Origin of the sequence: Planktothrix mougeotii LEGE 06226 (assembly GCF_015207485.1) — a bacterium.
Lineage (GTDB): Bacteria > Cyanobacteriota > Cyanobacteriia > Cyanobacteriales > Microcoleaceae > Planktothrix.
Genome location: NZ_JADEWU010000003.1, coordinates 115343 through 173013, shown reverse-complemented (window position 1 = coordinate 173013; position 57671 = coordinate 115343). Strand labels below are relative to the sequence as shown.

Sequence of the window (57671 nt, the reverse complement as noted above, 5' to 3'; positions counted from 1 at the left end):
ATAGAGATTTGTAACACAAACGGAATAACAAGCAATTGACGGAGTGGCAACTTCACAAGTGCTGATCTCCTTAAAAAGTAAAGCCTAATCAACGGATGACTCAATTCAAATCGCTGACATTGCATCAGTCATCATTTCTCAACAATGAATCTTTTTGTAGAGCGCTTTGTGCCTGAATTTCAGCGCTTCTACAAACTGCAATTAAAATTTTGTCCACTCAAATCCAACACGGGGACGATTAATCTCTAATTCCCAAGCCTCAACCAGTCCGGCTTCAACGCTTGAAAAGGCAACCGCCCGTTTAAAGGGAATCGGATCATAATCCGGGTTTTCCGGTTCGCTAGGGGGAGTGACTCGACTTGGGGTAGGATTAGCCGGGGGGCGACGGGATTCTAGGGAATCTTCAGAAACAGAAGCTGGAGTGCTGGCGCGACGAGATCCTAAAGGAACCACTTTATTAGGGTTAGTGGCGGTGGGATCAGAATGTTGGGAGTGAGTTTTGAAGGGCATTTGCACCGGATAAATCCGTTGGGCCGTTAATTCTGCCCGTTTTTCTTTAAACCCTTCTTTTCGCTCAATCAGATTCATTCCTAAACGACCTTCAATAATGATTTGATCGCCTTGATGATATTTTTCATGAACTTCTTGGGCAAAATTTCCCCAAGCAATCACTTTTAAGGTGGCGGGTGGATCAACGTCTCGCAGTGCTGGAAACTGAACTAACATTTCTGTTAGGGCGATTTGACTATCGGAGGTATAACGCAGTTGCGGATCTTCAACAATCTCCGCCATCAAAATAATACTGTTCATGGTTAAGCAACAAATTCTAGTACAAGGTTAAACACTCCCAGGGAGTTGAGTTTTTTTTCATCATGACATTTTTTGTCTGATCTTTAAACTCTTTTTTTGTTAATTTTGAATATCAAACATCATCTGGGTGTTCCATCCCTTGGGATTGATTCACAAACTCATGGACTAAATTGCGATATTCTCGCAAGGTTGTATCAACCCAATCGCGATCAACACTATTGGCAAAAATGTGAACGAGAGGTTCTCCAGCATCAGGTAAAATCAACACCCAGTTATCATCTTGGTAATTAATTAATTTGACTCCATCAATTAATTCTAGGTTTTCTGGGGAATGAGTTTCAACTAAATGTCGCATCAATCCGCCTTTAATTGTCCAGGGACAACGCACGGTAAACCGACGATGGACAACATGGGGTAAATCTGCCCGCACTTGGGTGAGCGATCGCTCTTGGGTGGTTAACATTTCTATAATTTTAGCAATAGAAAACATGGCATCAAACCCCGGATGCAGTTGGGGGAAAATAAACCCCATATCTCCACTTCCCCCTAAAACCACATTCGGGTTACGGTGACAGGCTTCCATTAAAGCCGTCGGGTTGGCTTTGGTGCGAATGACTTTGGCATCATAACGGCGGGCTATTTGTTCAATGGCGGCGGAAGTATGAACTGGAACGACAACGGTACTACGGGGATGGGAAGTTAAAACCATATTCACCATCAACGAGGTTAAGATTTCTCCCCGAATTGGACTTCCGGTTTCATCGACTAACATAAATTGTTCGCCATTGGCATAGACTTGCGCCCCGAAATTAGCGCGTAAGGCTTCAACGACTCGCCCTAATTGATCGAGTAAATTTTCTCGTTCAGGAACGGATAAAGCGGTATGATTTAAGCTGGCATTTAAGACCACCGCATCACAGCCAAATTTGGCTAAAAGTTGCGGTAGAATTGCCCCAGAAACGGCATAAACATAATCTATAACAACTTTAGCATTACTGTAGCGTAACACTTCGGGATTGATATGTTTTCCAAAGCTGATACTATAAATATCGAGTAAATCAATGGTATAACTGACGTTACCAATTTCAGGAATTTGCGCCCGTCGTAAATCTTCTTTAAAATAAGCTCCTTCAATTTTCTTTTCTTTGGCTTTGGTAATATTAATCCCTTTATGATCTAAAAATTCAATTAATAGATAATCTGCCCGTTCGGGAGAAAGTCGGACGTGAATTCCCCCGGCAACTTTTAACGACGGAATGGCCGTGCGGGTAATCGGAATCGCAGTCGCATCTAAGTTAATAATATCGATGCCAACGGACATTAAACCTGCCACTAAGGAACGAGTCACCATGCGAGAAATCGGTCGTTGATCTCGCGAAACCGCTACGGTTGAACCCGGTTTTAAAGTTGATCCAAAAGCCGCCCCTAATTTAACAGCAAATTCCGGCGTAATATCAATATTGGCTAATCCTTGTACCCCCCGTTGACCAAATAAATTGCGTTGGGCGGTATTACCCCAAATTAAATTAATATTTAGGGTCGCGCCGGATTCAATTTTTTTACTGGGCCAGACTCGCACCCCTGGACTAATTTGGGCTTCTTCTCCCACACTGGATAACGAACCCACCACCGCCCCTTCGAGAACGTGGGCACGACGGTCTACACGGGCACCTCTGGCGATCACACAAGCTCGTAAATGGGCATCATCTCCAATAATGGCACCATTCCAAATAATCGGCCGTTTAATATTAGCATCGGCGCCGATGGTAACATTATCCCCAATGACGGTTCCGGCTTCAATTTGTGCTCTAGCACCAATTCGACAATTGCGACCAATCAAAACGGGGGTTTCAATTTGGGCTGTTTCATCAATATAAGTATTTTCTCCCACCCACAACCCCGGAGAGCTTTCTGGGTAGGGAATTTTAAGTTTTACTTTCCCCATTAAGACATCATAATGGGCTTCTCGATAGATATCTAAATGACCAATATCACACCAATAGTTATTGGCAATAAACCCATACATGGGTTCATCTTTTTCTAAGAGTAAGGGAAATAAATCTTGAGAAAAATCACATTCTTGATCAAAGGGAAGATAGTCTAAAACTTCCGGTTCTAAGATATAGGTTCCTGTATTCACCGTATCGGAAAAAACTTCACTGGTGGCGGGTTTTTCTAAAAAGCGACGAATGCGTTGATTTTCATCAGTAATCACCACCCCAAATTCCATAGGATTCGGCATTCGTGTTAAAATCAAGGTGGCTTTTGATTGTTTGCGACGATGAAATTCAATGGCGGCAGTTAAATCAAAATCGGTGACACTATCTCCACTAATGACTAAAAAAGTTTGATCTAAAAGTTCAGCAATATTTTTAACACAGCCTGCGGTTCCCAAGGGTTGATCTTCTTCCACGGCATAGGTGATTTGGACACCTAAATCACTGCCATCATGAAAATATTCTCGCATCACATCAGGAAGATAATGCAATGTGGCAACTATTTCTATAATATTGTGTTGTTTGAGTAAATTAATAATATGTTCAGCAATGGGACGATTGAGTATCGGTACCATCGGCTTAGGCAGATCGCAGGTTAAGGGTCGCAGTCGTGTTCCTGATCCACCTGCCATTAGCACTGCTCGCATATATCCTCCTGACTGATTTAGGCTGATTGATGTTGACTGAAAATAAATTGAAATCGTTGAGATTTCATGGACTCAAATTTCTAATCAAAAATACTGCGTCATTCTTGAGATCCTTTCAACGAAATTGATTCTACAGCTTACCGATTTAAGTTTTTAATCGAAAGGCATTAAAACTATTAGAATTAACAACCCACTTCTCCTAGGATAGCAAATTTCTTATTTCCTGGACAAAAATATTAATAGGATTCTCTATTTTAATCGTTAATTTTTATTAAACTCTGGGGTTTCTCCCGGTTTGAAGTCTCCTGCTTAAAGGTTAATCACCAGATGGGGCAAGCTTTTGATCAAATTGGAAAGGGAGGAAACTGATGCCAGAGGGTTGAGGAGATCAGTTACTCATCGGTGATAAACTACACTTGTCTCGAATCAACTGCTACAATAGATCACCATTAACTTCTGTTTAATCCTTCACAGCAAAATTTTTTGGGTATGAGTTCGATCATTAGCCTATTGCTACTTGTCATTTATGGAGGCGGAATCTGGAAGTTTTGGAGTGGGTTTGAAAAGACCAACTTCAACCGCAGTTTCCAGAATCGTCTGATCCTTTCATTATTCTGGCCTGTGTTAGTGTTCAATTCCTCCTATCGGAAAAACTTTACCAAAGCATTAAAAGGCTCAAAATAGAGATCAATCTATAATGAATGACTAAATCTTCTAATCCATCCAATTTTTTTAATTTATCCGTAGGGTCTGACCCCTTGGAAACAGCGATCGCAACCGTTGCCCATCGTTTTAACCGAGAATATCAAGGGGGTGCATTTGACCTCCCCCCAGAAGTGGAAACCCTGGAAATTTTTCGCGATCGCATGGCGGGAACTTTAGCAGAAAAAATCACTTCCCCCTTTTGGGAAATTGCCAAACCTCACAAAAATCAACGCTGTTTAGATATTGGTTGTGGGGTAAGTTTTCTCATCTATCCTTGGCGAGATTGGGAAGCATTATTTTATGGTCAAGAAATTAGTACCGTTGCTAAAGATGCTTTAAATGTTCGGGGGCCGCAGTTAAATTCTAAACTGTTTAAAGGGGTAACATTAGCACCGGGTCATCAATTGCAATATGAAGCTCATCAGTTTGATTTAGCGATCGCAACGGGGTGGAGTTGTTACTATCCTCTGAGTTATTGGGAATTGGTTTTAAAAGAAGTTAAACGAGTGGTTAAACCTGGTGGAGATTTTGTGTTTGATGTGTTAATTCCCGACGCTGAATTATCAGAAGATTGGGCAATTTTAGAAACTTATTTAGGGACAGAAGTGTTTTTAGAACCCTTAGACAATTGGGAAACCCTTATTAAATCAACAGGGGCTAAACTTTTAAAACGGAAGCCTGGAACGTTATTTCAACTTTATAAAATCCGCTTTTAAACGGAATCATGATCATTGACCTGTTGTTAATTGGTGCATTAGGATTTCTAGGAAGTTTTGGTCACTGTTTGGGAATGTGCGGCCCCTTAACCGTTGCCTTTTCCTTTTCCGATGAATCGTTACCGACTCGCAAAATTCCCTTTCAATTTTATCTGTTATTAAATTTAGGTCGAATTCTCAGTTATGCCTTTGTTGGGGCACTGATCGGGGGAGTGGGTTCGGTCTTAATTGCCAGTGGACAAATGGCAGGAATAGGCAGTTTTTTTCGCCAAGGAATTGCCATTTTAACCGGAATATTATTAATTATTTTAGGATTAGCTCAAATTAACCCCACCATCTTTCATCGCTTCCCCATTATTCATCCTTTATCTCCCCAAAATTTGCATCATCACCTGAGTAAACTCATGGTGAATGTTTCCTTACAACAGCATTTTTTTACTCCCCTATTATTAGGATTAATTTGGGGCTTTATTCCCTGCGGCTTTCTCTATACCGCCCAAATTAAAGCCGCAGAAACAGGCAATATTGGCTGGGGAATATTAACGATGTTAGCCTTTGGAATAGGAACCTTCCCAACGATGTTAGGGGTCGGAATATTAACCGAAAAATTCACCGCCGACCGTCGCAGTCAACTGTTTAGACTAGGGGGATGCATTACTTTATTAATTGGAATTTTAACCTTATTAAGAACCGGAAATCATGTTGATTATTCCGGTTATGGTTCCTTAATTTGTTTAATAATCGCCTTAATTGCTCGTCCTATTAGTCGGTTATGGTCACAACCTTTAAAATATAGACGAGTGTTTGGAGTCGGTGCTTTTGTATTAGCCGTTGTTCATACGGTACAAATGTTAGATCATACCTTTCAATGGAATTTAACCGGGTTTGACTTTATGATCCCTCAACATCAAGGCGGAATTATAGCCGGAGGGTTGGCATTTTTATTGATGCTTCCTCCCGCTATTACCAGTTTTGATAAAATTCAAACTCAATTAGGCATTGTTTGGCGTAGAATTCATTTATTAGCAGTTCCAGCTTTCATTTTAGTGGTCATTCATACCTTATTAATAGGATCTAACTATTTGGGAGGGTTTGAACTCACCTTGATGATTAAAATTAGAGTAGCACTGTTTTTATTGTTAAGTTTAGTGGTATTATTAATTCGCTATCAAACCGTTTGGTCATTCTTTGGGTTAAAAAAGTTATATGTTGCACCCCTTAAACAAAAATAAGTTCTTAAAATTATTATTAATTTTGGGAACATTCCTCTCAATTCACCCCCTAGAAACAGTTTTGTTTTTTAACCGAGCGATCGCTCATGAAGTAGAAGTTTCTGGAGATGTAGCCGTTACCTTTCATCTTGAACCCAATCATAATCCCCGTGTCGGACAAAAAGCAACGATATGGTTTGTTTTAACTCGTCGCGGGGGACAAATGATTCCTTTCTCCCAATGTAATTGTCAATTGTCAATTTATCGAGAACCTCGAAAAGCCAATGATCAACCGTTAATTCAACCTCAACTTAAAGCAATTTCCGCCGAAAAATATCAAGGTATCCCCGGAACAGATGTGATCTTTCCCAGCGTAGGAATTTATCAATTAGAATTAAAAGGAACTGCTAAAAATAATAGTTTTAAACCATTTAAAGCTAATTATTCGGTAACGGTTCGATAAACAAGTATCGTATAGAATTGCTATAGAGATTAATAGGATAACAATGTCTCAAAAAACTCATCCGTTACAACGTCTTCTACAGTATGCTCGACCCTATCAAAAAACTATTGGGTTAGCAACGCTTTATTCTATTTTAAATAAAGTGTTTGATTTAGCTCCTCCAGTGTTAATTGGATGGGCCGTTGATGTAGTGATTAACCCGAATACGTCTTTTTTGGTAAACTGGGGAATTCAAGGAGCATTTAATCAACTGTTAGTTTTATCAATATTAAGTTTCATTATTTGGACTTTAGAATCTTTATTTGAATATGCGTATAAAATCCTCTGGCGCAATTTAGCCCAAACCTTACAACATGATTTAAGATTAGAAGCTTACGGACATTTACAAGAATTAGAATTAGCCTATTTTGAAGAACGCAGTAGTGGCAGTTTAATGGCTATTTTAAATGATGATATTAATCAGTTAGAACGATTTTTAGATATTGGGGCGAATGAAATTATCCAAGTGATTACAACGGTAATTGTAATTGGGGCAGCCTTTTTTATTTTAGCCCCAGGTGTGGCTTGGTGGGCAATGTTACCGATGCCATTTATTGTTTGGGGTTCGGTTTGGTTTCAAAAATTACTCGCCCCTCGTTATGCCGATGTTCGGGAAAAAGTGAGCTTACTGAATGGACAATTAGCCAATAATTTAGGCGGTATTACAACGATTAAAAGTTTCACGGCTGAAAACTATGAAAGTCAACGGATAAATTATCATAGTGAAGCCTATCGTCAAAGTAATAAACGGGCAATTACCTTATCTTCGGCTTATGTTCCCGTGATTAGAAGTTTAATTTTATTTGGATTTATTGCAACTTTACTCTTAGGCGGATTACAAGTTACTTCAGGACAATTAGCCGTTGGAACCTATAGCGTTTTAGTGTTTATTACCCAACGGTTATTATGGCCGTTAACCCGGTTAGGAGATACCTTTGATCAATATCAACGGGCGATGGCTTCTGTTAACCGGGTAATGAATTTATTAGATACACCGATTGAAATTCATCCGGGTGATATTCCTCTTCCAATTAATTCTGTGCAGGGAGAAATTGAATTTAAAAACATCTATTTTTCTTATAAAAATCGCTATCCCGTGATTCAAGATTTATCCCTCAAAATTCCGGCGGGTAGAACCATTGCCATTGTCGGTTCTACGGGATCGGGAAAAAGTACCTTAGTTAAATTATTATTACGATTGTATGAAATTAATGCGGGTGTTATTACCTTAGATGGCATTGAATTAGATCGGTTAAGGTTAGAAGATTTACGGCAAGCTATCGGCTTAGTGAGTCAGGATGTTTTCTTATTTCATGGAACCGTAGCCGAAAATATTGCCTATGGAACCTTTGATGCGTCGTTAACGGATATTATAGAAGCGGCAAAAGTGGCAGAAGCCGATGAATTTATTAACGATTTACCATCAGGATATGATACAATAGTCGGAGAACGGGGTCAGAAATTATCCGGCGGACAACGACAACGAATTGCGATCGCCAGAGCCGTATTAAAAAATCCACCGATTTTAATCTTAGATGAAGCCACATCGGCCGTCGATAATGAAACCGAAGCCGCCATTCAACGTTCCTTAGAAAAAATTACCAAAAATCGCACCACAATTGCCATCGCCCATCGCCTTTCAACGGTTAGAAATGCCGATTGTATTTATGTGATGGAACAAGGTAAATTAGTGGAATCAGGAACCCATGAAAACCTTTTAGAAGCACCGGGTATTTATGCGGGGTTATGGCGGGTGCAGTCCGGTTTAAATTAACCCGTGGAACAGGCATCTTGCCTGTCAACTTAACAACAAGCAACCAGGAAATGCTAGAATAATCAGTGATTTATTCAAACCCTATAAATTTTCGTAACCATATCCTGTTCTTGCCATGTTAAAAGCTCTGTTGGGTGATCCGAATGCGCGTAAACTTAAAAAATATCAGCCTCTTGTCACAGATATCAACATTTTAGAGGAAGAAATTCAAAGCCTCTCGGATGATCAGTTGCGGGCGAAGACAGGAGAATTTAAAGAAAAATTAGCCAAAGCTCGAAACCGAGAGGACGAAAACCAAATCCTCGATGAAATTCTACCCGACGCCTTTGCTGTAGTTCGAGAAGCCGGAAAGCGGGTTTTGGGGATGCGACACTTTGACGTCCAACTGTTAGGCGGTATTATCTTACACACCGGGCAAATTGCTGAGATGAAAACCGGGGAAGGTAAAACCCTGGTTTCCACCCTTCCCGCCTATCTCAACGCCTTAACGGGAAAAGGAGTCCACGTCATCACCGTTAACGATTATCTGGCCCGTCGGGATGCGGAATGGATGGGACAAATTCATCGTTTCCTGGGCTTGAGTGTGGGACTCATCCAGCAAGAGATGAGCCCCGATGCCCGTAAGAAAAACTACAACTGTGATGTTACCTACGGGACAAACAGTGAAATGGGGTTTGATTACCTGCGGGACAACATGGCAACTTCAATGGATGAAGTCGTGCAGCGCCCCTTTAACTATTGCATTATTGATGAAGTAGACTCAGTTTTAGTCGATGAAGCTCGGACACCGTTAATTATTTCCGGTCAAGTGGAACGTCCGAGTCAAAAATATATGCGGGCGGCAGAAGTTGCCCAGATGATGCTAAAAGAAGAACATTATGAAGTGGATGAAAAAGGCCGTAATGTTCTGATGACCGATGAAGGGTTTGCCAAAGCAGAAGAACTATTTGGCGTTCAAGATTTATATGATCCTAATGATCCTTGGGCACACTTTGTTTTTAATGCCTTAAAAGCCAAAGAATTATTTATTAAAGACGTTAACTATATTGTTGGCAATGGGGAAGTGATCATTGTTGATGAATTTACTGGGCGGGTAATGCCCGGTCGTCGTTGGAGTGATGGCTTACACCAAGCGATTGAAGCGAAAGAACGGGTGGATATTCAACCGGAAACTCAAACTTTAGCCACGATTACTTATCAAAATTTCTTCCTATTATATCCCAAATTATCGGGGATGACGGGAACGGCAAAAACTGAAGAAGCGGAATTTGAACGCATCTATAATTTGCAAGTTACTATTATTCCCACTAACCGCATTACTGGACGGCAAGATTTACCCGATGTGGTGTATAAAACCGAAGAAGGAAAATGGACTTCTATTGCGGAAGAATGCGCCGATTTGCATAAAGAAGGTCGCCCAGTTTTAGTCGGAACTACTAGCGTTGAAAAATCAGAAATTCTCTCTAATTTATTACAACAACGCAAAATTCCCCATAATTTATTAAACGCTAAACCGGAAAACGTAGAACGGGAATCAGAAATTATTGCCCAAGCTGGACGTAAAGGCGCTGTAACTATTTCAACTAACATGGCGGGACGGGGAACGGATATTATTTTAGGAGGAAATGCGGAATTTATGGGACGGCTAAAAATGCGCGAGTATTTGATGCCAAAAATTGTTAAACCCGATGATGAACGGGAATTAGCAGTAGTCGGTGTACCTGGTAGTCGGCGTCCGGCGGCTCAAGGGTTTGATCTGAATAAAAAACCCAAAACCTGGAAAATAGCCACCCAATTATTCCCCACAGAATTATCGAAATCTACTGAACAAAAGCTAAAAGAAGCCGTTGATTTTGCCGTTTCTGTACATGGAGAACGCAGTTTACCAGAGTTACAAGCCGAGGATTTATTAGCGGTGGCGTCGGAAAAAGCACCCACTTCTGATCCGGTAATTCAAAAACTCCGTGAGGTGTATAATTTGATTGTTAAAGAGTACGAAAACTTCACCAAACGGGAACATGAAGAAGTGGTGGAATTGGGCGGACTTCATGTCATTGGTACAGAACGCCACGAGTCTCGACGCATTGACAACCAACTCCGGGGACGGGCAGGACGTCAAGGCGACCCCGGTTCAACACGGTTTTTCCTGAGTTTACAGGATAATTTATTACGGATTTTTGGGGGCGACCGAGTGGCGGGATTAATGGATGCGTTTCATGTGGATGAAGATATGCCCATTGAGTCTCGATTATTAACGCGATCGCTCGAAAATGCCCAACGAAAAGTTGAAACTTACTATTACGATATTCGTAAACAGGTGTTTGAATATGACGAGGTGATGAACAACCAACGACGGGCAATTTATGCCGAACGTCGCCGGGTTTTAGAAGGGCAAGATTTGAAAGAACAAGTGATTAAATATGGCGAACAAACGATGGATGACATCGTAGAAGCTTATATTAATCCTGATTTACCTTCCGAAGAATGGGATTTAGAAAATCTAGTCAGTAAATCAAAGGAATTTGTTTATCTTTTAGCAGATTTAACTGCCGATCAATTAGTGGATTTATCAGTGGATGAAATTAAAACTTTCCTCCATGAACAATTACGCAATGCCTATGATATTAAGGAAGCGCAAGTCAATCAAATTCGCGCCGGGTTAATGCGGGAAGCAGAGCGCTTTTTTATTCTGCAACAAATTGATACGTTGTGGCGGGAACATTTACAACAAATGGATGCGCTGCGTGAGTCTGTTGGTTTAAGAAGTTATGGACAAAAAGACCCCTTAATCGAATACAAGAGCGAGGGCTATGAATTATTCTTGGATATGATGACGGATATTCGCCGAAATGTCATCTATTCCATGTTCCAATTCCAGCCTCAACCGATGACCGTTTAGGGGTTTAGGTCGGTTTTAAAATTTCTTAACATGGAGATTCCTGACTTTTTTCTTGACATCCCAAAATTATCGTGTATATTTGAGGAGTGTGAGGAGTGAGGTCTGAAAAGAAAAAGCACTTGGGGTCGAAACTCGGCCAGACTCCCAGGTGCTTTTTCTATTAATAATTTTACCCAAAAACCACCCGCAATCTAATCAAGTTAACGACTAACTTGCGGGTCAGCAATATATTGAAAATCAGGTTCCGCATTCCAAGGGCCACGACTATCTACGCCATTGCTAGACAGGTTATAGTAAATATTAACCGTTTCATCCGGTTGAATATTTCCAAATAACGGATCAGTTAATTTCCCTAACGAATCTAAGGCTTTCATAAACATTTTGGTATGGGAAATTTCACGGGTCAATAAATACACTAAGGTGTCTTTTGTGCCGGGGTCAGGTGCTAATTTAATTAACTCTTCATAGGTTTGTCGTGCCCCAGCTTCCGCCCCAATATTCGCCCGTAAATCTCGCACTACATCGCCTCCTTCATTGACGTAGGCGGCTGTCCAGGCTTGACCTTGAGAATCTAATAAATGGGGGCCCATTCCTCGAACGGTAAATAAGGTACTTTTAAATGCTTCCGTTTGATCAACATTTTTTGTATGGGCTTCTATCAGTTTCCCTACCATTTCTAAATGCCCAAATTCTTCAAGGGCGATATCTTGAAGCATATCTCGAATACCGGGATTTTCCACATGAAACGATTGTACCCAATATTGCAAAGCTGCTGTTAACTCCCCCGTTGCTCCCCCAAATTGTTCGAGAAGTAATTGGGCAAAACGAGGATTTGGTTCATCAATATTGATTCCTTTTTCAATCGGTTCTTTCTTATGAAAAAACATGAAGTTCTCCTAATTGAATCAGCCAATAAAATTCAGAAATCACATTAAAAATTGCTAAAATGTGTTCTATCTATGAAGTAGTGTATCAACTTCCTCTTGACCTAACCTCTGTCTCAATACCGAGTTAAATTTTTTTTTATTTATACCCAATGAAAGAGGGTATTTTAATCCACTATCCCTCGGTAATACGGTCTTGAGAGGGGTAATTTCTAAGGTAGATCTCCGGGTTCAGAATTAGGTTTTCCTTCCTTTAGGGCTAAAAACATTGAACCCCAAACATAAAAAATTCCCGTGACTAATAACAGCAACATTAATGGGGTTAAGCCTGCAAAGGGAGTGATCACTAGCATTAATAACAAACTGAACATTAATAGAGTAAATGCTTGATTTTTCATTGATATTTCTCCTAAATTTCCTATTAGTGTGTCTGACCTTAATCGAATTTTCCTCTATCCGAGTGTTGAATTTTGTATTTGGGATCTATCTTTAAAGTAACTTTTGTAGAGCTTGAAGCAACCCGAAACAAGTTGCACAACACCATTATTTTGTCAATGTTTAAGTCCTAGAATTCTAAAATTAAGAGAGTTTGTTATAAATCTTAAATTTAATTAATTATTCTTTTTTGTTCTCCCTAGGGTATAAATTTGTTCCTGTCCTCAAATCACGCTAGAATAGAACTACTCCGCTATAATTCTACTGCTCCCAAAGATCCCCCGTGAAACTATCAGGTCGATATAAGTTCTGTCCCTCAAATAACTCACAGAACGTAGTCCTTTAAGATGTAGCAACTCTCATCTCTAGGTTATATTGATCTTTTTATGAATTACTAAAGCTTAACGGACTCATCCTAAAATCAGTGCATAAGGAAACTAATATGATTGCTTTGCCGGGATATCAAATTTTAGCACAAATCTATGAAAGTATTAACTCCATTGTTTATCGAGCCATTCGAGAAAAAGATAATTTACCTGTTATTTTGAAAGTGCTGCAAGGGGAATTTCCCTCCCAGTCCGATCTGCAAAAATATGAACGAGAATATAAAATCCTGCGCTGTTTTAATTTAGAAAGCGTTATTAAAGTTTATGAACTTCAAACCTATCAAAATACTGTCGTCATGGCTTTAGAAGATTTTGGCGGAGAATCGTTAAAAATCTTATTAGCAACCCAAAAATTTACCTTATTAGGGTTTCTAAATATCGCCATAAAAATTGCCCAAGGATTGCGAGAAATTCATGCAGCTAACTTAATTCATAAAGATATTAATCCCTCTAATATTGTTTTTAATCCTGCCACAGGACAAGTTAAATTAATTGATTTTAGTATTTCTAGTGGATTAACTCAGGACTCTTTACGTCTGCATCCCCCCCAAAATTTAGAAGGAACCCTCGCCTATATTTCACCCGAACAAACCGGCCGGATGAATCGTTCTGTTGATTATCGCACGGATTTTTATTCTTTGGGGGCAACCTTCTATGAACTATTAACTCAACAGGTTCCCTTTCCTACGGGTGATGCCATGGAAGTTGTTCATGCTCACCTAGCTAAACAACCTGTTCCACCCCATGAAATTAACCCCGAAATTCCCCCGATTATTTCTAAAATTGTCTTAAAATTATTATCCAAAACTGCCGAAGAACGTTATCAAAGTGCTTGGGGATTAATTGCTGATTTAGAAAAGAGTTTAAAACAAGTTCAAGCCACAGGAACCGTCAATCAATTTCCCTTGGGAATGCACGATATTTCCGATCAATTTAAAATTCCTAAAAAACTCTATGGCCGAGAAATCGAGATTGACACTTTAATGCAAGCCTTCGACCGGGTAAGTCAAGGAAAAACTGAAATGATGTTAATCGCGGGATATTCCGGTATTGGAAAATCGGTTTTAGTTCAAGAAATTTCTAAATCAATTATTGACCAACACGGCTATTTTATTAGTGGTAAATTTGACCAATTTCAACGCAGTATTCCCTATTCGGCTTTGGTCAGTGCCTTTTCAGAATTAGCAAGATTGCTCTTAAGTGAAACTCAACAGCGTTTAGATCAATGGCGAGAAAAACTGTTAGAAATTTTAGGGCCAAATGGACAAATTATTATTGATGTGATTCCCGAAATTGAACTGATTATCGGAACCCAACCCCCAGTCTTAGAATTAGGCCCTGCGGAATCTCAAAATCGGTTTAATTTAGTCTTTCAAAACTTTATTCGTCTGTTTTGCCAACCCGAACATCCCTTAGTCATTTTTCTCGATGATTTACAGTGGGCTGACTCCGCTACCCTGAAATTAATTAAATTAATGTTAACGGATGATTCAACTCCGTATTTATTTTTAATTGGCGCTTATCGAGATAATGAGGTTAATCCAACCCATCCGTTAATGATGATGTTAGAAGCGTTAAAATCTGAGTCTTTTACCTTAGAAAATCAACAGCATTCTCATCACTTGATTCATGAAATTCATTTAACCACTTTAAATTTAGAACAAGTCACTGAACTCCTAGCTGATACCTTACATAGTGATCGTACCACTGTTCAACCCTTGGCAGAATTAGTGTTAGGAAAGACCGCCGGAAATCCCTTTTTTGTAAATGAATTTTTCAAGACCCTCTATCAAGAAAAACTCCTCACTTTTAACTCAGAACGAATTGCTTGGCAGTGGGATTTAGATGAAATAAAAGCTCTTGATATTACCGATAATGTCGTTGAATTAATGATTGGGAAACTGCAAAAACTGCCCCTAGCAAGTCAACAAGTTCTGCAATTAGTCGCCTGTGTCGGGAATCAATTTGATTTGAATACCCTATCGTTAATTTATGGGAAAGAATCCTTGGGAACCTTTCAAGATTTATTACCTGCTTTAAAAGAAGGACTGATTAAACCCTTATCCGATGCTGATAATTTGGAACCCGAACAAATTAATCCTTATTTAGTCTTAAATTATAAATTTCTCCATGACCGAGTACAACAGGCTGCTTATTCCTTAATTGACAACTCTCAAAAACAATCCGTTCATCTTACTATTGGTCGGTTACTACTGGCAAATACTCCCCCTCAATATTGGTTAGAACGGGTCTTTGATTTAGTTGATCATCTGAATGTCGGTCGATCTTTAATTACCGATGAACAAGAAAAATTACAACTGGCAAGTTTAAATTTAGAAGCGGGAAAAAAAGCTAAGGATGCCACGGCTTATAGTGCTGCACGGGAATATTTAATAGCAGGAATTGAAACTTTGCCCGGTGAAATTTGGGTAGAACATTATCCTTTAGCCTTTGTTCTTTATCGAGAACAGGCAGAAGTTGAATACTTAAATGGAAATTTTGCAGACAGTGAAACGTTGATTGAATTAATTTTAGAAAAATCCCAATCTATTTTAGAAAAAGCCGAAGTTTATAATCTGCTTTTAATTCAATATACCTTACAATTAAAATACGAATCCGCCCTCAATACTGGGATTAAAGCCTTAGCATTATTAGGGTTAGATATTCCCACAGACAACCTACAAACGGTCATTTCCCAGGAATTAGAGTCCCTCCAAAATCAACTTAATATTAATAGTTTATCAAGTTTAGTTCATCAAAGCCCCATTGTTGAATCAGAGCCCAAAATTATTTTAAAATTACTCAATAATTTAGCACCATCTGCCTATGTCAGTAATCCCAGTTTATGGACAGTTATCATTCTCAACGGTGTAAAAGTGGCTTTGAAATCTGGTTATAGTCCAGAAGCTGGATTTTTCTATGCGACCTATGGAATTTTACTGGCTACCCTGTTTAATCAATATCAAACCGCCTATGAGTTAGGTCAATTAGCATTAAAATTGAATAAAAAATGGAATTATCCTATTTATAAAGTGGCTGCGGCCTTAATTAGTTGTCTCAATTATTGGTTAGAACCGCTTAAAAATTCAAATGCTTTGGGTCATGAAGGATATCAATCGGCTTTAGAATCAGGAGATTTACAATATGCAAGTTATTTGTTAAATAATCAATCTTTGAATTTAATGGTACAAGGCGTAAATCTTCCCAAATTTTTAGTTGAAGTTAAAAATTTCTTAAAATTTAGTAAAAAAGCCGAAAATCAGTTAGTGATTGATAGTTTAACTGGACTGGGAGGCATTCTCCTAAATTTAATTGGTGAAACCCCCAATTTATTATCCTTTGATAGTTTAGAAATGACCGAAGTTGATTATTTGAAGAGTAGCCAAGATCATCAAAAATTTTACTCTCTCTGTCTTTATCAAATTTTTAAAATACAAGTGTTATATTTATATGGGGAAGTAGAACAGGCTTTACAATTAGTCAAAGAGACTGAACCGTTACTGCAATTTATTGTCGGCTTAATTTCGGTGACAGAATATTATTTTTATTCATCTTTAACCTTTATTGCAAATTTAGACCGGGTTTCAGCATCAGAACAGGAAGAATTGTTAGATAAAATTAAGAGTAACCAAGAAAAATTTAAACAATGGTCAGAAAATTGTCCTGCTAATTTCTGGGCTAAATATCTGTTAATAGAAGCAGAACTCGCCCGATTTTCTCAACGTTCTTTTGAAGCCATTGATTTATATGAACAAGCCATTTCTACCGCCCAAGAAGCCGGATTAATTCAAAATGTAGCCTTAAGTCATGAACTGACAGCTAAATTTTGGATGACTCACGGAAAAGTTAAGTATGCCAATCTTCACCTCAGAGAAGCGTATTATAGTTATCAACGTTGGGGTGCAATTCGGAAAGTAGAACAGTTAGAAACCCAATATCCTCAACTCAAACAGTTAGGGTCGCTTAAAAGCTCTTTATTTGAAGCCCAATCTATTACCTTAAATACCTCTCACGGGAGCCGTTTAGCATTGTTGGATTTAAGCACAGTGATTAAAGCTTCCCAAGCCATCTCCCGTGAAATTGTGTTAGAACGATTGTTAGGAAATTTAATGAAGATTGTGATTGAAAATGCTGGAGCTCAAAAAGGCTTTTTAATCTTATATCAGGGAGAAAAATTAGTCATTGAAGCCGAAGCTTCAACGGATATTGAAGATGTGATTGTGCATCCCAAAACTCCTGTTGAAACCTGCAACTATTTACCCTTAACGGTGATTTATTATGTTGAACGCACGAGTCAAGATGTGGTGTTAATGAATGCTACCCTGGAAGGACAATTTACCCATGATTCTTATATTAATGCCCACCACGTTAAATCAATTTTATGTACCCCGATTATTAGTCAGGGGAAACTTTTAGGAATTTTATATTTAGAAAATAATTTAACGGCGGGAGCTTTTACCTCGGAACGAATTGAAGTTTTAAACTTACTGTCTTCTCAAGCTGCTGTTTCTTTAGAAAATGCTTTGTTATATGCCTCCGTTGAAAATAAAGTTCAAGAACGTACCCAAGAAATCAATGAGAAAAATTTACGGTTAGAACAAGCGTTGACTCAATTGCAACGCACCCAAGCTCAATTGATTCAAAGTGAAAAAATGTCTTCTTTAGGACAAATGGTAGCCGGGGTAGCCCATGAAATTAATAACCCGGTCAGCTTTATTTATGGGAATCTTACCCCCGCCAGTGAATATGTGAAAGATTTATTGCGATTAATTCAAGTTTATCAACAGGAATATCCTCAACCTAAACCCTTAGTCGAAGAAACAATTTTAGATATTGATTTAGAGTTTCTCGTGGAAGATTTACAAAAACTTTTAGTATCTATGAAAGTGGGTGCTGAACGTATTCGCAATATTGTTTTAAGTCTGCGAAACTTCTCTCGTTTGGATGAAGCTGAGATGAAACCCGTAGATATTCATGAAGGCATTGATAGCACCTTAATGATTTTACAACCTCGACTGCGAGCTTCTACCCATAGCGGAGAAATTGAGATTATTAAACAGTATGGTCAACTTCCCAAAGTTAACTGTTATGTCTCCCAATTAAATCAAGTGTTTATGAATATTATTAGTAATGGTATTGATGCTTTAGAACATCGTCGTAACTTGATGAATCCAGGGGATACACGACCAACAATTACGATTTCTACCTGTTTAATTGATAATAATAAAGCCAAAATTTGTATTTTAGATAATGGTTCAGGGATGAGTCCAGATATTCTGCAACGAATCTTTGATCCCTTTTTTACCACAAAACCCGTCGGTAGTGGGACGGGCTTGGGTCTATCGATTAGCTACTCAATTATTGTTGATCGTCATCAAGGGGAGATGAGTTGTACTTCTACCCTTGGGGAAGGCGCACAATTTACGATTTTAATTCCCATCCATTGAAAATTTTGGGGACTGAACGCTCTTACTCTATGACGGGGGGGTCATCGATTAATAACAAAAGTTATGGGAAAAAAGTGATGAAATTTATTAACCGGATCAAGTTGAAAAAGGAGACGTGATTGTTGATGAAAAATCCCCAGCTTTTGGTTGACTGGGGAAAGCGCGAATTGAGAACGTGCGATAGTGTTTTTAATATAAGCGGACAAGATATGCTGACACATCTACCTTTAGATAGATATGCCAACTGAATTGATTTTCCAGTCCATTTATAGGGAACGTTCAATCGCCCGTCCAGCATCTTCTACGGTGTCCTGAGCTTGATCTACACCTTGTTTGGCGTTATTTTTGAGGTTCCGAAGTCCCCGTTGGGTTCCCCCTCTCCAATCATCCGCTACTTCACTAGCAGAGTCACCAATACTTTCTGATAAATCTTTCACCCGTTCAGGAAAAGGCTTGCCATTTTTGTAATTTTCAACGAATTCTTGAGGATTGTTGACTTTACTAATATTGGATTTAGCATGATCAACTAACGCTTTTCCTTTTAATTCAGCTTTGCGGTTAGGGCTGTCCGTGTCGCTGTAAGGGTACATTCCCCCTTTCTGTTCCGATTGAACGGGTTTATAAAGTTCGTTTTTGTATCCTTTTGTTTCATTAATACTTCCTTCTCCTGATAACCGAGCCGTTGGAGGATTACTACTACAAGCGGTACTGATAAACAGTAATGATCCTGCTAAAAAAACACCGACAATACTTTTTAAGGAGATAGAGCGCAGGGCTTGAATTAATTTTTTCATGTTGATAACTCCTAAAGGGGCATTCAAATCATTGAATTTACTTTTATTACTCTCTTAGCTTAAGAAAAATCAATGTTTTGAACCTCTAACTCAGGGATGAAATTTGATGAGTTCCTAAAATCTGATTCTACTCATTTCGGTCAAAAGTAGGTCAAAACTTCAGGAAATCCATTGTATTCTTAACACTCCCTTGAATTCATCAGAATAGGTAGAGTGTGCTGTATTTTATTTTTTCTAAAAAACATCTATCTTCAGCAATAAGCTGTGCTTCTTTGTCGCTATCTTTTAACATCGGGTCTGGGATGTAAGATTTTTAGAGAAAACTTTAGCCGTTTTTCTGTCTCTTCCTGTACCTTTCCCATTCAACTCCCCTGGGAGAAAATGCAGGGGGGCGTAGCATTCCTGACAACTCTAAGCTAAACCTATACGCGAATTCAGCAGACCCGGAAACAGTTTCTCGGCAACTGAGCCACTATTTTTGTCTCCCTACGCTAATTTATAATGAAGGGAGCAGATTAACGATGCTCTACCCCCTGATAGGAACCAAAAACAAAATATTCTGATAGCATCAGAACTAATGGATCATCGGTGGACTATCCACCTTGTAGAGAAAACCTGAAAAACTAATGGCATGGATACGCATCTACGCCATTAGAATTTGTAGAGTAATCTGTATCTTTAACAGTTAAAACTGAAATTCTGCCTAGCATGACATCTGAACATATCCGCCAACGCTCCGAAATTCTCGGCACTCAAGTTATCACCCGTGACAGAGGTAAACGACTTGGGATCGTGAGCCAATTATGGGTAGACGTAGATCAGCGTGAAATTGTAGCGATCGGAATCCGCGATAATATTCTGGCGATCGCTGGAATGCCAAAATTTATGTACCTGAGTAGTGTCCGCGAAATCGGTGACGTAATTTTGGTGGATGATGATACCGTCCTCGAAGAAGACGTGGATGTAGAAGGCTACAGTACCCTGATCAATAGTGAAGTGATCACCGAAACGGGAGAACCGTTAGGACGAGTCCGAGGATTCAGATTCGATACCCAAGATGGCAAATTAGAATCCTTAATTATCGCCTCCATTGGTCTACCTCAAATTCCCGACCAAGTGATCAGCACCTACGAATTGTCCATTGAGGAAATTGTCAGTAGTGGCCCCAATCGATTAATTGTGTTTGAAGGATCAGAAGATCGCTTACAACAGTTGTCTGTGGGTTTGTTAGAACGCTTAGGCTTGGGAGAAGCCCCTTGGGAAAAAGAAGAAGAGGGAATGTATTATCCGCCAACGGTTAAACCCGCCAACCAATTAGGAACCGGACTTCCCCAAACCCCTCCCCAACGGGCCAGTCGCGCCCCTGCTGTGGCTCAGGAAGAAGCCTGGGACGAAAACGATGCTTGGGAAGAACATCCCGCCCCCGTTCAACCCTTGCGTCAACCCCAACCGATTTATGATGAGTATGAAGAAGAAGATAACTGGGGCGATGTGGAACGGGATGAAGATGATCGCTATCGAGAACGGGAATTAGTTCCCATTGAACCTCCCCGTCAGGAACAAAAACTCTACGCCAGAGAGTTAAATTATGAATACGAAAATGACGTAGATTCCGATGCTTGGAATGATGACGAAACGCCTAAACCCTATCAGCCTCCCCGAATTAATATTCCAGAGAAGAAGAAAATGCCGGAATATGAGGAGTAGTTAGGGGGAGCCACGGGAGCCGGGGAAGAATTGATGAATTCCTGGCTCCTAACTATTTCTATGCCAAACGTTAACAGATTGTGATCCCTAGTATTTTGTATTTTAGGATACAGAATGATTGCTGGAACCAATGGGCAAAATACAGATTCACTCTCTGGATAATTTTTGGTTATAGGAAAGAATAGTAACGTGCTCAAAAAATTAGGAATTATTGGATTAGTTGCATTCGCTCTGCTGGTCGGCCCTCTGACGGGAACCGCTTGGGCACAAGAAGCCACAGAAAACCCGATTAATTCTGGGGATACAGCTTTTATGTTGGTTTCTGCCGCCTTAGTGCTGTTTATGACACCGGGGTTAGCATTTTTTTATGGGGGATTAGTCCGATCTCGTAACGTTCTCAACACAATGATGATGAGTTTCATCTTGATGGGAATCGTTGGTGTTACCTGGGTATTCTGGGGATATAGCCTTGCCTTTGATGTCTCGACTCCCGTTTCAGAAGGCTTTGGTCAAGGCATTGAACGCTTCATTGGTGGATTAGATTGGGCTTTTTTACATAACGTCGCAGTTGATGCTCCTGACCCCATTGGCTATGCGGGAACCATCCCCCACCAGTTGTTTATGGTGTATCAGATGATGTTCGCCATCATCACCCCCGCGTTAATTTCTGGGGCCATTGTCGAGCGGATGACCTTTAAAGCTTATTTTTGGTTTGTCTTGCTGTGGTCTACATTTATTTATTCTCCCTTGGCCCATTGGGTTTGGGGTCGGGGTTGGTTACAAGCCATTGGTGCGTTAGATTTTGCAGGCGGAACCGTTGTTCACATCAGTTCCGGGGTTTCGGCGGTGATTCTCGCCTATATGATTGGCTCCCGTAAGCATTTTATGGTGATTCCCCATGTCCCCCATAATGTTCCTTTTGTCCTGTTAGGGATTGGGATGTTGTGGTTTGGTTGGTTTGGCTTTAATGCGGGTAGTGCTTTGGGTGCTGGTTCTTTAGCGACTGTTGCTTTTGTCGCCACCATGGTCTCAACATCAGCCGGAGGGTTAACTTGGGCTCTGGTGGAATGGTATTTACGCGGTAAACCCACGGCTGTTGGTACTGCTAGTGGTTTCTTAGCAGGATTAGTGGGTATTACTCCCGCCGCCGGATTTGTTACCCCCGTTGGTGCAATTTTAATTGGTTCCATCACAGCCGTTTGCTGTTTCTATGCGGTGAGTTGGCGGGTGAAATTGGAATTTGATGATTCTTTAGATACCTATTCGGTTCATGGTGTCGGTGGAACCATTGGTGCTATTTTAACCGGAGTTTTTGCCACAAAAAGTGTGAATGCAGCCGGGTTTGATGGACTGCTATATGGAAATCCAGGACAATTAATCCCTCAAATTGTTGGGGTACTGGCGACTTACATTTTTGCTGCTGTTGGAACTTTTGTAATTGTCAAGATTCTTGGTTCTCTGATGGAATTGCGTGTTAAATCGATGGTCGAAGAACAAAGTCTGGATGTTGATCAACACGGTGAAGAAGGTTATGGTGAAGACTTTGCTTCTGGATTGAGTTTTGCTACCGAAACCTTTTCGAGAAAAGAAGGTTAGAACAATTTACAATTCAAAACCATTAATTGATAAATCAGGTTTTTGACCCATCAGAAGGGAATAAAAACCTGTTTTTTTGTATTATAATAGGAATCAAAGAGGAAAAGATTTCATGTTATTTTTGATTCCAATCCTCACCCCCAGGTAATTTACAAAACTCATCATCAATCACATCTCGCAAACCTTCAGTGGAATAATTATAGGTCAAAGAAATTAATCTTTTCGCTGTATTGATCACCTCAACTCTATCGACCATTTGACGTAATTGATTCGGCTTATAAATCCCTGCTTGTACTTCCACACTAGCTTCAAAAATAGCATCTTTAAAGGCATTTTCTAAATCATTATCCCACTCATTAATTTTAATATAATAAGATGTTTTATTAGCCTTAAGATTCAATCGTTGGATTTTTAAGATAGAATCTCTAATAGAAGCCGCCCAAGAATTGGTTAGACGTTGTTCGACTTGGTTTTTAATTAAATGCACTAATAACCGGACTAAAAAACTTTCAATTTTTTGTAAAATTTGTTCTTTACTCATCCATTCCCATTCATCTATAATCGCTAAAGCATCGTCATATCGACCCTCTATAATACTTTGTTTTAAATCTATTAATTCTTGATTCATAACTTAATCTCTTAATATTAGGAAATTTTGGAATTTAAACACTCACTTCAGCAATGAAAGCGTCTAGGATAGCTGATTGTTCTTCTAAAACCTCCTCGCCAAACATTTTAATATGACAACGAATTGCAGAATTAACATCGACTAAAGCATCTTGATAGGTCTCTCCTTCCCCAACAACAACACCTTTAATTCCTAAAGGATAAGCAATATAACCATCAGAATGTTTTTCAACAATAATTTTAATAGATTTCATAATCTTAAAGGTTTAAATCAATTAATTTTTATTTATTAGAAACCAGGTTTCTTTGAGAAACCTGGATTTCTAGTTTGGCTTTCACAACACCAATTTTACTCCCTAGTGAATAAATTCTTTTTTAATGTCTTCAAGTGATAGGGTTTTTTTCGATTTAAACTCATTTCTGGAATTTTGAATAATTTCTAAAAATTCTTGATTCGTACTTAATACTAAAGATTCAGGATCAACTCCTTCTAAAGAAACAACGGCTGCAACGGCTTTTCCATTAACTGTTAAAACAATGGTTTCCTGACTAAATTCTTCAGCATAAGCTGATAAAGATTGGGATGCTGTTGAAAGTTCAATCGTTTTCATTTAAGTTTTACCTCTTGACCACCAATAAATAGTCGATTTCCTTGCTTTTTACCGACTGCTAAAATTCGCACAACATTGAATTCATCAACAATAACATCATAAAAAACCCGTAAAGAACCTATACGGAGTTCCCAAGGTGCTATAGGATTAGGGCGTAACGGTTTGCGGTTGCGAGTTTGAGTTAAAGGATCATAGACAAGTTGCTCCTCAATGGCATCTATTATGATAGCAATTTCTCTGGGTGAGAGGCTCATCAGGTGTTGTCGAACAGATTCAGCAAATTCGATATCATACATACAACCATACCTGTATAAAAAAATACAAATAAATTGGTCTAAAAATCCGTAATATTAGCGAAGCTTTATTGTAGATGTAGCTTGTATAATTTTACTCAACCTCAACTTTTAAAGGATTGTCATGGCCGCTAACAATAATTCTGGAATTGAAGCAGTGGTAACTGAGTTCGGATTCTTAGGTACTATTGCTACAGGAGCAACTCTCGCATCTCAGGCTGGAATAGGTACAGTAGTTGTAGCAACAATTGGAGGAGCAGCAGGTGCTACTGCTATTGCTGTGTCATTACCTGCGATCGCAGGAGTTTGCGCTGCTATTCCATTAGGTCTTTCAATAGGTAACCGAGCAGTTGAAGGTGTCCGATACTTAACCAACCGAGGAGGTACAACCTCAACGAGACTGTCTAACATTCATTAATTGCAGACTGAATTACTCAGAAGTTTTATTCAAAATAGCTAGGGATAAGGAGATCCGATTTCACCTTATCCCTATCTTCTTGATTATAACTTAAAACGTTCCTGCTAACGCCTGAACACACCGTTCACAAATGGTAGGATCATCTTTTGATTCCCCAACATGAACCGAATAATTCCAACAGCGATCGCATTTTTCCCCATCCGCTTTCACAACACCAATTCCCAAACCTTCTAACTGTTGACAATACTGTAACCCGTTTAAAGCTTCAGCACTTTCTAACAGTTCTACTTGGGAACAAATCAACAGATAACGCAACTCATCAACCCCATTATTTTCTTTTAATTGTATTGTTTTGGGGTTCATTTGTTGCAGGCGTTGACGCAAATTATCATCGGCTACAAATAACAACACTTTTGCTTCTAAAGACGCGCCAATCATTTTGTCTTGCCGTGCCTTTTCTAAGACAACATTAACCTCACTACGGATTTGTCGTAACTGTTGCCATAACGCCCCTAATTCTGGCTTCTCCCAGTGTTTTTCTAACGTGACCCAACCCGCTTCAAATACCGATTTATGGGGCGTAGAATAGGGAACATTTTGCCAAATATCTTCCGCCATGTGACATAATACAGGTGCGATCGCCTTCGCTAAATTTTCTAACGCCACGGCTAACACCGTTTGACAACTGCGGCGACGGGAGCCATCAACCCCACTAATATATAAGCGATCTTTGGCAATATCTAAATAGAAATTCGACAAATCTACGACACAGAAATTCTGAATCACCTGGAAAAATCGGAAAAATTGATAACTTTCAAACGCTTCTGTTACCTCCTTAAATACCTCCGTGATCCGGTGCAGCATATATTGATCTAAATCCGGTAATTCTTCGTATTTAACGGTATCTTTACTCGGATCAAAATCATGCAAATTCCCTAATAAAAATCGAGCCGTATTTCTGATTTTGCGATAAACATCCCCCATCTGTTTGAGGATATTTTTACCCAGAGGAACATCCGAAGAATAATCCACCGATGACACCCACAACCGCAGAATATCAGCCCCATAGGGAGGTTCCTGTTGTTGATTTTTACCCCCTTCAATTACAATCGCCGGATCAACCACATTCCCCAAGGATTTACTCATTTTCATCCCCTTTTCATCGAGAACAAATCCATGAGTTAATACCGTTTTATAAGGCGCATGACCATAATTAGCCACACTCGTTAATAAACTCGATTGAAACCAGCCCCGATGTTGATCAGACCCTTCTAAATACATATCCGCCGGATAACGTAATTCTGGGCGTTGATTTGCAACAGCAGCCCAAGAAGAACCGGAATCAAACCACACATCCATCGTGTCAGTTCCCTTGCGGTAAGTCTTGCCATTATTACGGTATTCTTCGGGTAATAATTCCGCAACGGATAACTCCCACCACGCATCCGAACCTTTTTCCGCAATAATAGTTTGAACGTGATTAATCGTGCTTTCATTTAATAGCGGTTCGTTGGTTTCTTCCTCATAGAAAACCGGAATCGGAACCCCCCAACTGCGTTGTCGAGAGATACACCAATCACTGCGATCTGCCACCATAGAAGTAATCCGATTTTCCCCTTGGGCGGGAATCCATTTAACCTCAGAAATCGCTTTTAAAGCTGCATCTCGGAACCCTTCAACGGAAGCAAACCATTGTTCTGTAGCTCTAAAAATTGTGGGTTTTTTCGTGCGCCAATCGTAGGGATATTTATGTTGATAAGGCTCTTCTTTTAACAATGAATTAACTTCTATTAAAGCCTCAACAATCTCTCCATTTCCCTCTCCTAAAACATTCAATCCTTCAAATTTTCCAGCTTCAGAAGTAAAATTTCCATGATCATCAACGGGGGATAAAATGGGTAAACCATATTTTTGACCCACAATATAGTCTTCTTGACCATGACCAGGGGCGGTATGAACTAATCCCGTACCCGATTCTGTGGTAATATAATCCCCACCCAAAACAATCGGACTTTCCCGTTCAAATAACGGATGTTTGTAGGTACAATGTTCTAAATCCTTGCCTTTAAACGTGGCTTTAATCGTTAACGGATAACCCAACGTTGTTGATAATTGTTCCGCTAAATCTTCCGCCACAATTAAATATTTAAACTGAACAGGTTTTTCAGTTTCCCCCACTTCCACAACGGCATAATTTAACGCGGGGTTAACGGCAACCGCTAAATTACCCGGAATTGTCCAGGGAGTTGTTGTCCAAATCGCTACCCCTAATTCTGATAGAAATGGCGTTAATAACTCGCGCAAAGGTTCAGCCACTGTTAACAGTTTAAAGGCAGCAAATAAACTGCGAGAAACGTGACCTTCAGGATATTCTAATTCGGCTTCTGCTAAGGCGGTTTTAGAACTGGGACTCCAGTGAACAGGTTTGCGTCCTCGGTAAATATATCCCTCTAAAACCATCTTTCCAAATACACCAATTTGGGCGGCTTCATATTCCGGTTTTAAAGTTAAATAGGGATGTTCCCAGTCGCCCCAAACCCCATACCGTTTGAAACCCGCTTTCTGTTGTTCAACGGTTTGTAAGGCAAAATCTCTCGCTTTATGACGCAACGTTAACGGGGTTAATTGTTCACGTTCCCCCGCTTTCATGTTTTGTAATACTTTCAATTCAATGGGTAAACCATGACAGTCCCACCCCGGAACATAACGAACTTTACGACCTTGTAAAATTTGATAGCGATTAATAATATCTTTAAGAATTTTATTGAGAGCATGACCAATATGCAGCGCCCCATTCGCATAAGGGGGGCCATCATGTAAAATAAACAATTCACCCGGATTATTTTCTGACAGGCGTTGATAAATTTCCTGTTCAGCCCAAAATTCTTGGATTTCCGGTTCCCGTTTCACAGCATTTGCCCGCATATCAAATTTTGTTTGGGGCAAATTGACGGTATCTTTATAAGACTTGGCTTCTGTCACAGCAGTATCCTGAGCGATTCTCAATAATTTATTCGTATTTTATCTTAACGTTAATTCGCACAAATTGTAGTGAGTCCTTCAGGACTCAACTCTTTCGCGTTCCTAATCTTAAGGGAGAGAAGACCCATCCGTGTAAACTTAACCCTCGTTAGCCCTGAACTCAAGTTCGGGCTAAGAGCTAAAGTCATCTAAAGATGACTAAATACCTATCTTTCTTAACCCGTTTTAACGGGTTTGAGCTTTTAGCCCGAAATTTATTTCAGGGCTTTTTGTCGTTAAGTTTACACGGATGGAGAAGACCTCACCCCTACGGTTTAATTATGTTTATTGAATTTGTTCTTGAGATAATCCTGTTATTTGCACAACTTGATCAATACTCATTCCATTTTGTAATAAATTCAAGGCAACTTGACGCAGTTGAGATTCCGCTTGTTCAGCGCGTTGACGTTCCTGTTCAGCCCGAATCCGTTCTTGTTCAGCGCGTTGACGTTCCTGTTTAGCATTTTGACGTTCTTGTTCAGCGATTTCTTCCCCTAACGGTAATAATTCCCCGTCTAAAGTCGCCCAACGTAACCAAACCCCTTCAGTCCCTTGATAAATTCCTGACCAACGCACTAATGATAATCCTAAAGATTGACTAATAAATTGCTGATTTTCGTTCAGAATTAGCGGTTGATAAATTCCTTGTTGCAGAAAGAAACCCGCCCAATCATCAGGATTAAAGGGATCATACCAAAAATATTCAGAAACTCGTAATTGATTTTGATAGATTAATTTTTTATCGGTTTTATCGGTATTAGCGGTACTTTCTGATAACAATTCTATGACCACATCCGGTGCTTTTCCTTCCTCCCAAACCACCCAACTTTTGCGTTCTCCTTTAGGAACACCCACCACCGCAAAAAAATCTGGCCCGCGAAAATCCCGGTTTTTCAGTTGTTCTAAACTAAAATAGACAAACATATTTCCCCCAGCATAGCCATCTGTTCGGGCGTTTAACCAAGGTTGCAGGGTCAGAATTAACAGGGTCATCTGCTGGACGTGACGTTGGCTTTCCATCGGAACTCCATCGGAGTAGGGTAGTTCATCCTGAGTCGGAGGAGAAGAAAGATTTGCCGTTGTAACCATAGCAAACACAGGGGGGTTGAGTTCTGTTCCCCTATGGTAGCTTGTGATTCGGCTTGACTGGGTTGAGTTGTATTGCGTTTTATTAAAATTATTAAAATGATGGTGCGATCGCCTGGTAAGATCAACTGTTGATTTTTATAAACACTCAATATTGACGCTCGTTAAGTTTGGAGGAATAATGGACGCGATTACAAGTTTCTTGGGCAATATCAACTTTGAGCTTATTGCACAGCTTACAATGTTGGGTTTGATTGTGGTTGCTGGCCCCGTAGTCATCGTGTTACTGGCTTTTCGCGGCGGCGATCTGTAAAGACATCAGGACTTACCAGAAACCGGGTTTCTCAGCAAAAATCTGGATTTCATCAGCAAAATCTGGGTCAGAAACCCGGTTTCTCAGTAAAGACATCAGGACTTACTAGAAACCGGGTTTCTCAGCAAAAATCTGGATTTCATCAGCAAAATCTGGGTCAGAAACCCGGTTTCTAACTCTAGTCTTGAATATAGGGTTGTCCTGTGGTTAAAGCAATTTCCGCCCGCACAAATTCCCGTCCTAAATACAACGCATGATCTAAACAACTGATCGGACAGGGTTGAGTTTCTTCAGTAATTTTAATTCCTAATTCTTTAGCTGTTCTTCCTTTAAAAATAGCAGTGGGTGTTCGCTTCAAACTCCCTGTACAGGGAAAAGGTTCTCCCGTTTCAGGATCAACGGCTAATCCTTTTTCATTAATAGCATTGGTATAATGTTCGGCACAGATTAACCTTGTTTCTTTATCAATATAAATAATAAAATATCCCGACGGATCAAGATGAATAAAACGATTAGAAAGCTGATCGTCTAAAGCAGCGAGTTCTTGAGCGTTGAACGTTGTTGATTGAGCAGACACAATATTAATAAGGAATTGATAAAGTATACCTGTTTACAGTTTATCTGATTTCAACCCTACATTTCCATTAACTTTGCAGTGGGGAGTTCAAGTTAACCGACCACACCTACCCCAAAACTTACTAAACCTGACCTAATTAGATTTAATTTCAACTAGAAACCGTCTTTTCAACCACCTCTACCTATAAATTTTGGTGTTGTTTTTTTTGGCAACTTAATAATGCTAATAAGCCTAATTTTAAGTACAGTTATCAAATATTACGCTAAATATAGTGTAAAATAAGATTTTTGTCAATGGGTATCACTAAATATGGAATTAGAGTACAGTGGTAAGGCATGAAATTATTATAGAAGTGGGTAAAAAGATTGACTATGCAATCAACATCACTATCCATAGCGACAACCCCCAGCAAAGATATTAAAGTCATCAAACGGGATGGAAGTTTTGCTCCGTTAGATGTTTCTAAAATTCGAGAAGTTGTCAACTGGGCTTGTGAGGGGATGGAGGCGAACCCCATTACCTTAGAAGCGGGACTCACCACCCGTCTCCGCAATGGTGTGACCACCAGAGAAATTCAGGATAATTTAATTAATTGCGCCCTAGAATTATGCAGTCCCTCAGACCCCGACTGGCGTTATGTGGCTGGAAGACTGCATATTTGGAGTTTATGGAAAGATGCCTTAGTTCGTCGAGGTTATGAATACGGCGACTATTGTAGAACGGTTCACAACAAAGTTGAACAGGGGCAATATGATGTTAGGATTTTAACCTATACCGTAGAAGAACTTCAAGAAGCTGGGAGTTGGATTAATCCAGAATGGGATAAAGATTATGATTATGCTGGGGCGGTTTTGTTAAGTAAACGCTATTTATTGCCCGATGAATTACCCCAAGAAGCTTTATTAACCTGTGCCTTACTATTAGCAATTGTTGAAACATCCGAAAATCGGTTATTTTGGGCAAGAAAGTTTTATCAAGCGATCGCTCAACGAAAAATTTCCTTAGCGACACCGATTTTAGCTAATTTAAGGATTCCTCATGGTTCATTAAGTAGCTGTTTTATTACAGCAATGGATGATAACTTAGAAAGTATTTTTGACACTATTAAAGATGCCGCTAGGATTTCTAAAAATGGCGGCGGTGTCGGAACAAATGTTAGTCGAGTTCGGGCGACCGGAAGTTGGGTTATGGGGAAACAAAACACCTCTGGGGGTGTTATTCCCTGGATTAAATTATTAAATGATACGGCGATCGCGGTGAACCAAGGCGGTCGTCGGGCGGGGGCAATTACAGTTAGTTTAGATATCTGGCATTTAGACGTTCCTGAATTTTTGGAAATGCAGACCGAAAATGGAGATCAACGTCGCAAAGCTTATGATATTTTTCCACAATTAGTCATCCCAGATGAATTTATGCGTCGGGTGATTAATCGAGAAGATTGGACACTGATTGATCCCTATGAAATTAGGGAAAAATTAGGCATTGAATTAGCAGAAACTTGGGGTGAATCCTTTGAAAAAGCCTATCAAAAAATAGAAGAAAATTTAGATACAGAAATTACCCTTTATAAAAAGGTAAATGCTAGAGAACTGTTCAAGTTAATGATGCGTTCTCAAGTGGAAACGGGAATGCCTTATTTATGGTTTAAAGATACCTCAAATCGAGCTAATCCGAATCAACATGAAGGGTATATTCCGGGGGGAAATTTATGTCAAGAATCGTGGAGTAATGTTAAACCCGGAGAGGAAGCACACACTTGCAACTTAGATTCCTTGAATTTGGCTAATATTGAACCCGAAGAACTCCCAGAAATCTGTGAAATTGCGGTGCGAATGTTAGACAATACCATTGAAATTACCAATGCACCCTTTGAAGCCAGTAAACACCATAATCAAAAATATCGTACCATTGGGGTTGGGGCGATGGGGTTAGCAGATTGGTTAGCCAAAAATCGCTTAACCTATAATCATTTAACCGAAATTAGTCATCTATTTGAAGATATCGGTTTTTATTGTACTCAAACCTCAATGGAATTGGCAAAAGAACGAGGTGCTTATCCAGCCTTTAAAGGCAGCACTTGGAGTCAAGGAAAATTAATTGGAGCAAAACCCGTAGAGTGGTTTTTACAACACGCAGGAAATAAAGAACGCTGGCAAAAATTGAGTTTGGAAATTCAACAATATGGGATTCGCAATTCTCATATTACCGCGATCGCTCCTAACACATCTTCTTCCTTAGTGCAAGGATGTACCGCTAGTATTTTACCTTGTTATAGTCGTTTTTTCTATGACAAATGGGCAAAAGGAACCGTACCCATTGCCCCACCTTTTCTGCGGGATCATTTCTGGTTTTACCCGGAAAATAAAAGCCTAAATCAACAAATTGTTGTGAAAGCAGTTGCTACTGTTCAACAATGGATTGATACCGGAATTTCAATGGAATTAATGTTTAATCTCAACGAAGGAATTTATTTCCCCGATGAGCCTGATCGGACTCTTAAAGCTAAAGATATTTTTGATACTTTAATCTTGGCTTGGCAACAAGGGTGTAAAGCCGTTTATTATGTCAGGACTGTACAGCGTGACAGCTTCAAAGAAACTGATGATAGCTGTGCCTCTTGTGCAAACTAAAAGTTAAAGATACAGTAGAGACGTTGTATACAACGTCTCTACTGTATTTTACAAGTATGACCCTAGACTTCTTTTCATCATCAGCAATGGATAAAAATGGGCATCAAAAACCCTTAAAAATGCCCATAAATCCCATTTTTAACCCCAATGGAAACGATGATATTGCCCATCGTTCAATTTGGTTTGGGGAAACCACCAATTTAATGCAGGTGCGACCTGAACTGGTCGTTTGAACTGGGACGGCGAAGTCCTCTAGGGATTTCCACCCCTAGCCCTCGTAGAAAAGACTCGCAAGAGTCCGACGACTACCAAAGTAAGTAATGAAATGGTAGGAATGCACGTCCTAAATGTAGCCTGAAGCTGCTAGGGTTAAGCGGTCAAGGAGCTAGAGGGAAAAGATGGGAAGGACGAACATGGTCTAAGTTGTTGATTATGCTGCGTGATAGTTTGAAGAGCCAAACTACCCTGATAGGCTCTAACCAAAATGGTAAGGAGGTGGTCTAAATATATTGCATTTATTTAGACGTGGAAACAAAACCCCTCCCGCAGTAGAGACAGCCGCCCTAACCCATCCAGAAACTTCAAACGATACAACAGGATAAGCCCTACAAAGTCTTAGTCGAGGTCGAAAAACTAAGTAGGCCAATCGTAAGAAAGGCGGAATCCTTTGGAGGGTAAAGGATGAGAGAAAAAGCGAAAGCCCTTTGGTAATAAGAGGGATAGGGGTTCTAAATTTGCCCCTGACCGAAAGGAATAGCAGACTTCTCTTGGGTCTTATACGGAAAAGACAATGACAAAGAAACCAAACGGAGATAAAAGTTAGATGTCAGCAAAACTGATAAATGGAGTCAACGGACAACTAGAGGACTGGAGCCAAGTAAATTGGAAGAAAGCCCACAAGATTGTTAGGAATTTACGTCAAAGAATTTTCCGTGCCCGAAAACTTGGTCAGTGGAAGCAGCTACGACGGCTGCAAAAACTGTTAATCAGAAACTACGCCAACCTATTGCTAAGTGTCAGACAAATTACTCAGGTTAACACCGGAAAGCAAACGGCGGGAATAGACAAGGAGGTTGTAAATACACCCGCACAGCGAGTAAAACTTGTCCAAGAATGGAAGATGCCAAAAGCAAAAGCCACAAGACGGGTGTATATACCCAAAGCAAATGGCAAGAAACGTCCTCTCGGAATTCCTACCGTAAAGGATAGAGTCGCACAGGCAATAGTCAAAAACTCACTAGAACCCGAATGGGAAGCAGTGTTTGAGCCTAATTCATACGGATTCAGACCCGGAAGAAGCTGTCAGGATGCTATCGCTCAATGTTTCCAAAGATTAAGCGTGAAGAATGGCAGAGAGACAGACTCTTATATTCTCGATGCAGATATTGAAGGATTTTTCGATAACATTGCCCATGAATCCATTCTGAATATGATTAATTCATTTCCCAAAAAGGAACTAATCAAAGAATGGTTAAAAGCAGGATTCGTCTATGATTGTGTCCACAATCCCACCAATACAGGTACTCCGCAAGGAGGTGTTATAAGTCCACTACTGGCTAACATTGGATTACACGGACTCTTAGAAGTAGTTGAAAGCCTACCAGTCTATCAATACCATGACAATGTAAACAAGAAAACTGGTAAGGTCTATCAACATAAAACTAGGACTACTCTAGGTGTCATTCGATATGCAGATGACTTTGTAATAACATCAAGGGATAAAGAGACACTAGAAAAAGCGCTAATCCTGATTAAGCAATGGTTAGCAGAAAGAGGACTTAATATTAGCGAGGAGAAAACAAGGATAGTACACATAGAGGACGGATTCAATTTCTTGGGGTTTAACGTGCGTCGCTATCAAGGCAAACTATTAATCAAACCTCAGAAAGAAAAGGTCTTAGCTTTTTGTCAGAAAATAGGGGAAACCATATCAATGATGAAAGCTTCGACTCAAGAAGAAGTCATCAAGAAGTTAAATCCAATTCTCCGGGGCTTTGCTAACTACTATAGAGGTGTAGTTAGTAAGGAAGTCTTTGAATATATCTCACATAGAGTATGGCAATACCTTTGGACATGGGCGCGGCGTAGGCATCATGCCAAATCAACAGAATGGGTTAAAAAGAAATACTTCACCCGGTTAAAAGGGAAAGATTGGACATTTATGTGTCAAGGGACTGGTAGGAAAGGAAAGGAAAAAACTTACATCCTATACGACATCAGTAGTACACCCATAGAGAGACACATAAAAGTCAAAAGTAATAGCAGTCCAGATGACCCTAACCTTAAAGAATACTGGGAGAACCGCAACACAAACAACGGTAAGAAATACTGGGCAAAAGGTTCTAAATATGAACAAATAGCCAAAGAACAAGGATGGAAATGTGCCGTCTGCGGAGAACACCTATTCAACGGTGAAAATATCGAAACCCATCATATAGTACCTGTTGCAGAAGGTGGAACGGACGACACCGAAAACCTGATGCACCTGCACAGTGCGTGCCATAAGCAGGTACACAGTAAAACCAAGTTTGAAGGCTTGAAGTAAGGCTTGAGCCGTGTGATTAGTAATAGTCACGCACGGTTCTTAGGGGAGGGGGGAGCGGTGACGCTCGAACCTTACCCGACTTAAACGACGTGCGTTATTCCTGGGCTGTCGGTTTGTACAAGCAAATGCGCGAGAATTTTTGGGTTAATTAGGTAGCTCAGATTAAATCCCTTGAAAACGGTGGAACTCTGTATAATTTATTGGCGTAAGGTATTCCAAAAATTAGATAAATGTATTCTCTTGTGTTCTAACTGTCACAGGATTTTACATTACAGACAATACCGTGCCAAGCTTGCTAAAAAGCAAGAAGGTGTAGAGACTAACCCTATACGGGAGTAGGCAGTAAGCGATTGACTGTCGAAGCAGGGGACTCCTTTTTAGATTAAAAGGATGATGAGATAGTCCGATCCATAAGGTGACTTATGGCAGCTTGAATCAAGCGGGTTAGACTTAGCGAATCTAACTGAACACAAATGACCTGAAAAATTAGATATTACTCAGGATGTCGTGGATTATGTTAATTTAACTCCCGATGAACGCTGGGCATTTGATGGAATTTTATCCTATTTAACGTTCTTAGATTCCATTCAAACCTGCAATATTCCTCATCTCAAAAGTTGTGTAACTGCCCCAGAAATTAGTCTGTGTATGGCAGAACAAACCTCTCAGGAGGCAATGCACAATCAGAGTTATCAATACATGATTGAAACGATTATTCCATCGGATCGGAGAAATTTTGTCTATGATTTTTGGAGAACAGATGAAGTTTTACGCGATCGCTGTGAATTTATTGCCGGAATTTATCAAAAATATATGGATAATCCCACCCTTGAAAACTACTTTATTTCCCTGTTAGCCGACTATATGTTAGAAGGACTTTACTTCTACAATGGGTGTGCGGCTCGTTCTGTTGAAATGATTTAGGTTTTTCTGAACTTAATCTGGGAAACAGGCGAGGTTCTTTACAAGCTTCATAAATCTACGGCAGGAATGACTGAACCTAGAATGGAGTAATTTACGAACCTTGACAACTCAATTAGCTTGATGGTGAAATTCCATCCCATTCAGATACCGAATGTGACTCCACTTCCACAGGTTTGAGACTGACCATCAACGCCTGAAGCTGGAAGGAAATGCGATAAAACCTTGCTGCTAAGGCATACCATCGCTAGGGAAGTAACTCATGGTTAACTAACAGTGAACTGTCAACAAGCCTCGTGATAGAAAATGGCGAAAAAGTAGATGACACGCCAAGCCAAAGGCAAGCTCCTTGGATTAAGTAATAGCCGTTGCTTAATCAAACTAAAGTAACTATCCGTTTGCTTTAGGAGGTATCCATTACAGGAGTCGGGGTAAAGACAGAACCTAAAAGTTACATAAGAAGCTAATTGGGAACGAGAAAAACCTTAAAGTCTCTTGGATAGGTCGATATTCAAGTAGGTGTCAACCGTATGGCTATAAGGGGAAGGATGTTCTAAGAAGCAAACGCTTTTCTGTAATGGAAAAGATACGCTGACGTAGGACGGCTTACAGAAATTATTGATGGAGTATGTAATTTTATGTCCAATGCCATTAACGAATCAGTTAAGAGGAAGGAATACGAAACTGACCAAACTGAAGCTTGGTTCAATATTAATTGGAAACAAGTTTCACGGAAAGTTTATAAGTTACAGAAACGGATTTATGAAGCTACCCAACGTGGCGACATAGGGGCGCAACGCTCTTTACAGAAAACGCTTGTTAATTCTTGGTCTGCAAAGGTTCTGGCGGTTAGAAAAGTCACTCAAGACAATCGTGGCAAAAACACGGCAGGAATTGATGGAGTTAAAACTCTAAAGCCCAACCAAAGACTACAATTGGCGGAAAGGCTCAAAGTAAGCTCCAAATCCAAACCCGTCAAGCGAGTATGGATTCCCAAGCCGAACAAGGATGAGAAACGACCACTAGGCATACCCACTATAGAGGAACGAGCAAAACAAGCTCTCCTAAAAATGGCTCTTGAGCCTGAATGGGAAGCCAAGTTTGAACCTCATTCATACGGTTTCAGACCTGCCCGAAGCACCCGTGATGCCATCACTTACATCCACACAGTGCTGTCAACAACAGACGGGAAATGGGTATATGATGCCGACATTTCAGGGTGTTTCGACAACATTGACCACACAGCCCTATTGGATAAAATCAATACTTGTCCAACTTTCAGACGGCAAATTAAAGCATGGCTGAAAAGCGGGGTTATTGACTTTAATAACAAAGGTGAAAAAAATGGATTTACTCCCTCAACCTCTGGCACTCCCCAAGGTGGTGTTATCTCTCCACTCCTAGCTAACATCGCCCTTCACGGGTTAGAAGAACGGCTGAAGGATTGGTTATGGAATGAGAAGAAATATCGAATTCCAGAATGGAACGCCACTGACCAAAGATGGGGAACAGTAGGTAAAGTGAGAACTCAAAAATCCTTGTCCGTTGTTCGTTACGCTGATGACTTTTTAGTTATTCATCCTGACAAGAAAATCATCGAAGAAGTCCAACAGGTTGTAAAGGACTTCCTAACCCAGATAGGGCTAGAAATCAAACCTGAAAAAACCCAAATGGTACACTCTACCGAGGGCCTCGACTTTCTCGGTGTCAACATCAAACACCATAAAACAGGGGAATACAGAAGTGCAAAACGAACCAACGGAAAAACCACTGGATATGTGATGTTAATCACTCCCAGCAAAGAGGCTGTCCAGAACCACTATCAACGCCTAGCCCAAATCGTTGACTTACACAGGGCATCGTCACAGGAAATACTAATCAAACATCTGAATCCGATAATCCAAGGGTGGTGTAACTATTACCAACCCTATGTTTCTAAGGAAGTCTTTGTCAAAATTGACCATCTTTTAACACATAAGTTAATCCGATGGGCAAAAAGAAGACATCCTAATAAACAGAGGAAATGGGCGTATCGTAAATACTTTACCCTCCAAAAAGGAAACAGATGGACATTCCGAGGCAAAACAAATACCCTGATCAAACACTCTGACATTCCAATTGTCAGACATATAACGGTTAAAGGCGAAGCGAGTATTTATGATGGCAATTTGGCTTATTGGGCAAAACGGGTTAAATCTCACCCCATGCTGAATAGCACAGAATTAAAACTGATGCAAAAGCAAAAAGGAATTTGCCCTATTTGTAAAGGTAAATTCAATGACGGGGACTTATGGGAAACAGACCACATTCACCCTCAAAGCAAAGGTGGGAAAAGAGAAATGAAAAATCTCCAACTCATCCACAAACATTGCCATCTTGAAAAGACCAGAAACGAGCGTAAACAAGTCACAAAAGTAGAGCAAAACTGCACTGTAAGTCAGGAGCGGTGTGAGGTGAAAGTCTCACGCACCGTTCTGAAGACAAGTGGTAATCGTGAGGTTATCACTTAGTTTAACTCATCTATTTCTACAATTTGGCTTCCCGAATGTTAATGCCGGGATCTGCTGATATTTTCAAAATGATTAACCGTTAAATTCATAGCGGCTTTTCACGGTAACGTGAATCGAAAACCCCTCTAATTCAGGGAAACTCTCAATTGAGACAATCCTGAGCCAAGTAGAAAGATGAACTTCCCCATGTTATAATTCATCTACAGCCTAATAGATGTCTTAGCTCATGGATGCGAAACACCCTGATTTACCTTATACCGTTTCCGAAGATGGTTCTATGCTCAAAGTAAGAGGTCAAGGAATTAAGAAGACGACCCGAAGTACCGCCGGATATCGTCAGATTAGTTGCTATGGAAAGACATTTCTTGTTCATAGAGTTGTTTGGGAAGCATTTAATGGGGAAATACCACAGGGATTGCAAATCAATCACATTGACGGAAATAAAGCTAATAATAGTCTGTCTAATCTTGAGTTGGTGACACCTGCTGAAAATATCCGTCATGCAGTCAAAACAGGATTAAAACAAGGGCAGTCGTGCCGAAACTAACTCTATGGCAAAACTCACGAATGAACAATATTTGGAAATAATCCATGATCTTGTCAATGGGGCAACCAATCAAGAGGTTGCTGATAAGTATGGGTTACACTCCCGCTATATCTCACTGATTCGTCATAGAAAACGTTTGAAGTCTGTTTGGCAGCAATTCGAGAATGAACATCAAGTCGTTCAAGTTAAAAATAGTTCGGGTTTAAACAGTAAAATTCCTATTGAGAAAAGAATTGAAGCTATTAAGAGACTCCCGACTTGCTCTAATAAGGAATTAGCCCAATGGCTTGATGTTGACTGCTCTGTTATTAGCAATGTTCGTCATAGAAAAACATGGATTGATGCTTGGGAAGTTGTTGATTCTAAAGGTGCAACGACTAGCGGTAAAAGCGTAGGTTCAAGTGAACCGAAACGGGGGGCTTCCTATTAGGAAGATGATATAGTCTATTCTGAAAGGTGACTTTCAGCAGTTCTTAAGAGAACGGGCAAGGACTAACGACCCTTGTTGAATATTAAGGATGAACTTTCTCATGTTCGGTTATTCCAAAAGTTAATTCCTGAAGCCATGCAAGTGTTTACTCATTCCGTTGACCAAGTTTATGAAATGTTCAATACTGCTGTTGAACATGAATGTAAATGGACTAATCATATTGTGGGCAACAATATCTTAGGAATCACGGAATCTAGTACCGAACAATACACCAAATATCTAGCCAATATTCGCTTGCGTTCGATTGGTTTAGAACCCCTTTACACGGATAAAAAGTACAGCAAAAGTCCCTATACCCATTTAGAACGCTTCTCTGATACCAAAAAAGAAGCGCATACTAAAGCCAATTTCTTTGAAGCCAGCGTCACCAGTTATGTGATGTCTTCCGGCGTTAGCGGTTGGGACGAAATTTAACCTCTCGTAGAGACGCGCCATGGCGCGTCTCTACCGTTGGGATAAAATTTATGTCACCATAAAAAGAATAGCGTTCTAAGCCTGTTTGCTCGAAATCTGTATGAATACTATCCCTCCTACAACCGAGAGTCTTATTCCCACAGAAAGACTCAAGAATTTAATTAATCAATCGATTACAACCCTCGAAACCTTGCTTCAAGATCAGAACGTTTCCCCTTCAGAACGAGCGAATATTGCCTTAAAAATATTAGAAATGGGAGGATGTTCTTCTGTTATTCCCCTTGAACTTGTACAATCTCCTTCTCTGCTGAGTTCATCTTCACTTTCTAACAAGCCTACTGTTCCCCAACTGGCTGCAACGACTGTTGAAGTTCTCCCAACTTCAGCACCGATTATTCCTGAGAATCAGCTAACAATTTTACCCGCTCATTATGTCCAAATTGAAAGTTTCTTATCCCCTAAAGAACACGAAGAAGCCTTAAAAATTGCTTTAAAACAACCGAGTAAATTTGTCAATTCTAAAACGACAACTCAAGCTATTAATTATCGTAAATCTTCTATTTTATATGCAACGCTATTCCCTGATTTTTATGAATTTCTCCGTAAAAAAATAATTGCTACACTTCCTTCAATTTTAACTCAGTTGAATATTGCACCCTTTAGCGTTGCTCAAGTAGAAATGCAATTAACGGCTCATAATGATGGCTGTTTTTATAAAATTCATAATGATTCTGGGAGTCCTGAAACCAATACTCGCATCCTCACTTATGTTTATTATTTTTATAAAGAACCTAAAAATTTTTCAGGGGGAAATTTAAGATTGTATGCAACGGAATGGCAAAATGGTTATGCTTTAAATGAACGGGAATTTATAGATATTGAACCTCATAATAATAGTATCGTTTTTTTTGATAGTCGTTGCAAACATGAAGTTATGCCCGTTAGTTGTCCATCCCGACGCTTTGAAGATGGACGCTTTACCCTCAATGGTTGGTTACGCGCTGAATAAGCTCGTTATAGGGACACTTTTTAAAACTGTCTACTATTATTAACAAGTTCTGTCAATCCCAATTACGATAGACCCAAACTAATACAGCTTGGAGCAACAGCAATGAGCAATAAACAAATGGTTGCACAAAAAGATACATCCGCTTGGATTCTTCAAGTTTGGGTTTCATTTATTCTGGCTGTATCTACAACTGCGGTTGGGATTGCTTACCTTCCCGTTGATATTTGGGTAAAAGGATTTATGGGAATGGGGTTAACTTTTTCGGTGGGTTCCTCTTTTACTTTAGCAAAAACGATTCGAGATAATCACGAAGCCGAAAAACTGTTATCTAAAGTTGATCAAGCTAAATTAGAAAAATTATTAGCTGAATATAATCCGATTAAGTAATTAAGCCAATTAATCCGTAGGGTGCGTAAGAGCTTCTCGCACGCACCTATTAACACCTAAAATTATCAAGTGAGGGAAGGCTCACTTAGAGTTATCCAGCGAATGAGGATACTCCAATAACACCGCAATAGCAGTTTGTAAAAGTTCTTCAGTTCGAGCTTTGATAGAACGAAGATAGGTTTTCAATTGTACCTTATGCGATCACATACCGCTATAGTTTTTTATTTTTGCTTTCCGATATTGGTAATAACAAGGTATGCTTAATCTCCTCACACACTTGGGGTGACACTTCACAACCACTATTGAGACAATCCACTAACAATTTATTCACATAGTAATACTGTTGAAGCAATTTTTTCTGGGAGTCACTGAATTGACTTTTCTCATTAAAATCTCTATATTCAATCATCACCAACTTTAATTTATCTGTCCAAATCTGGCTGTTCTTTTGCCACCATTCTATAAATTTTTCTTCATCTGTATGCGGGTCATGGAGTTGATTTTTAAGTTGTAGCGAATGGGTTAGTTTAAACTTATTGAATTTAGGATTAAGGGCATTTACCAGTTCACTATTAAAGTTATGGGCAAGGTTATGAGCAAGGTCAAAAGCTATAGCTAGATCATTTTTTAGGCTACAAAACTCACTATAAGCATCATTAAAAGCTTTATAAATAGCATTATTGAAAATAATTGCATCACTTGAAATGTTGGTAGTGTTCATTCCAGAGACATAATTAATCGCATCATCAAGGACAGAGGCACTGACAAGAGCATTGTTAAGAGCGTGGTCAAGTTGTTGGACATGGAAATGGTCAAGACCAAGAATAAAGGTAAAGTAAAAGGCTCTCACAGTTGGTTTGTCAGCAACCTGAACTACAAGTGATTTTTGGTTCACCCAGGCGAGAAACTGTTGCAACTTATCATCAGCTACAAGCTCATCAATCTGCTGTTTCATTGATAATAGTAGGTGATCGGCTGGTTGCATCATGCCAACTGCTAGTAAAAATACTTCTCGCCAACTTCTCTTGGTTATGTGGCTAACCCACCTATTCAAAGCCAGTAGATTAAGACTAAGACTATCAATAATTGCTCTGGCAGTAAAATGCTCCTGAAAAGTCAGATGGGAGAAAGAATAAATTCGCTGCGCTCTCTCTACCAATAACCCATGTTGGGCTGCAATGGATTTCAGCACTGCTTCACTATCTAGCTGCAATTGGATTGGGTCAATATGGGCATTTGGTAAGGTACAAAGATAGTCTGCGATAAGTTGCTGTAGTTTATCTTGCTCCAAAAAGTAATCCTCACGCTCAAAGGTAATGGCTGCTACCTGACTTAGTAGCTGTTTTTTGCGTAATGCAGATAAATGTTTATAAGCATTATCCCGTTCTATTCCCCTGGATTTATCCCATTTTCTTAGTAAAATTTCTAGCCCTTCTTCATATAGCTTGGCTCGGTTAGATGGGAATTCAGTTTTAGATTGAAAAACTAAACAGGTCAAAATTAACAAAATGGGGGTAACGGCAATTTCCCGAATAGGCTGGTTTTCAGGAAGATTTAGCTTTTCTATAAATCGAGTTGCCTTTTCTTTACCCTCTTCCTCTGAATTTTTGTCAACCGCTATAAACCACTTTTTAGCAAAATCCTCAATTTGCTCATCATTAAAATCTGATATTTCAACATCAGTGAAGTTGGAAAATTTATACTGTTGAGCAGCAATCCGACAACTAATAATAAACTGATTTTTGTAATACTTTTCACAAAATCGGCGAATTTGTTTGACAATTTCATCACCATCCTCTTCTGGCACTTCATCCAAACCATCAAGTAAAATCAGTGCTCTACCATAATTTAGTATCTTGTCTGTTACCGATTGTTTCACAATGCTACAGCTATCTAATTGTTGGCTAATGTAGTGAAATAGGCTAAAGTCTTCTCTATCGCTAGCATCTTCAGCAAAAGTTTTTAACCGGATAAAAATTGGCACTCGGTCAGCTTGTAACTGACCTTGATTACATTGGATAGCTATGTGTTGTAAAAAGGTGCTTTTACCTGCTCCGGGTCTGCCCAATACCATTAACTTAGAGTAATTTTCTATAACCGCTAGACCTGGAACTCCTGGCTTACGAACCTTGCCCAAGCACCACCGATTAAATTCATCAGTTGTTGGGTTATAGATTTGCGGAAAGTCAGAACGCTCTAATCGTGTGTAACTAATTGGTTCATCCAAAATGTTGACATCGACATAGAGGTCATCTAACTCAATCGGTCGAGCAACATCCAATATCTGCAAAGTGCCACACTGGTCTTGAATTTTGTTGTAATAGTGCGAACGGATCTGTGGTACTACCTCGACAATAACTCTCAAAAAATCAATATCCAGAATTGAACGCCATTCCAGCTTTAAATTTGAACAAATATTGATAAATACATCATGCTCAATTGGCTCACCTACGAAAAATTGCTCGATTGACTGGATAGCTAATTTAATGTTATTTGCCAGTGCCTGAAACTTCTCTGCCAAAATCAGATTTTTTCGATTTAACTTCATGTCATCTGGCTTATCCAGATATCCTTGATGACGCTTTTTTTCCTGAAGCATCGCTTTTTCGCGTTCAAAATCTTCTTTAGCTTGAATTACCGACGGAAAATTTTCAAGAGCCTGTTTTACTTCTTCGAGCTTGTCTGGAGATACCTGGAGGATTCCCGTCTTATTTACCAGAATATCAATATCACTGCTATTGTCCAGTGCTTTCCCAACTAGCTTCAATTCAACATCCTGTGATGGAGGAGCATTACTCTGCTCTTTATCCTCTTGTTCAGATTCAATGTTTTTTGGTAAATAAGCAACTTCTTTCCAATCTAGATCGAGCTTGAAGCAGATTTCTTGAAAGGATTTACGGTTAACAGTTTTGCCCTTAAGAAAATTACCAATTGGCTGGCGACGACGTAGATCTACTTCCTCTGCCAGTTCTTGTTGAGTCCATCCTGTGCGCTCAAAAGCCCTTTTTACCTTTTCTAGTTTTTCTGGATCTACCCGAAGCGATTTCCTTGCCATACCCTGACTACATAGCCTATATCCACTTTAACCCAGTCTGTTGAAACGCATACCTAAACTCATACCCAAAATCACGCATTTGGAGAACGTTACTCAAACTTAATCTCATCCATCAACCATCGAAGCTAGTTGATGTAGTGATTTAAACCTCAGAATTTATGAAATCAACCTACATCAATGGGCGGTTTTACTATAAAGATGAAAATGGCATCTTGCTACGAGCCGTTACCACAATACTTAAGGCTACACAGCCGATTGAGTCTGTAGCTGCCCTTTCCAATTGGCGCAATAAAATAGGAGAGGCAGAAGCAAATCACATTGCCTTAACTAGCCGTCGCCGAGGAGAACAATTACATCAATGGGTTAAGGAATATTTGCAAGGGTTATCTCCCACTGCTTCCAGCCTAATTGAACCCTATTGTTATAGCGTTCAATCCGTTTTAGAGAAACTTAGCGATATTCAATTAGTCGAAACAGTTGTGCCAAATTATGTGGAAGGTTACGCTGGGAAACTTGATTTAGTTGCTCGTTATGAAGGTGTTCCATGCACAATTGAGTGGACGACTGCTGAGGAACCTAAACTTCGAGTGGGAAAACTCTACGATAAACCTTTACAGCTTGTAGCTTATGGTGGTGCAATTAATCGATGCTATGGTGAAAGTTTGTTTGGCACTAAAGTTGTTAATGGTTTAATTGTCGTAGCTCTTCCAGGTGAAGATGCGGAAATATTTACGTTCAAACGAGAAGAGTTGCTCAACTACTGGCAGGAGTGGTTAAAACGGCTAAAGTCTTTTGGAGAAAAAGCAGCTTGATAACCTTGACAATAACGAAAGATTAAAATAGGCAAAAGAAAAATATTCTCCTTTTGCCTAATTCTATTAAATAAATATAAAAAATGGCAGTTTTTAGCCCACCAGAAAAAAGTTATTCGGTTGGAGAATTCTCTCGTTTCCGTTGTTCCTGGTGGCGTTTCCGACGTGCCATCGCGGCTTCGACGGGAAAACCAACAACGGGAATTACCTGATCTTGACGTTCTGCTTCTAAACGTTTCAGTTCAGTGTAATTAACCCAATGGATACAATTGACCGGACAAGTATCAATGGCTTCCTGTATTAACGCTTCTGAATCGCCATCCTGTCGAAAAACACGGGCTCGACCATAACTTTCTTCGATAAAAAAGGTATTACGAGCAACGTGGGAACAGTGTCTACACCCAATACAGGTGAGTTCATCCACATAAACCCCTTTTTGTCGTAATACACCGCCGAGTTCCGGTTCAAACCCAGACCGCTCCGGTGCATTTCGCAAAAACCCGCCCAATTCTGGTTCTAACCCAGACCGTTCGGAAACGGGTTCAGTTAGCGATACAGACCCATCAGACATTAGGCACTCCAGCGTTGTAAAACTAAGCGGATGGAACCATCTTGATGATTTTGTTGTTCTGAAACGTGAAACCCTTGTTTGGCGGTTTCATTAACAACGGTTTGGTAAGCATACCGTTGAGTGATTTTGCTTAAAAAATTCTCAACGGGAACAGCTTGTTGCCAAAATTGTAAATCAGCAACAAACTCGTATTCTTGGCCATTCCAAGTAAAGCCCAGGTCATAGCCATTGTCTTGCTCAATAACAACTTGAGCCGGACGGGTTTGACCTTGATAACCGCGCACCTCTTTGGGCCCAGCTTTCCAGTCAATGCCCAGATCGCTTAAAGCAGTTTGTAATGAGGTAAGATTACGAATTTGGGTTTTGATTTGGCTAAAGTGTGACATAGTTGGCGATTTTCAACGAGATGTTTAGTGAACTCAAAAACAGAATTTACCAATGGCTCGAACCCACATGGGTTGTCGCGCTATCTGACTGCTGTTGGTTCTGGGCGTAATACTCAGAGGTGGTTTCCTGAGTTAATACAATGCCTAATTCGGCCTCCAGTGCAGCCGTTACTTCCGCACAGGAAGCCCCAACAATACCAGTAACTTTCTCCTGCACACGGCCATCTGGATAGATGATGAATTCTAACGTTTCCATAGGCTAGGGGAATGGCGAGGAAATATAGGACAGGATAGCTCGACCTTAGCGGTTGAACCGTCGGATAGGTTGCAATCGCTCTGTCGAAGTGCGTTTGACTCGAAAAGTCCGTACATCAATTGTGACGAATGGATCAAAAACGAGTCACAACTTAACAAAAGTTATTAATACCTGAAGCAGTAGGTCAATTATATGTTAAGTTTATCCGCCTTTGAGATCAAGGTTGGAGGGAAGAGGGAATGGGGAATTACGAATTACGAATTACGAATGGGGACAGAAATTAAAGGTGCGTCGCCTAGAACCCTTGTAGAGACGCGCCATGGCGCGTCTCTACAACTGGAATGCGTAGCTCAACAGTTCAGCGTCAACCCTCAACCGCCAATTGTTCTATAATCTCTGTGATCTGCACTGCGTTGTTACGACCCCAAACCGTTATGCAACTTGCTCCCAAACCTGTTACGGATGAAACTTTATCCCAACCTCAAACGGAAACGATTATTTTAGATGTGGGGGGGATGCAGTGTGCTGGATGTGTCAAAGCCGTGGAACGTCAACTCATCCAACAACCGGGGGTGATTTCGGCTGCGGTGAATTTGGCGACGGAAGTGGCAACGGTTGAATGTGCAGTCAACCAAATTAACCCAGAAAATTTAGCTGAAATTTTAACCCATACTGGGTTTCCCACCCAACCCCGTAGTTTAACGTCTAACGCTACGGACAAATTAAAGGCGTTACAAGAGCGACATCGCCAGGACATGGGAAAACAAATTCAACGCATTGTTACCTGTGGTCTGTTGTTATTGTTATCGAGTATTGGACATTTACATCATTTTGGCTTTCCCCATATTCCCTTTCTGAGTAATATTTGGTTTCATTGGGGACTGGCTACCATTGCCTTATTATTTCCGGCGCGGTCAATTATTATTGATGGGGGGCGGAGTTTATTCAACAATGCTCCTAATATGAATACGTTGGTCGGACTGGGAACGTTAACGGCTTATTTAACCAGTTTTGTCGCTTTATTATTTCCCCAATTAGGTTGGGAATGTTTCTTTGATGAACCCGTGATGTTATTAGGGTTTATTTTATTAGGAAAAACCTTAGAACAACACGCTCGACAAAAAGCAGCCACCGCCTTTCAATCTTTAATCGCGTTACAACCAACTACAGCCCGTTTAATTCCTCCTCAATCTCAGGATATTGGAATTTTAAATAGTGTAGAAATTCCCGCCGAACAAGTCAAAGTGGGGGAATGGTTACAAGTTTTACCCGGTGAAAAAATACCCGTTGATGGCGAAATTCGTTTGGGAACAACCACCGTTGATGAATCCATGTTAACCGGGGAATCGATGCCGATTTTAAAACAAATTGATGATCATATTTCTGCGGGTACAATTAATCAATCGGGGGTGATTTTAATTGAAGCAACCCGCACGGGTTCTAATACTATTTTAGCACAAATTGTACAGTTAGTAGAAACCGCCCAAACTCGTAAAGCTCCCATACAGAAATTAGCGGATACAGTGGCGGGATATTTTACTTATTTGGTGATGAGTTTAGCGAGTTTAACCTTTTTATTTTGGTATGGGTTAGGAACTCGAATTTGGCCGGATGTGATGACCTTAGCGGGGGTAGAAATAGCGACAAATGCCCCTTTATTATTAAGTTTAAAATTAGCGATTGCAGTATTAGTCATTGCTTGTCCCTGTGCTTTGGGATTAGCAACACCTACGGCTATTTTAGTCGGTTCAGGAATGGGTGCAGAACGAGGATTATTAATTAAAGGCGGGGATATTTTAGAACGAGTCCATCAACTGAATACGATTGTTTTTGATAAAACTGGAACCTTAACAAAAGGTTCTCCCACCATAACAGATTGCCTTTCAATTTCTGAGTTAACCTCCCCAGAAATATTACAATTGGCGGCAACAGTAGAACAGGGTTCAAATCATCCGATTTCTGAAGCGATTTTAACAGCAGCAAACCATCAAAATTTACCCTTATTAACGGCATCGGATTTTCAAACTCAACCGGGGTTAGGAGTTTCGGCTATTATTGATCATAAAAAGGTATTTGTGGGCAATTTGGCGGGTTTAATGGAATTTAATATTATTCCCCCTCAACCTTTACCGGAATTTTTAGGAAAAACGATGGTTTATATTGCCATTGAGGGTAAAGTTATTGGGGTAATGGCAATGAGTGACCCCCTGAAAACCGATGCAAAATCAACCCTTGAACAGTTAAAAAACATGGGGTTACGGGTGATTTTATTAACGGGCGATCGCCAATCTGTTGCTACTGCGATCGCATCTGAGTTAAACTTACAATCAGAGGATATTTTTGCCGAAGTTCGACCCGAAGGTAAAGTGAATGTGATTCAAACGTTACAACAACAAGGTCAAGTTGTGGCAATGGTAGGAGATGGAATTAACGATGCACCCGCCTTAGCGCAAGCGGATATTGGCATCGGGTTACAAACGGGCACGGATGTTGCTAATGAAACGGCTGATATTGTATTAATGCGAAATTCCTTAATTGATATTGTTGACTCTATCCAATTAAGTCGCGCTACCTTTAATAAAATTCGTCAAAATCTCTTCTGGGCATTTGGTTATAATATTGTAGCAATTCCCCTGGCGGCTGGATTATTATTTCCTCAATTTGGTATTTTATTAAGTCCTTCAATGGCGGGTGCTTTGATGGCTTTAAGTTCGGTGAGTGTTGTTAGCAATTCGTTATTATTACGTCGTCATGTTAAACGTTAGAAAACCCGCGTTATTATTCACTATCCTTGGCTTCTCCTGCTTCGATTTCTACTTCTTCTAAGGATTGTCCATCTTTACTGAGTAAACGCCAAAGATCGTCATAGAAAAAGTAATCAATTGTTTGAATATGTTGTGAGAGCAAAGAGTCAGTAACCATATGGGGTCGAATATCACAATAATATACACCGTCTAATGGGTTTAGCCTAATAGTGTAAGCTTTGAAATGTCCTGACAGAAAAGTTGAATTAATACCATATTTATTTAATTGCTTTGTCTTCTTCCTTTGCACATCATTGAGAAAGATAGCAATGTGAGGTAGATTAGTAGCAGTTAACTTGTTGTACAGAAACTTATCTACAAAAATTTTGTCAATCCGATCTTTACTTGAAGTTTTCACTGAACCAATAATTTTAAGCTGATCTTCTTTACTCATTAATAAATCATGTTGATAACTCATATTAAATAGGAATTCGCCGTTATCATCCTTAATTGGAACTTGTGCTGTTCCAGCAACACAGTCTATATCTAACTCCGAAATGATAAGACGGATCAAACGCTCAAAAAGATCTCCATTTACCTTGCGGGCTTGATTAGATTTTCCTGAAGGTAAGGCATCAAGGGCAGCACCAATAGATTGCTGAATAGTATAGATAGTACGAACTAAAACTTGCCTTAACTGATCATTAGGCAATTGTTGATCTCTTTCTCTTAACTGTGTAAGAACTTGTAAAAATTTTACAGAAGCATCCTCAAAAATAGCTTCTTCATACATTAATAAGGTGTTAACGGGGCGTGTAATATTGTAGAAACCATCATCTCGATACTGATAGAATTGGTAGTGATTTTCATTCTGTGAAACTATTCTGGCTTGTAAACCTTTTTCAATAAACTGCAAATATCTTTTGCAGAAGTCGATATAATCTTGAAGAGTTTGAAAATGTTTTTTATCAGTTGCATAATTCACTAAACTGGTTAAGCTCATCGGATAGACTCTCTCCTTTCGGCATTTTTCCGATCAAAAGCAATCCATTCATCTTTTGTCATCCGGCGAACATTTTGTATCCGTTGAAATGCCCAATCATTGTATTCCATATTCAGATCACAGCCCATCCACCGTCGATTTAGTTGTTCTGCAACCACAAGTGTTGTTCCTGAACCTGAAAATGGATCAATCACTAAATCCCCTTCATTAGAAGACGCAAGAACTAACTTTCTTAATAGCTCTTCAGGTTTTTGTGTCGGGTGAGGTGTTGTTTCACCCATGCCATTACAAGTAGTAGGAATCTCTATGACATCTTTAGGTTTTGCCCCTTTAGGATTAGGTGTCCAATTATCACGTTTCTTCTTTGCTCCTTTTCCGTAAGCACTCGTTTCTGCTTGTGGGTGAGAGGGGTATTTCAACGTATGTGCGCCATAGGGAATTCGTACATCGTCGATGTTAAGTTTAACTGGATTAGATTTACGAAAATGAATAATACTTTCATGGGAACGTCCCCAATCATGGGACATATTTGCTTTATTCTTGTAATGCCAAATTAACCAACGGCAACTTTTGAAATACTTTGATACTGGATGCTTTAGATCGGCTAAGATTTCAGAAAAACCACAAATGTAGAGAGAACCCGTTGATTTCAAAATACGGGAGGCTTCACTGATCCATTGAAGCGACCAATCAATGTACTGCTCTTGATTCTCGAAATTATCCCAGTCAGCTTTCTTAATGTTGTAGGGCGGATCAGCAAAAACTAAATCAATACTCTCAGAATCAAGGGATTTAAGCCAATCAATGGAATCACCTTGATAAAGTTGCCCATGAGGGTGTGAATATTGCAGTTGAAATGCTTTAGTTAAAGGTTTTGATGCTGGCTTCGTAAGTCGCTGTGTTTCAACAATTTCTAGGGAAGGTTGCGTCATACAGAAGGGCTGCTCAGAACTGACCAATGTTAATTATTCCTTGCTATTGTGTTAACAAATAGGAAATGATTATACTATATTTCCTAGTTCAACCGCTCCCTGCTATAAAATTAATGGAATTTGGCTGATCGGTGCAGGTAACATTTCTCCTCGAAAATCCAATACAGAAACAATCAATAAATAAGCCAGTGCCAGCAGAATTGAAATTGCACCTGTAATATAAGCAATCAGTTTTGAACGTTCCATAAATCCCGTTTTCCCTTAATCACAATATGAGGTTACTCTTCATTTTAAGTGGTAAACTGATTACTAAACCGAGACTCTTGAAACTCTTTAGATTTAGAAAGATAGCAATATTGAGTTTCTCGCATCAGCCGAGTAATGGTACTAACTAATTCACCCGCAAGAACAGGCTTGGATAGATATCCATCAAAACCTTCGGTCATCGCCTGATCCACCGCTTCTGAGTGAGTATAAGCACTGACGGCAATAACAGGAAGTCGGCTCCCGTGGGTGAGTTCAACAGATCTCAATTTTTGGATCAACGAATAACCATCCTCATCGGGCATACAAATATCACTAATGACCAGATCCGGTAAACAGTGCTCAATCGTTGCGATCGCATCCTGAACCGATGCCACCGCCTGCACCTGAATATCATACTCTTTCAGAACTTGAATCAGCAGTTCTCTGGTATCAGAATCATCATCTACCACTAAGACCCGTAACCCCGCCAAAACCGATTCTGCTTGCGGTATTATCCCCTCCGCCGTTTCCAAGTTTTCGGGTGGGGTATAGGAATCGAGATTCACGTCCAGCAAGGGAAACCGAACGCTGAAGGTAGCACCTTGGTTTTCTCCCTGACTTTCGACCGCAACTGTTCCCCCTTGCATTTCCACCAAGTTACGAACAATTGCTAATCCTAACCCTAACCCCCCATAATATTTTGTGGTTTTGCCATCCGCTTGACGAAAACGGTCAAACACGAAGGGGAGAAATTCTACAGGAATCCCAATTCCTGTATCCGTTACCTGAATTACCACCCAGGAGTGGGTAGACAAATCCTTGAAATTAAAATGATTTTTAGCTTTTTCCGGGCTAGTTTCTATCAATAATTCAACTTCAACCGCACCGCCTTGGGGTGTAAATTTAATGGCATTTGATAAAAGATTCCAGATAATTTGTTGTAAGCGACGAGCATCTCCTGCTACCCAATAAGAGTGATGGAGTTTAGAAGCAAGAGATTGAGAATGTTTAAAGTTTAAATCAATTTCTTTTTCTGCAAAGCTCAAATATAAATCATCAATAGCAGCTTCAACCACAGAAATAATATTAACGGGAACCCGATTTAGCTGCATTTTTCCAATAATAATTCGTGAAATATCTAAAATATCCTCAATTAATTTAGCTTGTAATTTAGCATTACGTTCAATGGTTTCTAAGGCTTTTCGAGTTTTGTCTTCACTAAATTTCTGATTTCTTAAAAGTTTAGACCAACCTAAAATCGAATTTAACGGGGTGCGGAGTTCGTGAGAAAGGGTGGCTAAAAATTCATCTTTTAAACGATTAGCTTCTTCCGCTTGTTGTCGAGCCGCTTGTTCCCGAATAAACTGAGCACGAGCTTCTTCGGCTTGTTTGCGGTCTGTAATGTCTTCTAGGGTTCCCACATGACCGAGTAAATCCCCATCGGAAGAAATCATAGGCGCGACTTTCATCTTCACCCAGCGCACTGAATTAGACTGACTATTCAGGCGAAACTCCTGAGAATATTCCTGTTTTTTTTGAATCCAATTTAACCACTGTTCCCCAGTTTGATCTCGATCTTGAGGATGAACAAATTCTAACCAGCCTTCAGGAAAACTGGCTTCATTGACCTGATCAAAAATCCTGTGGAAGCGAGGATTTGTGTAGGTACAGCAAGCTTCTATATCAATTACAAAAATTCCCACGGGAGAACAAGCACTTAAGGAGCGAAATCGTTCCTCACTTTTTTTTAAAGCGATTGTAGCTTGGAATAATTCGACAAAAACCGTTACTTTCGATAATAAAATTTCGGGTTCTAGGGGTTTAATTAAATAATCTACCGCCCCTAAAGAATATCCCTTAAACCTGAAATTTTCATTTTTACTAAAAGCCGTGAGAAATATAATCGGTGTCGAGCGGGTGCGATCGCGTTGTCGAATTAAACTTGCGGTTTCAAACCCATCCATCCCCGGCATCTGCACATCTAATAAAATCACTGCAAAATCATTTTGCAGCAGACATTTTAAGGCTTCTTCCCCAGAAGATGCTTTGACAATATTTTGACCCAAAGAGATCAAAATCGCCTCCAAGGCGAGTAAATTCTCCCAATGGTCATCAACAATAAGGATATTAACTTTAGGCATAATCAGTTATCAGTTATCAAGTATCCGCATCATCAGTGATCAAGTATCCCCATCATCAGTTATCAAGTATCCCCATCATCAGTTATCAATAAATAGGTAATGGGTAAAAATATCGATTATTGTGCTTCGCACAATAGCTGATTTCCCCTTCCCCTAACTTTTCTTTTTGATCACTGATAACTGGTAGAGACGCGCCATGGCGCGTCTCTACACTGATTACTGATGAATGGGAAGATAGAGCGTAAAAATAGCACCTTTACCCAAGTAACTTTTGACCGTAATATTTCCCCCATGAGCTTCTACGATACGACGGGCGATAGCTAAACCCAAACCTGTGCCTCGACCTTGACGCGATCGCTCGGCCGTGTAAAACTGTTCAAAAATATGGGGAAGATCCGTCGGACTAATTCCCTTGCCTTGATCTTGGATTTCCACAGCCACCTGAGAGCCCTCCTCCGTTCCCTTCACAAACACGGTAGATTTAGGATGAGAGTGCTTAATCGCATTATCCAGAATATTAAGAAAGGCTTGTAACAATCGTTCTGGGTCGCCCTGGAGTTCCACATCAGGAATATTGAGGGTAATTTCCACATCGGCACGTCTCAGACGAGATTCCATCGCTCTCACAGCCCGATTAATCAAGTCTCGCAGGTGTAACGGTTGGGTTTCTAATTCCGTAATTCCCGCTTCTAATCGTCCCAAATCTAACAGATCATGAATCAGTTGAGATAAACGTTTAGTTTCCTCTTGGGCCGTCTGCATAAAGCGTTGACGCAGTTCCGTTTCTTGATCCGCCCCACTGGCCAAGGCTTCCAGGGTAACATAAACGTTGCTTACCGGAGTTCGTAACTCATGGGAGACATTTGCCAAAAAAGCCCGTCTCTCTTGATCCAGAGCCGCTAATCGTTCGCTCATGCGATTTAATTCCAGAGCTAACTGCCCGACTTCATCGCTTTGATTAACAGTTAATTTTTCACCGAGATGACCACTTCCCAAGCGCATCGCAAACACAGACATCGCCTGAATGGGACTGGCAATACTACGGGTGAACCATTCACTAATCACCGCACACAAGAGAAACGTTACAATCATGGACGCTAAAATTGTCCAGATCACCGTTTGAAACTTAGCCTGAAATTGAGCCAAAGTAATCGACATTCGTAACACCCCTAACATTCGATTATGACGAATAATGGGACGGGCGACATATAAGCGATCTTCTTCGGACAACACTCCTTTGGCGAGTCCTTGGGTCGTTTGCTGGTTAAACGCTTGTCGCATTCCGGCTACAGCAAACCAGTCTTTCACCTGAAGGTCGGTTTTGAGGTTAGAACTCGCCAGTAAACGACCATCGGGGGAAAAAACCCGCAGAGTGAAGGCTTGGGGTGTACCATAACGTTGAACAATAACTTCAACCCGTTGCAGATCTCCCTCTTCCAAAGCGTCCGCCACACTTTCACTCAGCGCCCCTGTCCAGTCCTCTAATTCCACCTGTCGGGTTTGCATAAAATAAGCATAAAAGGAAAAGAGGATATAACCCGCTAACAGAGATGTTCCGAGGGCTGTTAAAACCAGATAAGTGGTTAACAACTTGAGATGGATAGAATTCCATCTCAGTTTGATTTGAGGAAAAGGGATGCTCATAAAATTAACCACTCGTGTTTTCTTCCGGGTTACGACGGCGTAAAACAGCCTTCATTCGAGCCAGAAGTTCCCGCGTATTAAAGGGTTTAGTTATATAATCATCCGCCCCTGCTTCCAAGCCCCAAATTTTATCAATGTCTTGGTCTTTAGCCGTTAACATCAAAATTGGGATATTAGAAAAAGCTCGAATTCGCCAACACAGTTCCATGCCATCAATTCCCGGTAGCATTAAATCTAAAAGAATGACATCAGGAACCTGTTTATGGAACAGCTTGAGGGCGGTCATCCCATCGGTGGCTGTGGTCACGGTGTAGCCTTCCTTGGTTAAGGCATAAGTCAAACTCGCACGCAACGCTTCTTCATCATCGACCAGTAGAACATGAGTCATGGTAATCAGTTATCAGTCAGTAGAGACGTGCCATGGCACGTCTGTACACAGTTAACACCTCTAATATCTAATACTTGCGGTGTATTGTGACTCCATCTAACGGTAGAGCCAGACCCGGAGGAGGGAGAGAAGTTGTTCTGTATCGACGGGTTTGGTAATATAATCCCAAGCTCCCGCATCCAGGCATTTTTCCCGATCGCCTTGCATGGCTTTAGCGGTTAAGGCAATAATCGGTAAGCTCTCAAATTTAGGGACAGCCCGAATCGCTCGCATGGTTTCGTAACCGTCCATTTCCGGCATCATCACATCCATTAACACAATATCAATTCCGGTTGTGGCTTGTAATTTAGCGATCGCTTCTTTGCCATTTTCCGCATAAACCACATCCATAAGATGTCGTTCTAACATACTGGTGATCGCATAAATATTTCGCACATCATCATCGACCACTAACACTTTTTTTCCAGTTAGAATCGGATCAGTTTGACGCAACACCTCCAGCATTTGTCGTTTCGAGTCCGGTAATTCCGTCGGAACTCGGTGCAGAAGTAAAGCCGTTAAATCCAGTAAACTTTCAGGAGATTTAGCCAATTTAAGAATAATATTATTAGCCAAATTCTTCAGTTTTGCCTCTTGCTTTTTCGTTAAGGGTTGAGGATGATAAAACACAAAGGGGACTGTACTCAACCGTTCTTCTGATTCTAAGAGTTCTAACCATTCAATTCCATTCATATCCCCCAATTGCCAACCCACAACCACCCCATCAAAAGGTTCGGCTTTTAGAGTTGTTAAAGCGGCTTCTCCGGTTTCAACAACAGAAATCGAAATATCACCATTTCCAAGCAGATCAATCATACTCTGACGCTGTTCAGGATTGCCTTCTAGCATCAACAATTTTTTCACAGATGTTCCAATAAATGCCTTGAGTTTGGCAATATTTTCAACTAAGATATCCCGGTTAATGGGTTTTTTCAAATAAGTCAGAGCTCCAAGTTGTAAACTCCGATGTTGAGCATCTTCTTCTGAAATCACATAAACCGGAATGTGACGGGTTGTAACTTCATGTTTTAACCGATCTAAGACTGTCCAGCCTTCAACGCCGGGGAACTGCAAACTCAGAAGAATAGCCGAGGGTTTGAATTCCGCAGCCATTGTTAAACCCCCAGGGCTCGAACAAGCGACAATTCCTTTAAAACCCTGTTGTCGTGCGACTTCTAAGAGTAAGCGTGCTTCAGCCACATCTGGATCGATAATCAGCAAAACGCGCTGGCCCGGTTGCAGAAGTTCTCGATCATCTCGAATTTTCACTGCCGCCGAAAGTTGAGCCTCGGTTTGGGGTCGAGCCGATGCTTGAGTCGCTTTCTGAGCCAGGGTGGACGGTTCTTCTGGGAGGGAGGGGCATGGAGTTCCGTTATTTTGGAGCTTGTGGGTTTCTGGTTCTGCCATTCTCAAGTGCTCTGAAGGGAGACTGATAGAACGCAAAGAACCAAAGGCTGCGGGTGTGGAGCGTAACCGTTCTCGAAAATGGGAGGAAGATATGGGCCCAGTAGGGCGGGTTTCTGAGGTTTCTCCGACCTCTTGAATTTGATAGTGATAAGGTAAATACAGGGTGAAATTGCTACCAACTCCTAAAGTGCTGGTGAGGATAATTTCTCCCCCTAGAATTTGAGCGATTTCCCGACTAATTGATAATCCTAAACCGGTGCCGCCATATTTACGACTGGTGGTACCATCGGCTTGTTGGAAGGCTTCAAAAATAATTCGTTGCTTTTCAGGAGGAACGCCAATTCCAGTGTCAATAACCGAAAAAGCAACCACCATATCGGCTTGATTTAAAGTATTTTGTTCGTGACTCCAACCAAAGGTAACGAGTTCAACGCGCAGGGTAACTTGTCCTTTTTCGGTAAATTTAAAGGCATTGGACAGCAGGTTTTTGAGGATTTGTTGCAGACGTTTGGGGTCTGTGTAAATGCCTTTGGGGAGTTTAGCATCAAAGTCAACTAGGAAATTTAATCCTTTATCAACGGCAATTTGGCGGAAGGTTCGATCAATATAACTTTGCAGTTCGGAGAACAGAATTTGATCAATTTCTACTGAAATTGTACCGGATTCAATTTTAGCTAAATCTAAAATATCATTAATTAATCCGAGTAAATCGGTTCCAGCCGCGTGAATGGTTTGGGCATATTCTACTTGTTTTAAGCTGAGGTTACTATCAGAATTTTCCGATAATAATCGCGCCAAGATTAACAAACTATTCAAAGGTGTTCGCAACTCATGGGACATATTTGCCAGAAATTCGGATTTATATTTAGACGTTAAAGCCAGTTGTTCAGCTTTTTCTTCCAAAGACCGTCGAGCTTGTTCAATTTCTCCATTTTTCCGTTCTACTTCAGTATTTTGTTCAGCCAATAATCTCGCTTTTTCTTCTAACTCTTCATTCTTCTGTTGCAGTTCTTCTTGTTGACTTTTCAGCAATTCTTCAGAGGCTTTTAAGGAACGCGCTTGTTGTTCTAATCGTTCATTGGTTTCGCGGAGTTCTTTTTGTTGACTTTGCAATTCTTCTGCCAAGGCTGTTGATTGT

The 57671-nt window shown here is 40.2% G+C and carries 46 protein-coding genes and 1 pseudogene (2 of these 47 running past the window's edge); 23 read left to right on the top strand and 24 right to left on the bottom strand.

Translation table 11 applies throughout. The annotated features are described in order from the left end of the window. The 3 genes from IQ236_RS02655 to IQ236_RS02645 form a co-directional block, all read right to left on the bottom strand. A protein-coding gene (locus IQ236_RS02655; RefSeq protein ID WP_193867836.1) for a bifunctional diguanylate cyclase/phosphodiesterase crosses the window boundary here: on the bottom strand, positions 1-56 show its beginning. Its footprint begins 2659 nt before the window's first position; only the first 56 of its 2715 coding nucleotides appear in the window; it begins with the start codon at positions 54-56; its stop codon lies off the left edge, out of view. 145 nt (positions 57-201) lie between these two features. After that, the gene (locus tag IQ236_RS02650; protein WP_193867835.1) at positions 202-810 is read right to left on the bottom strand and encodes a single-stranded DNA-binding protein; all 609 of its coding nucleotides are present in this window, start codon (positions 808-810) and stop codon (positions 202-204) included. Between the two features lie 112 nt (positions 811-922). Beyond that, a complete protein-coding gene (locus IQ236_RS02645; protein WP_193867834.1) occupies positions 923-3454 on the bottom strand; it encodes a mannose-1-phosphate guanyltransferase in 2532 nt (843 codons plus the stop codon). 701 nt (positions 3455-4155) lie between these two features. On the opposite strand from IQ236_RS02645, the gene IQ236_RS02640 reads away from it, so the two are divergent. The 5 genes from IQ236_RS02640 (at position 4156) to secA (ending at position 11261) form a co-directional block, all read left to right on the top strand. Continuing rightward, positions 4156-4875: a class I SAM-dependent methyltransferase gene (locus tag IQ236_RS02640; protein WP_193867833.1), complete on the top strand. Its 720-nt coding sequence runs from the start codon at positions 4156-4158 to the stop codon at positions 4873-4875. A gap of 8 nt (positions 4876-4883) precedes the next feature. After that, positions 4884-6107, top strand: a complete 1224-nt coding sequence (locus IQ236_RS02635; RefSeq protein WP_228041388.1) for an urease accessory protein UreH domain-containing protein — start codon at positions 4884-4886, stop codon at positions 6105-6107. A gap of 22 nt (positions 6108-6129) precedes the next feature. Beyond that, positions 6130-6549 (top strand): hypothetical protein, encoded by a 420-nt coding sequence (locus IQ236_RS02630; RefSeq protein ID WP_228041387.1) that lies wholly within the window; start codon positions 6130-6132, stop codon positions 6547-6549. 43 nt (positions 6550-6592) lie between these two features. Then, the gene (locus IQ236_RS02625) at positions 6593-8362 is read left to right on the top strand and encodes an ABC transporter ATP-binding protein (protein WP_193867831.1); all 1770 of its coding nucleotides are present in this window, start codon (positions 6593-6595) and stop codon (positions 8360-8362) included. A 115-nt stretch (positions 8363-8477) separates the two neighbouring features. Beyond that, complete coding sequence (secA, locus tag IQ236_RS02620) at positions 8478-11261, top strand: preprotein translocase subunit SecA (protein WP_193867830.1); 2784 nt, start codon at positions 8478-8480, stop codon at positions 11259-11261. A 200-nt stretch (positions 11262-11461) separates the two neighbouring features. On the opposite strand, the gene IQ236_RS02615 is transcribed toward secA, so the two are convergent. Next, the gene (locus IQ236_RS02615) at positions 11462-12148 is read right to left on the bottom strand and encodes a manganese catalase family protein (protein WP_193867829.1); all 687 of its coding nucleotides are present in this window, start codon (positions 12146-12148) and stop codon (positions 11462-11464) included. A gap of 209 nt (positions 12149-12357) precedes the next feature. Then, positions 12358-12543 (bottom strand): hypothetical protein, encoded by a 186-nt coding sequence (locus tag IQ236_RS02610; protein ID WP_193867828.1) that lies wholly within the window; start codon positions 12541-12543, stop codon positions 12358-12360. A gap of 479 nt (positions 12544-13022) precedes the next feature. Between IQ236_RS02610 and IQ236_RS02605 the strand changes: the two genes are divergently transcribed. Further along, the gene (locus IQ236_RS02605) at positions 13023-18413 is read left to right on the top strand and encodes a trifunctional serine/threonine-protein kinase/ATP-binding protein/sensor histidine kinase (RefSeq protein WP_193867827.1); all 5391 of its coding nucleotides are present in this window, start codon (positions 13023-13025) and stop codon (positions 18411-18413) included. A 266-nt stretch (positions 18414-18679) separates the two neighbouring features. On the opposite strand, the gene IQ236_RS02600 is transcribed toward IQ236_RS02605, so the two are convergent. After that, complete coding sequence (locus IQ236_RS02600) at positions 18680-19207, bottom strand: DUF6658 family protein (protein WP_193867826.1); 528 nt, start codon at positions 19205-19207, stop codon at positions 18680-18682. A 708-nt stretch (positions 19208-19915) separates the two neighbouring features. On the opposite strand from IQ236_RS02600, the gene IQ236_RS02595 reads away from it, so the two are divergent. Together IQ236_RS02595 and IQ236_RS02590 are read left to right on the top strand one after the other, a co-directional pair. Continuing rightward, positions 19916-20914 carry a PRC-barrel domain-containing protein gene (locus IQ236_RS02595; protein WP_190516214.1) on the top strand — a complete coding sequence of 333 codons (999 nt, stop codon included), beginning with the start codon at positions 19916-19918 and terminating at the stop codon, positions 20912-20914. A gap of 189 nt (positions 20915-21103) precedes the next feature. Then, the gene (locus tag IQ236_RS02590) at positions 21104-22510 is read left to right on the top strand and encodes an ammonium transporter (protein WP_322744071.1); all 1407 of its coding nucleotides are present in this window, start codon (positions 21104-21106) and stop codon (positions 22508-22510) included. A gap of 115 nt (positions 22511-22625) precedes the next feature. Here the strand turns inward: IQ236_RS02590 and IQ236_RS02585 are convergent, their stop codons facing one another. The 4 genes from IQ236_RS02585 to IQ236_RS02570 form a co-directional block, all read right to left on the bottom strand. Continuing rightward, a complete protein-coding gene (locus IQ236_RS02585) occupies positions 22626-23138 on the bottom strand; it encodes a DUF29 family protein (protein WP_193867825.1) in 513 nt (170 codons plus the stop codon). A gap of 34 nt (positions 23139-23172) precedes the next feature. Beyond that, a complete protein-coding gene (locus IQ236_RS02580; RefSeq protein WP_193867824.1) occupies positions 23173-23391 on the bottom strand; it encodes a type II toxin-antitoxin system HicB family antitoxin in 219 nt (72 codons plus the stop codon). Between the two features lie 102 nt (positions 23392-23493). Beyond that, the gene (locus tag IQ236_RS02575) at positions 23494-23748 is read right to left on the bottom strand and encodes a type II toxin-antitoxin system Phd/YefM family antitoxin (RefSeq protein ID WP_190516219.1); all 255 of its coding nucleotides are present in this window, start codon (positions 23746-23748) and stop codon (positions 23494-23496) included. After that, on the bottom strand, positions 23745-24044 hold the full coding sequence (locus tag IQ236_RS02570) for a type II toxin-antitoxin system RelE family toxin (protein WP_228041385.1): 300 nt from the start codon (positions 24042-24044) through the stop codon (positions 23745-23747). Before IQ236_RS02570 ends, IQ236_RS02575 begins: the two co-directional genes overlap by 4 nt. Positions 24045-24165: 121 nt before the next feature. Here IQ236_RS02570 and IQ236_RS02565 point away from each other — a divergent pair, with 121 nt between their 5' ends. Next, positions 24166-24459 carry a hypothetical protein gene (locus IQ236_RS02565; RefSeq protein ID WP_193867823.1) on the top strand — a complete coding sequence of 98 codons (294 nt, stop codon included), beginning with the start codon at positions 24166-24168 and terminating at the stop codon, positions 24457-24459. 90 nt (positions 24460-24549) lie between these two features. Here IQ236_RS02565 and ileS read toward each other — a convergent pair whose 3' ends face one another. Both ileS and IQ236_RS02555 read right to left on the bottom strand, forming a co-directional pair. Beyond that, a complete protein-coding gene (ileS, locus tag IQ236_RS02560; RefSeq protein ID WP_193867822.1) occupies positions 24550-27441 on the bottom strand; it encodes an isoleucine--tRNA ligase in 2892 nt (963 codons plus the stop codon). A gap of 324 nt (positions 27442-27765) precedes the next feature. After that, positions 27766-28569, bottom strand: coding sequence for a Uma2 family endonuclease (locus IQ236_RS02555; RefSeq protein WP_193867821.1), 804 nt, complete (start codon positions 28567-28569; stop codon positions 27766-27768). Positions 28570-28747: 178 nt separating this feature from the next. On the opposite strand from IQ236_RS02555, the gene psb30 reads away from it, so the two are divergent. Next, positions 28748-28879: a photosystem II reaction center protein Ycf12/Psb30 gene (psb30, locus tag IQ236_RS02550; RefSeq protein WP_072720874.1), complete on the top strand. Its 132-nt coding sequence runs from the start codon at positions 28748-28750 to the stop codon at positions 28877-28879. Positions 28880-29057: 178 nt separating this feature from the next. Here psb30 and IQ236_RS02545 read toward each other — a convergent pair whose 3' ends face one another. After that, a complete protein-coding gene (locus tag IQ236_RS02545; RefSeq protein ID WP_193867820.1) occupies positions 29058-29456 on the bottom strand; it encodes a DUF4346 domain-containing protein in 399 nt (132 codons plus the stop codon). Between the two features lie 371 nt (positions 29457-29827). Here IQ236_RS02545 and IQ236_RS02540 point away from each other — a divergent pair, with 371 nt between their 5' ends. The 10 genes and pseudogenes from IQ236_RS02540 to IQ236_RS02495 all read left to right on the top strand — a co-directional run bounded on the left by IQ236_RS02540 (position 29828) and on the right by IQ236_RS02495 (position 40909). Then, positions 29828-32086: a ribonucleoside-diphosphate reductase subunit alpha gene (locus tag IQ236_RS02540; protein WP_193867819.1), complete on the top strand. Its 2259-nt coding sequence runs from the start codon at positions 29828-29830 to the stop codon at positions 32084-32086. A 56-nt stretch (positions 32087-32142) separates the two neighbouring features. After that, on the top strand, positions 32143-32319 hold the full coding sequence (locus IQ236_RS02535) for a hypothetical protein (protein WP_193867866.1): 177 nt from the start codon (positions 32143-32145) through the stop codon (positions 32317-32319). A 590-nt stretch (positions 32320-32909) separates the two neighbouring features. Next, positions 32910-34631 carry a group II intron reverse transcriptase/maturase gene (gene ltrA, locus IQ236_RS02530; protein ID WP_193867818.1) on the top strand — a complete coding sequence of 574 codons (1722 nt, stop codon included), beginning with the start codon at positions 32910-32912 and terminating at the stop codon, positions 34629-34631. Positions 34632-35120: 489 nt separating this feature from the next. Continuing rightward, positions 35121-35555 (top strand): annotated as a pseudogene (locus IQ236_RS02525) (ribonucleotide-diphosphate reductase subunit beta); the annotation flags it as partial. A 635-nt stretch (positions 35556-36190) separates the two neighbouring features. Further along, positions 36191-38062: a group II intron reverse transcriptase/maturase gene (gene ltrA / locus IQ236_RS02520; RefSeq protein ID WP_193867817.1), complete on the top strand. Its 1872-nt coding sequence runs from the start codon at positions 36191-36193 to the stop codon at positions 38060-38062. A gap of 226 nt (positions 38063-38288) precedes the next feature. After that, positions 38289-38609 carry an HNH endonuclease signature motif containing protein gene (locus IQ236_RS02515; RefSeq protein WP_193867816.1) on the top strand — a complete coding sequence of 107 codons (321 nt, stop codon included), beginning with the start codon at positions 38289-38291 and terminating at the stop codon, positions 38607-38609. 4 nt (positions 38610-38613) lie between these two features. Next, positions 38614-39039, top strand: a complete 426-nt coding sequence (locus IQ236_RS02510; protein WP_193867815.1) for a hypothetical protein — start codon at positions 38614-38616, stop codon at positions 39037-39039. A gap of 72 nt (positions 39040-39111) precedes the next feature. Continuing rightward, on the top strand, positions 39112-39513 hold the full coding sequence (locus IQ236_RS02505; RefSeq protein WP_228041384.1) for a ribonucleotide-diphosphate reductase subunit beta: 402 nt from the start codon (positions 39112-39114) through the stop codon (positions 39511-39513). Between the two features lie 100 nt (positions 39514-39613). After that, entirely contained in the window at positions 39614-40522 is a 909-nt protein-coding gene (locus IQ236_RS02500) for a 2OG-Fe(II) oxygenase (RefSeq protein WP_193867814.1), read from the top strand. 102 nt (positions 40523-40624) lie between these two features. After that, positions 40625-40909, top strand: coding sequence for a YiaA/YiaB family inner membrane protein (locus tag IQ236_RS02495; protein WP_193867813.1), 285 nt, complete (start codon positions 40625-40627; stop codon positions 40907-40909). 211 nt (positions 40910-41120) lie between these two features. On the opposite strand, the gene IQ236_RS02490 is transcribed toward IQ236_RS02495, so the two are convergent. Beyond that, on the bottom strand, positions 41121-43964 hold the full coding sequence (locus IQ236_RS02490) for an NACHT C-terminal helical domain 2-containing protein (RefSeq protein WP_228041383.1): 2844 nt from the start codon (positions 43962-43964) through the stop codon (positions 41121-41123). Between the two features lie 158 nt (positions 43965-44122). On the opposite strand from IQ236_RS02490, the gene IQ236_RS02485 reads away from it, so the two are divergent. Further along, complete coding sequence (locus IQ236_RS02485; RefSeq protein ID WP_193867812.1) at positions 44123-44776, top strand: exonuclease; 654 nt, start codon at positions 44123-44125, stop codon at positions 44774-44776. A 112-nt stretch (positions 44777-44888) separates the two neighbouring features. On the opposite strand, the gene IQ236_RS02480 is transcribed toward IQ236_RS02485, so the two are convergent. From IQ236_RS02480 to IQ236_RS02470, 3 genes are read right to left on the bottom strand one after another with little or no spacing between them, the layout of a single operon-like run. Next, positions 44889-45347: a ferredoxin gene (locus tag IQ236_RS02480; RefSeq protein ID WP_193867811.1), complete on the bottom strand. Its 459-nt coding sequence runs from the start codon at positions 45345-45347 to the stop codon at positions 44889-44891. Continuing rightward, positions 45347-45733 carry a DUF1257 domain-containing protein gene (locus IQ236_RS02475; protein ID WP_193867810.1) on the bottom strand — a complete coding sequence of 129 codons (387 nt, stop codon included), beginning with the start codon at positions 45731-45733 and terminating at the stop codon, positions 45347-45349. The genes IQ236_RS02480 and IQ236_RS02475 overlap by 1 nt, the downstream gene beginning before the upstream one ends. Positions 45734-45779: 46 nt before the next feature. Next, on the bottom strand, positions 45780-45989 hold the full coding sequence (locus IQ236_RS02470) for a DUF2997 domain-containing protein (protein ID WP_072720892.1): 210 nt from the start codon (positions 45987-45989) through the stop codon (positions 45780-45782). A gap of 192 nt (positions 45990-46181) precedes the next feature. Between IQ236_RS02470 and IQ236_RS02465 the strand changes: the two genes are divergently transcribed. Together IQ236_RS02465 and IQ236_RS02460 are read left to right on the top strand one after the other, a co-directional pair. Continuing rightward, entirely contained in the window at positions 46182-46382 is a 201-nt protein-coding gene (locus IQ236_RS02465) for a hypothetical protein (protein ID WP_193867809.1), read from the top strand. Between the two features lie 41 nt (positions 46383-46423). Next, positions 46424-48754 carry a heavy metal translocating P-type ATPase gene (locus IQ236_RS02460; protein ID WP_193867808.1) on the top strand — a complete coding sequence of 777 codons (2331 nt, stop codon included), beginning with the start codon at positions 46424-46426 and terminating at the stop codon, positions 48752-48754. Between the two features lie 13 nt (positions 48755-48767). Here the strand turns inward: IQ236_RS02460 and IQ236_RS02455 are convergent, their stop codons facing one another. The 7 genes from IQ236_RS02455 to IQ236_RS02425 form a co-directional block, all read right to left on the bottom strand. After that, positions 48768-49736, bottom strand: a complete 969-nt coding sequence (locus IQ236_RS02455) for a hypothetical protein (protein WP_193867807.1) — start codon at positions 49734-49736, stop codon at positions 48768-48770. Next, entirely contained in the window at positions 49733-50668 is a 936-nt protein-coding gene (locus IQ236_RS02450; RefSeq protein WP_193867806.1) for a DNA-methyltransferase, read from the bottom strand. The genes IQ236_RS02455 and IQ236_RS02450 overlap by 4 nt, the downstream gene beginning before the upstream one ends. Positions 50669-50770: 102 nt before the next feature. Next, on the bottom strand, positions 50771-50914 hold the full coding sequence (locus IQ236_RS02445; protein ID WP_072720896.1) for a hypothetical protein: 144 nt from the start codon (positions 50912-50914) through the stop codon (positions 50771-50773). A gap of 44 nt (positions 50915-50958) precedes the next feature. Next, positions 50959-53055, bottom strand: a complete 2097-nt coding sequence (locus IQ236_RS02440; protein WP_193867805.1) for a response regulator — start codon at positions 53053-53055, stop codon at positions 50959-50961. A gap of 216 nt (positions 53056-53271) precedes the next feature. Then, the gene (locus IQ236_RS02435; RefSeq protein WP_193867804.1) at positions 53272-54699 is read right to left on the bottom strand and encodes a sensor histidine kinase; all 1428 of its coding nucleotides are present in this window, start codon (positions 54697-54699) and stop codon (positions 53272-53274) included. A 4-nt stretch (positions 54700-54703) separates the two neighbouring features. Then, positions 54704-55087 carry a response regulator transcription factor gene (locus IQ236_RS02430; protein WP_193867803.1) on the bottom strand — a complete coding sequence of 128 codons (384 nt, stop codon included), beginning with the start codon at positions 55085-55087 and terminating at the stop codon, positions 54704-54706. Between the two features lie 96 nt (positions 55088-55183). Beyond that, a protein-coding gene (locus tag IQ236_RS02425) for a hybrid sensor histidine kinase/response regulator (protein ID WP_193867802.1) crosses the window boundary here: on the bottom strand, positions 55184-57671 show its final stretch. It continues 4307 nt past the right edge of the window; the window shows 2488 of its 6795 coding nt (coding positions 4308-6795); the start codon falls outside the window, past its right edge; its stop codon occupies positions 55184-55186.

Coding starts and splice junctions, on each gene's coding strand:
- IQ236_RS02565 (WP_193867823.1), top strand. CDS start 24,166: ATGGCCGCTAACAATAATTCTGGAATTGAAGCAGTGGTAACTGAGTTC.
- IQ236_RS02455 (WP_193867807.1), bottom strand. CDS start 49,736: ATGAGCTTAACCAGTTTAGTGAATTATGCAACTGATAAAAAACATTTT.
- IQ236_RS02495 (WP_193867813.1), top strand. CDS start 40,625: ATGAGCAATAAACAAATGGTTGCACAAAAAGATACATCCGCTTGGATT.
- IQ236_RS02430 (WP_193867803.1), bottom strand. CDS start 55,087: ATGACTCATGTTCTACTGGTCGATGATGAAGAAGCGTTGCGTGCGAGT.
- ltrA (WP_193867818.1), top strand. CDS start 32,910: ATGTCAGCAAAACTGATAAATGGAGTCAACGGACAACTAGAGGACTGG.
- IQ236_RS02575 (WP_190516219.1), bottom strand. CDS start 23,748: ATGAAAACGATTGAACTTTCAACAGCATCCCAATCTTTATCAGCTTAT.
- IQ236_RS02585 (WP_193867825.1), bottom strand. CDS start 23,138: ATGAATCAAGAATTAATAGATTTAAAACAAAGTATTATAGAGGGTCGA.
- IQ236_RS02435 (WP_193867804.1), bottom strand. CDS start 54,699: ATGAGCATCCCTTTTCCTCAAATCAAACTGAGATGGAATTCTATCCAT.
- IQ236_RS02470 (WP_072720892.1), bottom strand. CDS start 45,989: ATGGAAACGTTAGAATTCATCATCTATCCAGATGGCCGTGTGCAGGAG.
- IQ236_RS02445 (WP_072720896.1), bottom strand. CDS start 50,914: ATGGAACGTTCAAAACTGATTGCTTATATTACAGGTGCAATTTCAATT.
- IQ236_RS02460 (WP_193867808.1), top strand. CDS start 46,424: ATGCAACTTGCTCCCAAACCTGTTACGGATGAAACTTTATCCCAACCT.
- IQ236_RS02555 (WP_193867821.1), bottom strand. CDS start 28,569: ATGGTTACAACGGCAAATCTTTCTTCTCCTCCGACTCAGGATGAACTA.
- IQ236_RS02450 (WP_193867806.1), bottom strand. CDS start 50,668: ATGACGCAACCTTCCCTAGAAATTGTTGAAACACAGCGACTTACGAAG.
- IQ236_RS02595 (WP_190516214.1), top strand. CDS start 19,916: ATGACATCTGAACATATCCGCCAACGCTCCGAAATTCTCGGCACTCAA.
- IQ236_RS02640 (WP_193867833.1), top strand. CDS start 4,156: ATGACTAAATCTTCTAATCCATCCAATTTTTTTAATTTATCCGTAGGG.
- IQ236_RS02580 (WP_193867824.1), bottom strand. CDS start 23,391: ATGAAATCTATTAAAATTATTGTTGAAAAACATTCTGATGGTTATATT.
- IQ236_RS02465 (WP_193867809.1), top strand. CDS start 46,182: ATGTTAAGTTTATCCGCCTTTGAGATCAAGGTTGGAGGGAAGAGGGAA.
- IQ236_RS02645 (WP_193867834.1), bottom strand. CDS start 3,454: ATGCGAGCAGTGCTAATGGCAGGTGGATCAGGAACACGACTGCGACCC.
- IQ236_RS02625 (WP_193867831.1), top strand. CDS start 6,593: ATGTCTCAAAAAACTCATCCGTTACAACGTCTTCTACAGTATGCTCGA.
- IQ236_RS02635 (WP_228041388.1), top strand. CDS start 4,884: ATGATCATTGACCTGTTGTTAATTGGTGCATTAGGATTTCTAGGAAGT.
- IQ236_RS02480 (WP_193867811.1), bottom strand. CDS start 45,347: ATGTCTGATGGGTCTGTATCGCTAACTGAACCCGTTTCCGAACGGTCT.
- IQ236_RS02510 (WP_193867815.1), top strand. CDS start 38,614: ATGGCAAAACTCACGAATGAACAATATTTGGAAATAATCCATGATCTT.
- secA (WP_193867830.1), top strand. CDS start 8,478: ATGTTAAAAGCTCTGTTGGGTGATCCGAATGCGCGTAAACTTAAAAAA.
- IQ236_RS02485 (WP_193867812.1), top strand. CDS start 44,123: ATGAAATCAACCTACATCAATGGGCGGTTTTACTATAAAGATGAAAAT.
- IQ236_RS02605 (WP_193867827.1), top strand. CDS start 13,023: ATGATTGCTTTGCCGGGATATCAAATTTTAGCACAAATCTATGAAAGT.
- IQ236_RS02650 (WP_193867835.1), bottom strand. CDS start 810: ATGAACAGTATTATTTTGATGGCGGAGATTGTTGAAGATCCGCAACTG.
- IQ236_RS02610 (WP_193867828.1), bottom strand. CDS start 12,543: ATGAAAAATCAAGCATTTACTCTATTAATGTTCAGTTTGTTATTAATG.
- IQ236_RS02600 (WP_193867826.1), bottom strand. CDS start 19,207: ATGAAAAAATTAATTCAAGCCCTGCGCTCTATCTCCTTAAAAAGTATT.
- IQ236_RS02570 (WP_228041385.1), bottom strand. CDS start 24,044: ATGTATGATATCGAATTTGCTGAATCTGTTCGACAACACCTGATGAGC.
- IQ236_RS02615 (WP_193867829.1), bottom strand. CDS start 12,148: ATGTTTTTTCATAAGAAAGAACCGATTGAAAAAGGAATCAATATTGAT.
- ltrA (WP_193867817.1), top strand. CDS start 36,191: ATGTCCAATGCCATTAACGAATCAGTTAAGAGGAAGGAATACGAAACT.
- IQ236_RS02475 (WP_193867810.1), bottom strand. CDS start 45,733: ATGTCACACTTTAGCCAAATCAAAACCCAAATTCGTAATCTTACCTCA.
- IQ236_RS02515 (WP_193867816.1), top strand. CDS start 38,289: ATGGATGCGAAACACCCTGATTTACCTTATACCGTTTCCGAAGATGGT.
- psb30 (WP_072720874.1), top strand. CDS start 28,748: ATGGACGCGATTACAAGTTTCTTGGGCAATATCAACTTTGAGCTTATT.
- IQ236_RS02500 (WP_193867814.1), top strand. CDS start 39,614: ATGAATACTATCCCTCCTACAACCGAGAGTCTTATTCCCACAGAAAGA.
- IQ236_RS02540 (WP_193867819.1), top strand. CDS start 29,828: ATGCAATCAACATCACTATCCATAGCGACAACCCCCAGCAAAGATATT.
- IQ236_RS02535 (WP_193867866.1), top strand. CDS start 32,143: ATGACCCTAGACTTCTTTTCATCATCAGCAATGGATAAAAATGGGCAT.
- IQ236_RS02490 (WP_228041383.1), bottom strand. CDS start 43,964: ATGGCAAGGAAATCGCTTCGGGTAGATCCAGAAAAACTAGAAAAGGTA.
- IQ236_RS02440 (WP_193867805.1), bottom strand. CDS start 53,055: ATGCCTAAAGTTAATATCCTTATTGTTGATGACCATTGGGAGAATTTA.